The following is a 57,671-nucleotide window of genomic DNA, read 5'->3' as shown; positions in this document are numbered from 1 at the left end:
TTGATGATCATGCCTTTGGTATAGAGGTTCAGCCTGAATCAATAAACACACTTATATTAAAAAATTGAATTTTACGATGATTGGAAAGAGATTTACAAATGATATTCTGGCCTTATTGTTCCTTTTTATCCTGGGTAATTTTGGTGTACAAGCACAAAAGACCCTTCGAATAGATGCAAATGGGGATACTGAAGAATTTGAACCTTACTGGAGTAAAGTGGTTGGCGCAGGCCGGGCAAACGAAGGGCTGCGGGCCGGTTGGCTGGAACAGCTGGAACAGGTTCAGGAAAACTGCGGATTTGAATATGTACGTTTCCATGGATTGTTCCATGAAGATATGTTTCCTCTTGTGGAAGAAAAGGGTGAACTGGTCTATAACTGGCAGTACGTAGATGATTTGTTTGACAGAATGCTCGAGCATGATGTGCGTCCGTTTGTAGAACTTTCTTTTTTACCAGATAGTATGGCTGCTGAAGATTCTAAAACGGTATTCTGGTGGGAGGCTAATATCACACCCGCTGATGATACTTTTGAGAAATGGCATGATTTAGTAAAAGCTTTTACGCAGCACTGTGTAGATAGATATGGTATAGAAGAAGTAGTAACCTGGTATTTTGAAGTATGGAACGAACCTAATTTATACCCGTTATTTTGGGATGGAACAAAATCTCAGTATTTTGAAATGTATAAACAATCTGCTCTGGCAGTGAAATCTGTAGACAAAAGACTGAAGATTGGAGGGCCATCTACCAGTAATTTTGTCCCCGATGATCGTTTTGCCGGAGAAACCACCAATGATGAAGCTTCTGAAGAGGTGTTTGCCAGTGACGATATTAATGCTTTAGACTGGCACGGGGTATGGATCGAAGATTTCCTCGAATATTGTAATAAGGAAAATCTACCGGTAGACTTTGTAAGCTGTCATCCCTATCCAACAGATTATGCCTTTAACCCGGAGACAGGAAAAGGTAAAGGACTTACCCGCCACGTACAATCTACAAAGGAAGATCTGGAGTGGCTTAATAAAACGATCGCTGAAAGTGCCTATCCAGATGTGGAAATTCATTTAACTGAATGGAATACCAGTCCTAGTAGCAGGGACGAAATGCATGACCGCCTGCCGGCGGCTGCATACATTGTAAAAACCAATTTAGATTGTATTGGCCTTACCAATTCCCTTGCCTTCTGGACGTTTACTGATATTTTCGAAGAAAAAGGTGGTGCTTCAAGCATCTTTCATGGTGGTTTTGGGATGCTTAATTTCCAGGGACTCGAAAAGCCTTCATATCATGCGTATCGCATGCTCAATGAACTGGGGACTGAAAAAATATATAATGATGATTACCTGTTCGTAAGCAAAAAATCAGGGGATGGTAAAATCGTGGCATTGGCTTATAATTATCCTCAGGAATATGAAAATTCAGTTCCTGCCGGTGCAAATAAAAGGGAACAGGGAACCAACAAAAAACTGGACTTTGAACTAACCGGCTTAAAAGCCGGCACCATGTTCAAAATCGAAATAATGGATAAAGATCATGGAAATATCCATAATTTCTGGGAAGATATGGGTAAACCGGAACCACCCACAAGAGAGGAAGTTCAGGTAATGAAAGACTATGCTAACAATATGAAAACCAAATATATTAAGGCAGATAAGAATGGCGTGCTTTCGGTGAATCGTGATATCACCCCGTGGAGTTTAGTATTGATTAAGCAAATAAATTAAAAATAGATTATAGAGAATGAAATTTTTTCAGTGTAAAAAAATGGGAAGGCTCTTTTTACTGGCTCTTACAGTGCTGGGTCTAAATTCCTGTAATAATAAAGGAAAATCGGTAGATATAAAAGGGGAGAGCTTTAGCGCTAACCTGATTTATCAAGAAGACTTTGATAGCGGATTGGCAGACTGGAAAGTGGAGCAGATGCCGGGGGGAACTGTGGAAGTTAATAATGGGAAATTGGAGATAAATGATGTCTCCGGTTGTACCGTATGGTTAAAAGAAAAGTTTGACGGTCCGTTAATGATCGAGTACGATGCTTTTCTCATTAAAGAAGGGGGGCCTAATGACAGGGTTTCAGATCTAAATTGTTTCTGGATGGCGACAGATCCGGAAAATCCGGATGATTTCTTCGCAAATTCAGCCAAGCGTGGCGGTAAATTTTCAAACTACGACAGCTTGCAATTATATTATATGGGTGTGGGAGGAAACGATAATTCAACCACGAGATTCAGGCGTTATACTGGCGATGGTAAAAGACCGCTATTGCCGGAACATGACTTAAGTGCTAAAGAATTTATGCTTGAACCAAACACAAAATATCATATAAAGATCATCGCCAACGATGAGGTTGTTCAATATTACCGGAATGATCAATTGTTGGTAGAATATATAGATGATGCTCCTTATACTTTAGGCTACTTTGGTTTTAGAACAGTGAATAACCATACGACGGTAGATAACTTTAAAGTATATAGCTTAAGTAAATAAATTGTTTACTAATTAAACTTACTCATTTCACAAGGCTGTGACTTACGATTTCGTGAAAGGATGAGTTTTTTTAAACAAAAACAACTTTTGAATTATCAACTTTTAACCTCTTAATGTGCATATTAATTTCTTCAAATTTATTTTAAGCCTAAGTATTCCATTTTTATTTTTCTCCGAGAGAAATAAGCAGGACTCTTTGTATCATAAAGACTGGATTGACTTTAATAAGAATGGTTTAAAAGATGTGTATGAAGATGCTAAAGCCCCTATAGAAGATAGAGTAGCCAATCTTGTTTCTTTAATGAATGTTGATGAAAAAACTTGCCAGTTAGCTACATTATATGGTTTTGCCCGTGTTTTAGAGGATGAATTACCAACCCCGGAATGGAAAAACAGGGTTTGGAAAGATGGTATTGCCAATATTGATGAACATTTAAATACAATTCACGGCAGGGAAGAAACATATACTAAATATTCCTATCCATACAGTGCACATGCCAGGGCCATAAACAAAGTACAAAAATGGTTTGTAGAAGAAACCAGGTTAGGAATTCCTGTAGATTTCACCAATGAAGGGGTACACGGCTTATGTCATAAAAAGGCGACACCATTGCCTGCTCCAATAGGAATTGGCAGCACCTGGAATAAAAAATTGGTCTATCAAGCAGGAAATATTGTGGGACGCGAAGCAAAAGCATTGGGGTATACCAATATATATGCACCCATTCTTGATGTGGCTCGAGATCAACGCTGGGGGCGCGTTTTGGAATGTTATGGCGAAGAACCCTTTCATATTGCGGAAATGGGGAAACAAATGACCTTGGGAATTCAATCTCAGGGTGTAGCCTCTACTTTAAAACATTTTGCGGTTTATAGTATTCCCAAGGGAGCAAGGGATGGGGATGCTCGTACAGATCCGCATGTCGCCCCAAGAGAAATGCATCAGTTACACCTGTATCCTTTTAAGCGGGTAATAGAAGAAGCATCGCCTATGGGAGTAATGAGCAGTTATAATGACTATGACGGTGTACCGGTTTCGGCCAGTTCCTATTTCTTGACTGAATTACTTCGTAATACTTATGGTTTCGAAGGATATGTGGTTTCCGATAGTGAGGCTGTGGAATATGTTTCAGATAAACACCGTGTTGCCGAAAACTATAAAGAAGCGGTACGCCAGGTTATTGAAGCGGGATTAAATGTACGAACGACTTTTAGAACCCCGGAAAGCTTTATCGGACCTTTAAGAGAATTGATTGCAGAGGGCAAAATTTCAATAAAAACGATTGATGCCAGGGTTGCCGATGTGTTACGGGTAAAATTTGAATTGGGATTATTTGATACCCCGTACGTGGAAAATCCTGAAGAAGCTGATGAACTGGTACATACCAAAGAGGATGAGGAATTCTCTAAACAACTCAACCGGGAATCTTTAGTGCTCTTAAAAAATAAGGACAATTTATTGCCCTTAGATATTGCGAATTATAAGAATATCCTGGTAACCGGGCCCTTGGCCGATGAAGTTAGTTTTACCTATAGCAGGTATGGACCTGCAGATAATCCTTCAACTTCAGTCTACCGGGGACTGAAAGATTATGCCAAAGGCCGGGCGAATGTTTATTATGAAAAAGGATGTGATATTGTAGATCCAGATTGGCCGGAAAGTGAAATTATTCCAACCTCGTTATCAGAAATAGAACAGGCAGGTATTGATGCTGCAGTTGAAAAAGCAAAACAATCTGATGTGATTATAGCTGTTGTAGGTGAAGATGAAGAACGAGTAGGTGAAACAAAATCCCGTACAGGTTTAGGACTCCCGGGACGCCAATTGCAACTACTTCAGGCACTCTATAAAACAGGAAAACCTGTTGTTCTTGTCTTGATTAATGGCCAACCCTTAACGATTAACTGGGAAAATAAATATTTACCGGCCATTTTAGAAGCCTGGTTTCCCAGTACTTCAGCAGGTGAAGTAATAGCTGAAACTTTATTTGGAGATTATAATCCAGGCGGAAAATTATCCGTCACCTTTCCAAAAACTGTTGGACAAATACCCTTAAATTTTCCTTATAAGCCAGGTTCACAAGCAGGACAACCCGGGCAGGGGCCAAACGGGAGCGGCAAGACAAGAGTTTTAGGAGCTTTATATCCTTTTGGCTATGGGTTAAGTTATACCACTTTTGAGTATAGTGATTTAGTGGTAGATCAAAAAACCAAACATTCTCAAAGCGATATAGAAATATCTTTTAAAGTAAAGAATACAGGAAAAGTAACCGGAGATGAAGTTGTACAGCTCTATTTGAGAGATGAGGTTAGTAGTGTGACTACTTACGAATCTCAGTTAAGAGGATTTGAACGTGTGCAGCTGGAACCAAATGAGTCAAAGACCATACATATGATTTTACAACCGAAAGATTTAGAAATATTAGATAAGCATATGAACTGGACCGTTGAACCGGGGATTTTTAAAATATTAATTGGAAGCTCTTCAGAAGATATTCGATTAAAGGACAGTATTGAAATAGAGCCTATAAATCGTTAAATTGATAAAAATATGTTACCTGATGTGCTGCACAGGCTTGGAAGCGATGCATGTTGAATTAAATGAGGAGATGAAAAACAAAAAACATAACTGAAATGAAGCTTTATCAAATTATATTCTTTTTGGCGGTGGTCTTTACTATTAATTTCCAGGCACAAACTATTCCTTATTCCACCGGGCGTATTGTAATTAGTTCTGATGGAAACGAGCATGATCACGACGATTGGGCGGCTACCCCCTTAACATTGGCCTTATTGGCGGCTGAAAATTTGCAGGATAGCTTAACGGTTTACACCTTTAGCGACCACATCTGGGGAAGTAACCATGAAAAAAAAAGAGGTAAAGAGGAAATGATAAAAAGCGCCCTTGAAGGTAAAAGGATCTATAACTTTAAAAACAGCAACTTTATTGAAGCCGTAGCGGATACCACAAAAGCCCAGGAAGCTATCGTTAATCAAATAAATATTTCTAATAAAAATAGTCCCTTAACTATTTTAGCTGCAGGGCCTATGCATATAGTTGGAAGTGCTATAGCAATGGCAAACCCTAAAAAATTACAATTTGTAAGGCTCATTTCACATTCTAACTGGAATAATAGGCATTCCGATAAACCATCTGATTGGGAGCAACATTCAGGTTGGACCTGGAATGAAATAAAGGAAAAGTTTGAACCTCTTGGACTAACCTGTGATAGGATTTTAGATCAAAACGGCGGCGATGATTACGAAGGACTGAAAGCTCCCAAAGAGCAGTATGAATGGATTAAAACCACTCCCTTACATAGTCGTTCAGAGAAAAATAAAAAGCAATTGGACTGGTTGTATAGCAGGCAGTTAACCTGTGTGAAAAATGGGGATTTTGATCCTTCAGATGCTGGTATGGTAGTGTACCTGCTTACAGGAAAACAAAAAACAGATCCAAATGATGTGAAAGAAATCATAGAGGCACAACAACCTTAAAGAGCATACATTATAGAAAGAAGTATAAATGCGAGAAATTAAACCAATTTTTAGAATGATTAACAAGAAGATATTGTTAACAATTTGTTCTGCTTTCATATTATCATGCAAAGGGTCCCAAAAGGAAGAAGGAAATATGGAGGTAGTAACGAAACCTAATATTATATTGATTATGGCAGATGATCTTGGGTACGGCGAACTATCGTCTTATGGCAGTGAAAAAGTGAATACTCCCAACCTGGATAAACTGGCCGCACAGGGAGTGAAATTTATGGATTTTCATGCGAATGGCCCGGTATGCAGTCCTACACGTGCAGCCTTAATGACGGGGAAATACCAGCAGCGAACCGGGGTAGAAGGGGTAATTACCGCCGCCAATCACAGGGAAGTCGGCCTAAGCCTCGATGAGATTACGATAGCGGAAGAGTTAAAAAAACAGGGGTATGTAACCGGGATGTATGGAAAATGGCACCTGGGATATGCCGAAGCTTTTAATCCTACCTACCAGGGTTTTGATGATTTTGTAGGCTTTGTTAGCGGAAATATAGATTATCATTCCCATATAGACCAGGAAGGTTACCTGGACTGGTGGAATAATCGGGAGATCGCAGATGAACCCGGGTATACTACAGATCTAATTACCAGATATGGAAAACAGTTTTTAAAGGAAAATAATCCTGATAAAACCGGAAAGCCATTCTTTTTATATCTGTCGCAGGAAGCACCACATTACCCTATTCAGGGGAGAAATGATAAGTTTCTGAGAAAGGAAGGAAGTGGTAAATTTTTAAGAAAAATTCCTAAGGATAGTGTACAGATCATTTATACTGAAATGATAGAAAGTATGGATGAGGGAATTGGGGAAATAATGAGCACGCTTGCTATGGAAGATCTTGATAAGAATACCATCGTTATCTTTTGTTCCGATAATGGAACTGCTGGTAGTCGCGGTGATAGTGGAGGTTTAAGAGCTGCAAAAACATCTGTATATGAAGGTGGTCACCGGGTGCCGGCTATAATCAGGTATCCTGGAAAGATCAAACCGGGTTCTGTGAGCGATGCCACGGTAATGACCATGGATTTTTTACCAACCTTCCTAGATTTTGCTAACGGAGAACCATCAGGTGAGGACATTGATGGGATCAGTATAAAGAAGCATTTGTTGAATGCTGAAGATCTACCAGAGAGAGATTTGTTCTGGAGCTTCAATGGACGCTCCGCTATGCGAAGTGGGAATTGGAAATTAGTGGAGCTTCCAGAAGAAACAGATACTATTTATGAACTCTATAATTTGGAGCAGGATCTAGCAGAAAGCAACGATCTATCTTCAGATAATCAGGATAAGGTTAAAGAGATGAAACAAAAACTTGCTGACTGGAAAACTGAAGTTAGAAAAGGAGTGAAGTCGGTTGCAAAATAAGACCTGTAAGATTCCTTAAATGAAGTTTCTGAAATAATACAATCTAAGCTGGAGCGATGGTGGCTCCTATATCCCGAAAACAGTTATGATAATAAATAAGTATTGCTCCACTCTTTTGATCGCTTTTTGCAGCTATATGACTATGGCTCAAAATGTACAAAAAATCCCGGTACCAACAAATTTGGAGCAGGGGTACCCTAGGCTTTACATTACTGAAGCAGAAAAGAATGATTTAAAAGAAACGATTCAAAATGAACATTGGGCGAAGGAAGTTTTAGAAGGAATCCATGAACGTATCGACGTGCATATAGAACGTCATGTCTCCGACCCGGAGTGGATGGTTTCCCGCTTGCAGATGCACTGGAAGACCAAAGCCAAAAACATCTATGTTAAAGGAATAGACTACTCCCATGCCGATGGCGAGGCTCCAGTTCCTACGGTACGATTTGTAGGATCCAGGGATTACACCACCCCTTACGGTAAACCTAATTTAGAAGATATACTTCCTTATATGGACGATTCCAGGGGGCTATATTTACCTAATCGGTCTAAAGAAGGTAATCCTTTTGAATGGGCAGAGCAGTCCAAAACAGGACGTATTGTTTATTCGATCAATGAAGAAATAATTGGCCTTGCCCGTGATGCTGCTTTTATTCAATGGCTGGAAGGAGATGAACAATATGCAAAATTCGCTTATGATATTTTTCACACCTATTTGGAAGGCATGTCTTACCGAAGTGAGCCTATAGATTTATTAAACGGACACATCCAGACCCTGGTTGGTTTTACCAATTTTCAGGTTATTCACGAGGGAGTCTTAATAGATATTGCTGAACTCTACGATTTTTTACATCCGTATATCGAAGCAAATCATGCAGAAAATATCCCGATGTATGATAAAACCATCAAACGCTGGACAGATCAGATTATTAAGAACGGCGTGCCGCAAAACAACTGGAACCTGCACCAGGCCAAAGTGATCCTGAAGGCGGCCATGGTTTTAAGAAGTGATGCGGATTATGATGATAGAAAAGGCAGGGAATATTATATCAACTATATTCTGAATGAGACTTCGGCTAGACAATGGTCTTTAACTAAATTTCTGGATTATGGTTATGATCCGGCAAACGGTATTTGGGCGGAAAGTCCGGGGTATTCATTAGGTGTTACCAAAGATCTTACAAATTTCATGGAAGACTTCAATAATACCTTCGATCATAATATTCTTCCTTATATGCCGGTAATGAAAAAGGCCGTGAAAGTACTGCCACAGTATTTATTTCCGAATGGGCAAACCGTGGCTTTTGGTGATAGTAATTATAGCAGTCTAAGTACAGAACCCATTAGCGATATGATTCGAATTGCTCAGAAAACCGGTAATAAGGAACTGGAGGAGGAATTTACCAGATTGTACCGCTTATTGGCGGAGAATGAAAAAACAGAGAAGAACCGAAAGCCAATCGCCCAAATAAGTTCCTTTTTTGCAAGTAAGCCATTAAAGATTAATCCTGAATATGAAAAAGCCGATATAGACGATTACATTACCCAAACTTTTTATGCCCCAAATGTAAGTTGGCATGTGCAGCGAATGGGAAATGGAAAACACGGTTTGATGGCTTCCCTGAATGGTTCTTTGGGAAATCACATGCACGCCAATGGTATTAATATGGAACTTTATGGAAAAGGTTTTGTGCAGGGTTCCGATCCCGGAAAAGGAGCGGGCTATTTACAACCCATCTATCTGGAGTATTATTCTCAATTCCCGGCACATAACACCGTAATGGTGGATGGCGTTTCTTCTTATACTGAAATGTTAAGTTACCATGCATTCGATTTGCTGGGAGAATATCCAAAATCTGAAAAGAAAGATGGCTATTTTGAAGATATCACTTATTCTGATGTTTATTTCTTAGAACCGGAAACACGCAGTGACCAGTCCCGTATGGTAAGTATTGTTAGAACTGGAGAAGAAACAGGATATTATGTTGATATTTTTCGCTCTAAAAAACAGCGTAAAGGCGATAAATTCCACGATTACTTTTATCACAATTTAGGTCAGAGTATGAAAGTAATGGATGCAAATGGCGAAGCTTTAAAGCTTTCTCCAAGTGAGGAAATGGCATTCGCCGGCGGTCACCTATATGCCCTGGATTATATGTGGAATAAAAAATCGGTGAAATTAGATAAGGATTATCAGGTCGAATGGAAAATAGATATGCCGGAAGGTGAAGAGGATGTTTTTATGAATTTATGGATGAAAGGCACCGAAGGTCGTGAAGTATTTTCCATTAAATCCCCACCAAACAAAGCATTTAAAGGAGGTCATGGACTACCTTACGAAGTAGATGAGGAACCTTATTTAACTTTTGCCGCAAGACAGCATGGAGCCGCGTGGGAGCGTCCGTTTGTGTCAGTTTATGAACCTTTTACTTCCGGTAAAGGGAAAAGCATCGAAAAAATCTCAGGTTTTAAAGATGAAAATGGAAATAAGGAATTTGTTGGACTGCACCTTACCCATAGATCCGGGCGGGAAGATTACGTTTTTTCATCGACCAACCATCAGGAGGTAAATTATAAAGATATGGCCACAGATGCCACCTATACCCTGGTGGCTAATGAAAAGGATGGTAACTGGGTTATTTTTATCGGAAACGGGAAAGAAGTAACCGCCAAAGGATATAAAATTTCAGCTCCAGAAAAAGGGAACGTGGTGTTCAAAAAAGAGGGCAAACAATTGAAACTACATAATGAAGTGCCAGTGGAAATAACTTATAAGAGGAAGAAAATGAAATTTGAGAGTGGGGATTTTAGAGAAATCAGCTTTAAGTAAGAGCTTGGTAGCGAGCCTGTAATTGTGCGAAATTTTAAACAAAAAATAGAATATGAAAACTACAATTAGATTAACCTTATTTTTTCTCATATCATTCTTACTTAGTTGCAATTCAGAAGATGAAAAAGTTCTGAAATTAACAGGAAAGGTTATTGGTGCAGAGACGGACACTATCGTCTTAATTAAGATCAATCAGGATACAAGGTTTGATTCGTTGATTAAAATCCCCGTAAATAATGGAAGTTTTACATACAATCAAAAGCTAAAAGAACCGGAAGCGGTTCATCTGGCATTTGCGGAGTTGGTAAAAAGAGGAGCTTTTAGACCAATGCCGGTGTTTTTGGAAAATCAGGAAATTAATTTGACTATCTATCCAGAAGAAGAATTTGACAGGAATATTGTTGAAGGAGGAGAATTAAATACTGAGTATAAAAATTTTAAAAAAGATTTCGAAACAAAATTCAATAGTCAAATTGTACCTGTTCAAGATAGTTTAAGGCTTTTATTTAAAAGCAATAATTACTACAGTGAAAAGGCCAAAGAGCTTTATGAAGAATTGAGGAATTCAAAAAATCAAGACGAAAAAATCCCTGTCTATAAAAAGATAGAGGATTTAGCAAATAAGGACCATCATTTGAGTCCAGAAGCCAAGAAATTAGAAAATCGGTTAAAGCCTATCCTTGCAAATCAACAGCAATTTCAACAATCTTATATAGAAGAAAATCCATCATTAGTGTCTTATTACTTCTTTTTACGGAATCTTATTTATGATAAAGAAAATATCGATTTGAAACTGGCTAAAAGAAATTATCAAATTCTATCTAAAGCAAATGAACCATCCCTACAACGAATTATCTTCTAATTTGATAAATGCAATTGAATATATAAAAGTTGGGAAAGCATATGTAGATTTTTCTGCACCCGATCTTAATGGCAATGAAGTAAAACTTTCCGATAAGATTAACGGGAAAATTGCATTACTCGACTTATGGGCTACCTGGTGCGGACCTTGTATAGCTAAGAGTAGGACAATGGTTCCATTATTTAGTGAATATAAAGACAAGGGATTTAGTATTGTAGGAGTTGCTGGTGAATTTAAGAACACAGATAGATTGGAGAAATTTCTACAAAAAGAAAAATGGCCGTGGGTTCAGCTTGTAGAGTTAGATCGACAAAACAGAATTTGGGAAAAATATGGTGTTGATGGAGGTGGAGGTGCTCTTTTTCTAATTGATAAAAAAGGTGAAATTATTGCTAAAGATCCAACAGCAGAGGAGGTTAGGGAAATACTTGAAGATCGATTGACCGAATAAACTAACATACACGAGGGAGAAGATGAAATTTGATAGCAGGGATTTTAGGGTTATACAATTTGATTAAAGAACATTCTATTTTGGATTTACAAAACATAAAGATTAAAAAATCAAATAAGAAAAGTGGAATGAGGAATTGGATAAATTTAAAAAAGAATTATACCCTAATTCTAGGGCTTCTTTTATTTTATATTCCTTCCATGGTATCCGGGCAAAGGCTCAGTGAACAGGAAATTTTGGATTCGTTTAGCCATAAAGAGACCGTAGTCTATAAAACGATAGATGACGTAGAATTAAATATGACCATTTTTTATCCGGACTCTGTCAAAATTCAGGATAAAAATTCCTGGATGATGCACGTACATGGTGGTGGATGGTCTGGTGGCCATAAATATAATGTGCTGAAAAAGTCTTTTTTAGGCACATTAAGATCGCTGGTAGATAATGGAGTAGTAGGTGTTACCATAGAATATCGTCTGGCTCGCGAAAACACAACAGCCTATGATGCAGTGGTAGATGCTAAAGATGCTGCCCGTTTTCTTTTAAAAAATGCCGATCAATTTAAACTTGACAAAAAACGTTATGGTGTTTGGGGTGGCTCTGCCGGTGGACATCTGAGTTTGCTCACGGCTTTAGGAAAAAATGCTGATTTTAAAGGAGATCTGGAATTGGCAGATTTTGAGCCTGATTTTAAGTGTATCGTCTCTTATTTTCCCTTTACTTCCTGTTTAAATCCTGAATTGAGACCGGGTTCCATTTTTGAAGATGAAAAGTTATTTGAAAGACTTTTAGGAGCTCCTTTGGAGGAAAAACCGGAATTGGCAAAATTGCTTAGCCCCACCGAATATTTGGATACAAACAGTCCGCCAATCTTACTGTTGCATGGAGATAAGGATACAATTTTGCCCATTATCAATTCTACTTATATGGTGGAAGTGGCAAAAGAAAAAAATTCAAATGTGGAACTATTAACCATAAAGAATGCAGGACATAGTTTCAATGGAAATAATATTTCTCCATCTATAAAAGAACTTAATGATTACGCTTTCAGGTTTATGCGAACACATTTAAAATAAAAGTGCCAACAAAATTTTTGTAATGAAAAAGATCCGAAATCTCACTATTTTATTATTACTCGTATCTATAAATAGTACTGCTCAGGACAAAAATGACCTGGTACTCTGGTACGACGCTCCGGCTCCTAACTGGAATGAAGCTTTGCCTATCGGAAATGGCCGACTTGGCGCGATGGTTTTTGGAAATCCCGCTGAAGAAAATATTCAGCTCAACGAAGAAACCCTGTGGTCTGGTGGCCCGCACCGGAATGATAATCCCAATACCCGCGAGATCCTTCCGGAGATACGCCAGTTGCTTTTTGAAGGAAATTATAAAGAAGCCCACAACCTGGCCAATACGAAAATCATTTCTCAGACCTCTCATGGAATGCCTTATGAAACGGCGGGCAACCTGTATTTGAAGTTTGACGGACATGAAAATTATGAAAATTATTACCGGGAGCTGGATATTAACAGGGCAATCCAGAAAACCAGCTATACGGGTGCAATTTAAATTATGCTGATAAAAGGTAAATAAATTAGAAGGAACAATTAGATGAAAAATAACTGCAAATTTTTATTCATTATTGCTGTGCTATTCACTTTTACAATGGAAGTGTCTAAAGCTCAAGGACAAACCAATCCTAATGAAGCATTTAAAACAACCTGGAAGGGATTTGAACGTATCAATTTTAAATTTGAAGGACGGGAAGCACACCTTACGCGTCCTGAAAAACCCTTACCCGGAAATCCATGGTTATGGCGGGCTCGATTTCCCGATTACCATGCTGAAATAGATAGTGTGCTTTTGGGTAAAGGTTTCCATATTGCTTATATAAATACCAATAATCAATTTGGTAGTCCGAAAGCTGTAGAAGTCTGGAATAAATTTTACCGTCACCTTATAACCACCTATCACTTACAAACTAAAGTAGCTCTACATAGCCATAGTCGCGGCGGATTATTTGCCTACAATTGGGCGAAACAAAATCCTGAGAAAGTAGCATGCATTTATGCAGATGCTATTGTTTGTGATTTTAAAAGTTGGCCTGCAGGCTTTGGAACAAGTGAGGGCAGCAAAAAGGATTGGGAGTTATTAAAGAAAGAATATGGATTTGAAACCGATGAACAGGCAAAAGCATACAGTGACAACCCTATTGATAATTTAGATAAACTGGCGAAAGCCGGAGTGCCTATTTTACACACTGTGAGTTTAAATGATCACGTGGTCCCTCCGGAAGAAAATTCATTAGTGCTGATTAATAATTACATCCGTTTGGGAGGAACAGCAACGGTATCACCTTGTGGCTCTGTGGTTCAAAAATCAAATGGACACCATTATGAAATTGACAATCCCGAAATGGTGGTTGATTTTATCATATCCCATAGCACTAAGAACAGACCCTTGAATTCGTCAACTTATCATCAAATACGAAGCGGCTTGCAGAATAGCCAGATTCAATTTATACAAAATAAAAAAGGGCGGGTTGCTTTTCTGGGAGGTTCCATTACACATAATGGCGGTTGGAGAGATAGCATTACAAACTACCTGGAAAACAAGTTTCCTGAAACGGAATTTGAATTTATTGCTGCTGGTATCCCTTCTATGGGAACTACCCCTGGCGCGTTTAGACTGGTGCGGGATGTATTATCAAAAGGTAAGATTGATTTATTATTTGAGGAAGCAGCTGTGAACGATGGCTCTAATAAAAGAACATCTACTGAACAAATTAGGGGGATGGAAGGTATTGTTCGTCATATGCGAAAATTTAATCCATCAGTAGATATCGTAATGATGCATTTTGTAGATCCAGGAAAAATAGAGACCTACCGATCTGGAAAAATACCTGAAGTAATTAAAAATCATAATCAGGTAGCTGAACATTATGCCATTCCAACCATCAACCTGGCAAAAGAGGTTACAGAAAGAATTGATCATGGCGAATTTACCTGGAAAGACGATTTTAAAAACCTTCATCCGTCACCTTTTGGTCAGGGTGTTTATGCTCACTCCATGATTCAATTTCTTGATAATGCCTATGCGGCGCATATAGAAAATGATGGTAAAATAACCGCTCATGCCTTACCTAATCCTATAGATGCGTTTAATTATGAAAATGGCGTTTTGATGGATATTACCACTATTAAACTAAGAAAAGGTTGGGAGATTGATCCTGCTTGGAATCCTAATGACGGTAAAAAGTTTCGTCCCAATTATGTAGATGTGCCCATGTTGATAAGTAATGTGCCAGGGAGTCGGTTAAAGGTAACCTTTGAAGGTAATGCCGTTGGTATTGCCGTTGCGGCGGGACAGGATGCCGGAATAATTGAATACCGAATAGATAAGGGAGAATGGCAAAAATTGAATCTTTTTACCAAGTGGAGCACATCGTTTCACCTTCCCTGGTATTATACATTAGCTAGTGGTTTAGTGAATGAAAAACATCGTTTGGAGTTGAAAATTGCTCACGAAAAAGATGAACAAAGCAATGGGCATGCGTGTAGGATACGGTATGTGTATTTAAATAAGTAAAGAAATGGTTAGAGAATTATTGCATACAGCACACAATCAATAGCACCTTCAAAAAGGATATTTCACTAAATTAAATTTATAAAATAACATATGCTAAATTTTAAAAAAGATCACATTTGTTTGGTTGCCCATTTTAATTTTTACAGTATTTGGGTGTAGCTCATGTAGAAAAGTCAGGCCATTCAATAACCATTCAACAAAATAGTATAACCATTCAAATTGAAAATTATAGATGAAGCCGTGATTCACGTTAATAAAACGATGAATAATAAATAGTAAGCCTTCCGACTGGAACATTGGTTTTATTCTTCTATCAACTTATAAACACTTTGGTCTGAAGAAAGCATATGTTAAATTATTTTTTAATGATCACCCTCTTCATTGTTAAATGAATATTATTTTATAAAGTATATTTTTCTCATTTATACTTCAATTCATATAGAAACTAGGTATCTAGGGATTACTTCTTAAGTAAATGGTTTATAAATTATAACTATAGCATCATGATTTAAAAAGGAAAGGAGATATAATTTATAATATTGTTTACAGAATTTTAACATTAAACTACCAAAACGATTAAGAACTATTATCTAACAATTTACCCATGACTAAAGAATTATTCAAAAATAAAATTATTAACAGAACCTATAATTAAAGAGCTTCGTTTTTTTTAATTATTAATGTGAACTTAAATAGTTAACCAAAAAGTATTTTATGTATCAAACAAACAAAATAAAAAAGTGCTCAATAAAGCCCAGGTTCTTAATGGCTTTATTGGTAGGCTTGTCTTTCAGCAGTTTATATGCTGTTACGAACCCTTTTAGGGTGACAGAAACACCAATAGTTGGTGAACAAAATTTAACAATCACCGGTACGGTAACCTCTCTCGAGGATGAGATGCCTTTAGCCGGAGTTAATATTCTTGTAAAAGGAGCAGTGGGTGTAGGAACCGTTACCGATTTTGATGGGAATTATTCTATAAAGGTGCCCGCCAGCGATGCCGTTCTGATATTTAGTTATACGGGGTTTACAACCCAGGAAGTGCCTGTTGCGGGTAAAACGGTTGTGAATGTTATGTTGGAAACAAACTTAAGTACTTTAGATGAGGTAGTTGTAGTAGGTTTTGGTACACAGACAAAAGCAACACTCACCGGCTCGGTAACCCAGGTAAAAGGGGATGAAGTAGTTAAAGGAAAAGGTACATCAAGTGCAGCCTTAGCCCTTCAGGGGGAAGTTCCGGGTCTAACAATTACCCGTAACTCGTCACGACCGGGTAGTGAAGGCACCGATATTAAAATTCGTGGTGATATTTCTGTAAACAATATTACACCTTTAATTTTATTAGACGGTTTAGAAATTCCAGAATGGCAATTAGCAACACTTAATCCAAACGATATTGAATCATATTCTGTATTAAAAGATGGTGCAGCAGCTATTTATGGTACAAAAGCTGCCGGTGGGGTTATTTTGGTCACTACTAAAAAAGGGAAGAAAGGTACAGCCCCTACCGTATCTTATAAGGGGGAGACACAATTAAACTTTGCAAAAGATTACCCTGTAACTAATCTTCAGGAATGGGCGCAATTGTGGTTAACTGCAGGAGATGGAGATGCTATAGACTTTGTAGATGGAGATGGTAATCCACAAACTGCAGCAGCTAATTACCGTTTCTTTACAAGGGATGAGCTGGTCTCTATTATTGATGGAACCATGCCTATGGCACCAGAATCTTATTTCTGGCTAGGGAAAGATCATCGTTTTGCAGACGTTAACCAGTTTGATGCGGTATATGGTAATACCTTGTCACAAAGGCACGATATTTCAATCTCAGGAGGTAGTGAAAGTGCAACCTATAGAACATCGGTGGGATATGCAGATGAACGTTCTCCAATTAGTTTTGTATATGATGGGCAAAGACGATATAACTTTCGTACCAATATTACTTATGAGGTTAATGAGCTTATAAAAACAGATTTTACAGTTTCTTATGATAATAGGACAATAAATGAACCCACACAAGGTGTCGGACATGGAATTCAAGATATGTACTTGTTTCCATTGTATAATCCTGATGGCCAGTATTATGATATTTTTGGGGCAAATAACTTGTTGGCAAAATTAGATGAAGGTGGCCGTACTAAGAATAATAATGAAATTTTTCGTTTAGGAGGCCAAATAACTTTAGATCTGGATAAATACCTTCAAGGATTATCCTTGAGTTATCTAGGAAACTTCAGTTCAGATAATGCGCGAAAAGTTGCAAGAACCACATCTGTAACTATGTATGACTGGGATGGAAATGTAAGTTCTACACCTACAAGTTTATTAAATTCAGGGGTAGATATTAATGGAGCCAAAAGGCTTTTTCAGAACCATGTTTTAAAAGCCGATTATTCACGAACGTTTGGAAAACATAATATTGCTCTTTTAGTCGGTGCGACGGCAGAACATGACCAAAGAGAAAATTATGGTTTAACAAGGACCAATATGGCTTCCGATGAATTGGACGATATAAATACCGGTGATGTTACAACGCAAACTAATTCAGGAGGAAGTAGTGCTGTAGGATTAGTGTCCTATATGGGTAAGGTAAATTATAATTATGATGGCATTTATCTATTGGAAGCCTTGGGGCGTCGAGACGGATCCTCGCGTTTACACCCGGATTATAGATGGAGAGATTTTTATAGTGCCTCCGCAGGTATCCGATTCTCGGAAATGGGCTTTATGAGAGGTGGTTTCTTTGATAATTTAAAAGTACGTGCCTCTTATGGTGAGACGGGATCAGTTACGGGTATTGGAGCTTATGATTATTATTCCAATATTGGAACCGGTTCAGGTGTTTTTGGAGCTAATCCCGCATTAGTTAATACAGCTTGGATTAGTGGTATGACGTCTACCGACCGTACCTGGGAGCGCGTAGCAACAACTAATTTCGGTTTGGATTTTGCAATTTTTGATGGTCGTTTAAATGGTACAGGTGAGTATTTTATTCGAGAAAATAACGATATGTTAATTAATATAACTTATCCTTCATTATTAGGAGCTGCACCGCCAAAAACGAATAGTGGTGAGTTTAAGACAACAGGTTATGAACTGTCTGTAAACTGGAGGGATCAAATAGGTGATCTTAATTATAATATAGGTGCAATGCTATGGGACAACCAGAGTGAAGTTACCAAATTGGAAGGTGCAACAGCCATTTCCAGAGGAGTAAATAGAGTGATAGAAGGAAAACCATTAAACGCCATTTATGCTTATAAAACTGACGGTCTGTTAACTACAGAAGACCAGGTATTAGATTATTATAACCAATTTGGGTTTACCGATCCTTCAGATCAAAATGTCATGAAACCAGGAACTTTACTGCCTAGATATAGGAGTGCAGATCGTTTGGTTCCTGGTACGGTAAATCGTGTCGATGTAAATGGTGATGGAGTTATTAATGAAGACGACTTGGTATATATCGGGGATACAAATCCGCATACAAGTTTTAGCATTAGCATTGGCCTAGAATATAAAGGGTTTGATTTTAGTACCTTCTTTCAAGGTGTAGCTAATCAAAATATTGTACGAGATGGTTCATTAGCCTATCCATTTGCACAATGGTGGACAAATCAAAATGTATCTTTTCTTGGAAATACCTGGACTCCTGATAATCCAAATGCAGACAATCCAGCTAGTTTTTATAACGGACAAAGAAAAAACTGGAATTATGGACACCTTAACGATAGGAATGTTATTAATGCATCTTATATGCGCGCCAAAGTGGTTACATTAGGTTATAGCCTTCCCTCTGATGCTCTGGTACAAATGGGATTAGACAGACTTCGTTTTTCACTTACCGGTAACGATCTATTTGTAATTTCAAATGTAAATGACGGGTTGGATCCTGAAGCAGGATTACAAACCAGACAGGGAAATTCAGTGCCATTTGTATCTACTGCGATCCTGGGTGTGGAATTATCATTTTAATTATTAAAATAATATTCAAGAATATGAAAAATAAAAATTTAACCTTAAAGGGGATATGTATCACAGCCGTACTTGCTGTGTTCATACTAACTGGATGTGAACAAGAATATTTGGATCAGGAACCACAAGATTCACTTACGGAAGCGGTATATTTTAAAACACCAGAACATTTTGAAAATGCAGCAAATCGTTTCTATCGTCGATTGGGATTTGAATATGGAGATGAATCATCTGATTTATCTGGAAATATTTCTGGGGATCTATATGGTCAGGGTAATGGAGTTACTACGCCTACAGATCCTATTTGGAACAGCAACTACAGTTTGCTTCGCGATCCTAATATCTTAATTGAGAAGGCTGAAGAATACGCGGGAGATCAATCGGAAATTGCTGAATCTGTTGGTACGGCTTATTTTTTTAGGGCTTGGCATCATTACAAATTATTGCAGCGCTTTGGTGGGGTACCTATAGTAACCAGTCCCCTAGAAGTAAATTCTGAAGAACTTTATGGGCCAAGAAATAGTCGTTATGAAGTGGTAGATCAAATTATTAAAGATTTAGTTATAGCCATAGAAAAATTACCTTCACAAAACAGTTTAGGACTTGAAGATCAAGGAAAACTTTCTTTGGAAGCTGCAAAGTCTTTTAAAGCTCGTGTCCTATTATACGAGGCCACCTGGGAAAAGTATGTGGGTAACGCCACAGATGGTGATGGTACAAGTGAAGGAGCAGGTTCTGCTATGCCTTCAGGTTACCCGAGTGTTCAAGATATGCTGTCCGAGGCAAAACAGGAGTCATTAGACGTTATTAATAGTGGTGCTTTCGAGTTATGGGATCATCGTGCAGAACTAGGGGACCGTCATTTATATTATTTATTCAATTTAGAAGATGGAGGCTCTAATCCTGCGGGATTAACCAAGGCAGACAATAAAGAATACATCTTTCAAACAGTATTCGATTATACTCTTAGACAAACTAGGTTAAATATTACCCATGCAAAACCATTAACCCCCACAAGAAAATTAATGGATATGTATTTAGTTGAAGATGGATTGCCAGTGCAACACTCTCCTCTTTTTGAAGGCTATGATAAAATAACTTCAGAATTTCAAAACCGTGATATGCGTGTTACGAGTTTTGTTCGTGTTCCTTTTAAAGAATATTGGGGATGGGGTTCCAATACAGATGGTGGCGGAGCGCAATACGGCGTAGACTTTGCAGAAAGTGGGATCAATTATGATTACCGTTATATACCTCAATTACTATCACCTTCCGGAGGTCGAAATATTGGTTATACAGGAGTGAAATTTACTACAGAATATCGGTTGCGTGAAACTAGAGAAGAATCATTTAATTATCCACATATTAGGTATGCAGAAGTTTTGTTAATCTATGCGGAAGCCACTGCTGAATTAAATGATGGCATTATTTCAGATGCAGATCTTGATATGTCTATAAATAAAATTAGGGAACGCTCAGGTGTTGCTCCCTTAACCAATGCTTTAATCGCACCGTTCTCAGATTTAACAATGTTGGGTGAAATTCGTAGGGAGCGAGGCATAGAACTTTTTGGTGAGAACTTTCGTTTTGATGATGTGAAACGTTGGGGGATAGCAGAAGAAGAGCTAAACAAAACAGTAGCCCTTAATTATGTAGAAGGCACAGAATATGAAACCGCTGAAAATCCAAAAGATCCAGGTACTAAACTGTATAATCCAGATGCATTCCCTTATGGAGTTACACAAGCTGAACAATCAGTATCAAGTTATGACGGGATTGCTACTACAAAGCCTGGAGCTTTAATTCTCGATCCGGCAAGTAATCGTAATTTTACAATTAAAAATTATTTGGATCCAATTCCAACAGATGAAATAAGACTTAATCCTGCATTATTGCAGAATCCAGGATGGTAATTATTAATTAGGGATTTTTTATTATTAAAGCAGTTGTAATTTTTATTATAGCTGCTTTTTTATAATATAGAGTTAGAGAATATAAAATTCCCATGATAAGATATCCTCTCCAATTTTAAAAAAAAACGAGCCTTTTAGAAGAGAAAGTTAAAAACATTCCTTTTACATTATCCAATTCTTTATTAGGGTTTCAAAATAGAATGAGATTAAAGGTGGACTTTATCTAAACATAGGAAGAGATGTTTTAATTAATAATTATTTAGGGTGTATTTAGTGAAGTTTAATTCTAAAAATTAAACACTAATGACCCTTAGTTATTGAAAATGGATTATAAGTGATAGCTAATGAAGCATAATTTATCCAACATTTATCATACAATGCATAGATTGCAATTGTAATATGCTCAACTGAATCTAGAAGCAATGGACGAATCTGGTTCTACTCTGTTAAGTTTGGCAAGCTTATCCTGAAGAACAATAATTAATAGTTGAATTTTTAAGTACTCTTTATAAATTATTCTCAAAGAACATACATTGAATTAGCTTCGTTGAAAACAGTCAGATTTTTAGTTTATACTTGAGTTAATTAGGAGAAGGCACTCTTGGTTTTAGTTGGAATTCCTCTTTGAGTGCCTTTTTTAATATTCGCAGGATTATAAATTAAAAATTTATAATCAAATCTTGACTGTACGGTTTTGTGCCAGTAATTACTTTTAACTATCAATATTCAAGCTGATGAGATGGTTAGATACCTTGCTGGATGAAAAACGGATATACATAAACCAAATTCATTTTTCGCCGAATAATAGTATGAACACTATTCGAAAATAGGTTTCTTTATTATATCGAAATAAGGAATATACGATAAATAAGATTTTACGGATATATCCAGTGCTTTATGCCGATTTTACTAATTGCAATAGTAATTTAAATAATATGAAAATAACTGGATAAAACCTTAAAAGAAGCAATACCAAAGATGAGTTGGTTAAAACTTATAAATGAAACGATTATATAATTAATAATATGGAGAATGGACTCTCGTTCTTATAAATCTTGTAAAAATAAAAAGCACATATTTAATAAAATTATTCTTTGTAATAACAATAATTCTGATGGTAACATGGAGGGGGGCAGTGTATTATAATTATGTCCAAGCTTATTCAAAATCTTAGGGCTTAAGAAAACCTGAATTAGAAAAGTTTCCTTTCAATCGAATTTTTTACCGTAAAGTTTAAAAATCTGGCTCATTCCAGATCATATTTCGTCAATATTTAGGAAACATAGTCTAGCGAATCTTTCCTTTTTTATTATTCCGAAAAGTTAAAACAGAAATAATCTAACGAAGAAAATTTCCAAACTGAGCTGATTTTAAGGATTTGCATCTGGAAATCATAGAATTGGGTTATTATTTATATAAAATGGTTTAATAATTAAAACCTTCTATTAATAAAATAAAGAAATTGGTAATAATAAGGATGATAAATTTAAAAATCCGTAAAGGGGTGTATTTCAGAATTCATTAAGCTTTGAGTATTGCACTGTATCACAACCTCCTTAATGTCTGGCTGTTGCCAGATCATTCGATCTTTAGATGATTAAATAACTGAATTAAAATAAAATTAATCTTTACCTAAAACCAAATTATGGAATATAATTCTACAAAAAAACTGAAACGGATGAATGACGCTCTAACTAAATTTTGGCTTGTCATATTGTTTGTTTCATTAGGCATTGGCGTACAGGCTCAAATTATTGTGAATTCATTAGAAGAATTAGAACCTTATCTGGATGATGATAATGTTCATGTAAAACTGGCTCCGGGAACTTACTCTATTACTGCGGCAGACGTAACTGAAGGTCGTATTGGCAGTACTAGTGAAACCTGGGATAATGTACGCCGGCTTTTTGCCTTTAAGGGGAATAAAAGTGTTTATGATTTTACAGATGTGATATTTGAAATAGATACTGAAATTCTTCAAGCTTTCGGGAGGAAGGATGTTTATGAGCTACATATTACCGGTAGTGAAAATGTCCTCAAAAATTTGACGATTGAAGATATAGGAAATACAAGACCCGCACATCGTGCAACCAGTATTGTGGTAGATGGACGTGCGAACAGGTTAGAAGGTATCCATATGACGGTAAGGGGATCCTTTCCGTATGGATATGGGGATGCCTTCGGAAAGGGCGGCGGCCCGGTAATAAGGCATAATAAGCACAGTGCGCTCCTGGTAAGAGGGGAAAGCAACCATATAAAAGACTGTTCAATTATCCACAGGTCTTACGGCCATGCAATTTTTATGCAGGCTGCATCTAACCCGCTTATTGAAGGGTGTTACGTGGAAGGAGAGATGCGATCTACAGATGACATGCTAAAAGAAGAAGGAACAGGCTCTCCGGCAGATGAGGTTGATTTTATGACCGTTTGGGGCTATAGACTTCCCGCTGGATATATGCTAAGTACCGGGGAGGCAGGAATACGTGCCTATAATGCCGGACAAACTATTGTAGATGGCAAATTTTTCCAAAGAGGAACTTCTAATCCTACCATCCTGAACTGTGTTGTAAAAAATATGAGAACGGGAGTAACAGTAGCACATGCTACCGGGAAAAAGTATGTTGAGGGAACTACCGCCATAGGTTGCGAAAACGGATTTTCCCTAGGCTCTGGAGATGTCGTGAATTGTAAAGCCGATTGCACGTATGGACCTGTTTATACTTCAACATATGAATCAGATAGAAATTACAATGCGAATATTGAGATCCTTCCTTCAAGTGTACCTTATTATAATGGTTCTGGATCTGTGGCATACATTGGCGGCAGTGGCCATGAAATTACACTTCATGGTTCTTCAGAAGCGGTGGAACAAGGCTTGAAAATCAAGGTTGGAGGAGATAAGAACAATATTCGTTTGTTATATGGGAATCTTCCACATCAAAATAATTTTTCAGCATCAAACTTCACCCTAAAAAATTATACGGAATATCCTATTGAACTTTCCGAAGAAACTTCAGGTGTAACCGGACTTTCTTGTGGACCTATCTTTGATAACGGTACAAACAATACTATTGCAGCTAATAATTGCGATGGTGCGTTAGTAGCTCCCTGGCAGAATATAGATATAGGTATTGAGAAATCTCAAGGAGCAGCTACAGATTTTGGAGGAACTTTCACATTAAGCGGTGCTGGAAATCATCAAAATAAAATTAAGGACGAATACCATTTCGTTTACCAGGAGGTGACAGGAGATGCTACTATTATAGCTAAACTAGATTCTTTTGAATCAATTCACCCGTGGTCTATCGCCGGATTAATGATTCGTGAAGATGTTGAAAGCGACCAATCTAAATTTGCCATGATTGGTGCTACTGAAACAAAGGGAGCACTATTTAGAACCAGAACCATGAATGGAGAGCCTTATGAAGAACTTAGTATTGAAAATGAAAAACCAAACTGGATACGTTTAGAACGAATGCTCGATACATTTACCGTTTCTGTATCTGTAGATGGATTGGAATGGACAGTTGTAGGCGAAACTGAAATATCCATGAATGACACACTGTATATGGGAATGTATGTTTCCTCTGGCAATAAGACGAAGCTGGCTACTGCTAAGTTTAAGTCTGTTGCAATTGATATTCCCTCTGAATTCGAACCACGTCCGGGTAGAACGTATCATATCATTAGCCCAAGATGGAATAGTAAAGTAGCAGCGAACGGAGATCCTTTGCCATACACTACCTCTTTAGATGCCACAGGTTCTAATGTGGAATGGGTGGTAAAAAAGAGTGATGTAGAGGGATACTTTTATCTGGAAAGTAATGGTAGCACAGATCTGGCAAGATTAGCATCTGATAAGACAAATGCAATCATGACAAATACCGACGAATCTACTTCATTAACTAGATGGCAGTTTGTAGAATACCGGGAAGGAATTTATTGGGTTAAAACACAGGATAAATCGAATCCGAACCTTCAGGCATTTGGAGAAGGCAATTTAATGGTGACAACTGGCACGGGTAGCTATACCAGGTTTCAGTTTGTGTTAGTGCCAGATCCGGTTGGAAAGCAACAATCTGAAAGCATTTCGTCTGAAAAGCAATCTTCTGAAAGTAACTTAGTAAATGCGTATCCTAATCCTGTAGTAGACCAGTTGAATATTAATCAAACTTCAACTCAATATGATCACTATGAAATCATTAATCTGTCTGGGGGAGTAATAGCACAGGGTGAAATTAAGAATGCAAAGAATCCCTTCATTATAGATATGTCTGGCATCAAAAAAGGGATATATTTAATCCGTTTATCAGGCAGTAATACACAGGAAACTGTAAAGATTATTAAACAATAATTTAAAAATTTAAAATACCATCAGTTGTATAAGAACTTAAGGATCTACCTGATTAATTATATCAGGAGATCCTTATCAATATATCGGTGGAATCTAATATTTCTGCAGGGTATTAAAATTAAGTAATCGCTATAATTTTTTATAATTGAATGATGATTAGAAATATTAAGAATAACACTTTCCATTTAGTATTAATAGCATTAAGTCTGTTGGTGTCGAGTTGCAGCTCAGTAGCCAAGAAAAAAGAGATAAGCGGTTTAAAAGAAAAACCAAATGTAATTCTTATCATGGTTGATGATCAGGGTTACGGAGATATTGCCAGCCTTGGAAATGAACATATCAAAACACCTAATATTGACGCTTTACATGATGTTAGTGCCAGATTCACACAATATCACGTATCTCCTACCTGCGCTCCAACCAGAGCAGCAATTCTAACGGGCCGTCATTCTAATAGAACAGGGGTATGGCATACCGTTAACGGCCGATCTTTAATTCTGGAAAGAGAAACGACCATGGCGCAGGTTTTTAAAGATAATGGATATGCTACTGGTATCTTCGGAAAATGGCATCTGGGAGATAATTATCCTTTCCGCCCACAGGATAAAGGTTTTGACGAAGTTTTAGTTCACGGTGGTGGGGGTATTGAGCAAACCATGGATTATTGGGATAACGATTATTTTGATGATACTTACTGGCACAATGGTGAACTGGAAAAGTATAACGGCTTTTGTACCGATATCTGGTTCGAAAATGCTAAGGCATATATTGAAGAGAATAAGGACAAACCTTTTTTCTGTTATCTATCTACCAATGCGGCGCATTCGCCATATTTCGTTGATGAGAAATATTCAGATCCATATAAAGACAATGAAAATATCCCGAATGCAGCTTTTTACGGTTTAATTGCGAATGTTGATGAGAACATAGGAAAACTCGTAGACTATTTGGAGGCTTCAAAATTGATGGATAACACAATCTTAATTTTCACAACAGATAATGGAACCGCCTCGGGTGCGAAAATCGAAGAAGGTGGAGATAGATTGGATGGATTTATCGCCAACGGCTATAACGCGGGAATGCGTGGTGTAAAAGCAAGCATGTACGAAGGCGGACATCGCGTGCCGTTGTTTATACACTGGAAAGATGGGGGAATTACTGTGGGTAAAGATATCAATGAACTAACGGCACATTATGATATACTACCCACCTTGGTAGAATTATGCGGATTAGAACTAAAAAAAGATCTGGATTTTGATGGTACAAGCCTTGTACCTTTAATTAAAGATGAAAAAGGGAAAGAAAAATTTGAGGATCGGGTTATCATTACAAACTCACAGCGAATTGAAAATCCGGAACCTTGGAGACGTACAGCGTTCATGCAGGGTGACTGGAGGGTCATTAATGGGAAAGAACTTTATAGTTTAGATACAGATCCAGAGCAAAGAAATAATATTGCAGCCCAGCATCCTGAAAAGATGATTGAATTTAAAAAAGCTTATGACAATTGGTGGAAAGAAATATCCCCAAGCTACGAAGCTCAACCCTATATTATTATAGGCGATGAGGCAGAAAATCCTACAACTGTATTTGGTCATGACTGGCATACAGAAAGGATTGCAAGCCCATGGCACCAAAGACATATTAGGTTTGGATATATTGACAATGGATATTGGTTGATAAGGGTAGCTGAAAGTGGCACCTATACTTTCAAATTAAGGCGCTGGCCCGAAGAAACCGGTTTAGCCTTAAATGCTAAAGCTCCCATAAGGCCGGCTTTACCCGGAACTACGGTAAAAAAGAGTGTGGAGAGTAAAGTGTTAAGCATTAATAAAGCTAAGATTGAGATTCAGGATCAGGTGCTTTCTAAAGAAGTGGACCCAGGTCAGGAGTATGTTGAATTCCAGGTTAAATTAAAGGAAGGAGAAACTAAACTCCAAACCTGGTTTAATTTAGAATCGAATGAAAAATTAGGAGCGTACTATGTCCAGATTAGTAAAATGCCTTAACCAGGCATTCCTAATTTAAAGAAGTGACCTATAAAAAAGGCAATTGAGAATATTCTCAATTGTTTTTTTTGTGATTGTAATCAAATAGAAACTCTATAAAATAGAGGTATTGGATATGTGATTTTTTTTGTCAATTAAAATTTTCACGTATTTCTACAAATGACTATTTACCCGACCAATTCAAAATTAAGTATCCTACTTCTTAATTTCAAGATTAATTTTGCCCATTCTTAAAAGTCTAATTTAAGAGGCAATGCACTGAAACTTATATCCATTTATCATTCAGTTCATTAATTCAAATTTTTTTCGAATTCGTTGGATAGAAATTGTCTCTTTTCAGGTCCCCTTAACTCTTTTAATTTGAACCACAGCCAGGGTGATATACCTGTAAAAATACCATTCTTAAGTTTTATATCTGAAAATATCTATTCTAATTCGGTTGGAAAAAGTTAAAATACCATTAATTATAAATGTTAAAAATTAACATTCTAATATTTCTTTTGAATAAGTAGGTGTTTAGTATTTTTTTCTTCAATATTGCTTTCAATATTGATATACAGTGCGTTTATATTTCGTATTTATAACTAAATGGGTTGTAATTTATAATCATAGATTCATAGTTTAAACTCTCTAAGTGGAATAATTTTTAATATTGTTTACAGAATCTTAACATTTGAGATACTACAACGATTGAGAAAACTAACTAATTGAATTAATCATGACCAGTAAATTATTAAAAATAGATTTTGAACCGAATTGAACCGTAAGAATTGCTTTTTTCTTTACCGTTAATTTGAAATTAAATATGAAACAAAATAAATATCTTATGTATCTATCAAATAGACTTAATAAATGCTTCTGGAAGCCAAAGTTATTGCTGGCGCTCATGGTAGGTTTACCATTTTCCAGTTTTCAAGCTACTGCAGAGAATTTAAGAGTAACAGAAGAACTCATAATAGATCAACAGGAAATCACAATTTCGGGTACTATAACCTCTGCCGATGATGATATGCCTCTACCGGGAGTTAATATAGTAGTAAAAGGATCATCAAGTGTGGGAACTACAACCGATTTTGATGGTAACTATTCTATAGAAGTACCCTCCAGCGATGCCGTTCTGGTATTCAGTTATACAGGCTTTACAACTCAGGAAGTACCGGTAGCCGGAAATACAGTGATAAACGTTGCCCTGCAGACCAATTTAAGTACTTTGGATGAAGTGGTGGTGGTAGGTTATGGTACCTCTAAAAAGGAAACATTAACAGGTGCAGTAGACCAAATAACATCTGAAACCTTTGAAGATCGTGCCGTTACAAACGTTGCATTAGCATTACAAGGGCAAACGCCTGGATTAGTGGTGAATAGAAATTCCTCCAGACCCGGTAATGAAAATGTTGCTTTACAAATTAGGGGAGCTACTTCAGTGAACGGAGGAAGTCCATTAATAGTAATCGATGGAGCACCAGCTTTTGATAATAGTGAGTTTTACAGAATGAATCCGGATGATATTTCATCTATTAGTGTTCTTAAAGATGGTTCTGCCTCCATATATGGTTCCAGGGCGGCCAATGGTGTTATTCTGGTAACCACTAAAAAAGGTAAAGGGAAAATGAAAGTTGAATTTAATTCTATGCTTAGAATGAATTTCCTTGGACCAAGGCCACCACTACCATCTTACGAACAATATGGACAACTATGGTTAGATGCAGCAGAGCAGGATGTAGTTCCTAATTATTGGAACTGGGGAGAAGAAACTGTACGGTCTATAGCAGCTGGCGAATCTGGATTTTTTCAAACAGCACCTGCCGTTTGGGGGTATGATGGACTCGTATACATGGCACCAGCTGATCGTTTTACTGAATTGTACGGATCTAACACCGGTCAACAACAAAGTTTAAGTCTTTCTGGAAGTTCAGAACAAGCAAGATACAGATTATCTTTTGGCCATTCTGAATCTAAAGGTGCTTTGAAAACTGCTTATGACGGTATAAAACAGTATTCTGTAAGGTTGAACACTGATTTTGATATTACTGAAAAATTAAATTTGGGTACTAACATTTCACTCCAAAAAAATATAACCTCGAGCCCTTCATCATCTTTTGGAAGGGCCTTAGTTTCTCAGGATGCACCTGTATTTCCTTCACAAAATCCACAGGGGCAATGGTACGCGAATTTTGGTATAGGAAATACCAATTCAATAGCTGGTACAGTAGATGGTGGTAGAGATAATTTTGAAGAGAATATAGCCAAAGTGTCTGTAAATTTGGACTATGATATTGGATATGGTTTCAGCGCGAATGCAGTTGCAACCTACAACCATATAAATAGTAGACGTGATATTACTACTTTAAATGTGCCATTATATAATTGGAATGGTGAATTAGAGAATGCTATAAATCAAAATCCAAATATTGAAACCCGTGCTATTACCAAATCATATGAAACGTATGGTGGGTTTTTGAACTATGAGAAAAGTTTAGGTGTCCATAACATTAAAGCTATGGTAGGTTTAACCGCCGAGAGAAATGAGTTTCAATCGGTATTGGGAAGAAGATTTGGTTTAGTTAACGAAGGGGTATATGATTTAGATGTTGCCACAGGTGTGCAGGAAACTGAAGGTGGCCAACAACACTCAGGACTATATTCTTATTTAACAAGAATTAATTATGACTTTAATGAAAAATACTTAGTTGAGTTAGTTGGTAGGCGAGATGGATCTTCAAGATTTGCTCCTGGATTTAAATTTAATAACTATGGAAGTGTCTCTGTGGGTTGGAATATCCATAAGGAGAAATTCTTGGAAAATTTTGAGGCTTTAAGTAATTTAAAGATTAGGGCTAGTATTGGTTCTAGTGGAAACCAGGTGGGGATAGGACCTTACGATTATGTTTCTACCATAGGTACCGGTCAGGAACTTTTTGGTCAATCGGGAACCTTAAGCGCTACAGCTTTTATTGATGGTTTAACGACTACCTCAAGAACCTGGGAAAATGTTGTGCTCAAAAATATAGGTATTGATTTCGCATTTTTTAACAATAGGCTTTTTGGATCTTTCGATACTTATGAAAGAGAGAATAATGGAATGTTGGTAAATGTAACCTATCCGGAAGTTTTAGGAGCTAGAGCACCGAAAACGAATAGTGGAAATTTAGAAACCACTGGTTGGGAGGCTACATTAAACTGGAGAGATCAAAAGGAGAATTTCTCATATAATATAGGTGTAAATATGAGTGACAGTAATAACATACTGGTAGACCTTGAAGGAGGAAATTCAATACAAGCAGGTTTGCGTGAAACGGTTGAAGGTTATCCATTAAACTCGTATTTTGTGTGGGAAACAGACGGTTTGTTTCAAACGCAAGAAGAAGTAGATGCTTATATAGCACAATATGCTGTCTCAGGTTCCGAAGTTCCTACTGGAGCCTCTGGATTGCGAGTAGGGGATACAAGAAAAGTAGATTTAGATGGGAATGGTGTAATTAATGATCAAAATCCAGATAATGAAAAAGGGCAGGGTGATGTGAAGTTTGCAGGAGATGCGCAACCTCACTATGTTTTTGGTATCAATATGGGAGCCAAATATAAAGGATTTGATTTTACTGCGTTCTTCCAGGGTGCACTGGAGCAAACGGTTATTAGAAGTGGGGTAAATGCATACCCATTCTTTGTACCATGGCCAAACCAGACAATCGCTTATAATGGTTTAACCTGGACGCCAGAAAATACGAGTGCTACATATCCTAGATTAACCGCCCAGAGGAATCTTGCCCGATGGAACTGGGGAGATACTGATGTTTTTGCACAGGATAATAGATATCTACGACTTAAAACGCTTGTAGTAGGATATACATTGCCTTCTTCACTATTAGATAGACTAAAGATGGATAAAATACGAGTGTATTTCTCAGGAAATGATCTATTTGAGTTCAGCTCTTTAGTGGATGGTTATGATCCTGAGGCCGCAAACACTTTAGCTGAAAGCGATGCGAATATCCAAAGATCAATATATCCCTTTCAACGTACTGTGGCAATTGGTGTTAATGTGGCGTTTTAGAAAAAAAGAAAGCGAATATTTATTAATATAAATAATATACAAATGAAAAGAATAATAATCTTATTTTCTGCAGTCTTATTATTGGTAAGCTGCGAGGATGAATTTCTAGATCTAAATGATCTGGATAGTGTGACTGAACAGGTGTATTTTGATGAACCTCAAAATTTTGTTGATGCTTCTAATAATTTTTATAGAGGTCTGCATTCTCCACAATCAACTGGCGGAGATGGTTTTGATATGATTACCGACTATGGAACTGAATTGAGTGGGTATTTCCAGGATTATGGGCAGGGAATTAATACCCCTACAGATACCGATCTTTACTGGAATAATGCATATACATATCTTAGAGATATAAACTTACTGCTTCAAAAAGCTGATGAATATGTTGCTGATGGAGGTAGTATGGATGATATTAGTGAATCTGTTGCAACCGCATATTTTTTCAGGGCATATCACCATTTTAGATTATTAAAGCGTTTTGGAGGTGTACCTATTGTTACAGAAGTAACTAATGTAGATTCGGAAGTTTTATTCGCTCCGAGAAATAGTAGATATGAAGTTGTAGAGCAGGTTCTTGCAGATTTAGAGTTGGCTATTGCAGATTTACCAGAAACAGCAACAGGTTCTGATCTTGGAAAAATCAGCAGCATTGCTGCTGTAGCTTATAAAGCACGAGTTCTTTTATTTGAAGGTACCTGGGAGAAATATGTAGGTACCGTTACTGATTTTGATGGTTCTGAAACCGATTTAAATTCTGCAGCTTATATAGCAGAAGCGGTCACAACGGCAAAAGCTGTAATGGATAGTGGTCAATTTGAAATATGGAATAAAAACGATGACCCGAGTATGAATAATAATTCATATAAATGGTTATTTACACTCGAAGGGCCAGATTCAAATCCTGGCGGGTATACCAAGGCTTCGAATAATGAATTCATTATTCAGTCTATATTTGACTTTGATTCAGGAAATCAGATTCGTAGTATGTTCACCCAAATAAATTTTGGTAGAAACGCGCCTACCCAAATAGCCTTAGACATGTATTCCACTTTAGACGGTTTACCTATCGAAAAGTCACCTTTATTTGAAGGTTATGCTACACAGGCTGATCAATTTAAAAATAGGGATCGCAGGATGTGGGCGAATTTTGGTGAATTGGTAATCGAAGATGGATCGCTTCCAATACCAGTGATTTCAAATGTCAATAATTCTAATTTATCCAATCAAAAGTTTACTACCTGGAATGGTTATAGAGCTGTGAGAACTGAAGCTTATAACTATCCTCATCTAAGATATGCCGAAATATTGCTCACCTATGCAGAAGCGTTGTATGAGCGTGATGGAGCCATTTCCGACGCTGATTTAGATATATCTGTAAATATAATCAGGGACAGAGCGAATATTGCTCCTTTAACCAATGCCCTGGTTGCTGAAAATAACCTGGATATGCTGGAGGAAATAAGAAGAGAAAGAACGGTTGAGCTTTATATGGAAGATAACAACCACTGGAATGATATACGCAGATGGGATGTAGCAGTAGATTTAATTAATAAAGACCTGGTGGGATACGTAATTGAAGGAACTGAATATGAAAATGACGCTTCACTTTTTGATCCGGCAACTGCCATTTACGGCTTTGTAAATGATTATCCGTCTGGAGTAGGACCAGTGAAGGCCTTGATCATTGACCCAGTAAGCAATAGGCCTTACAGTCATAAGAATTATTTATGGCCCTTACCAATAAATGAATTAGTAATAAATACAAATTTAGTACAAAATCCAGGGTGGTAGTGGCAGTTTAAATAGAGTAATATAGATCTTAAAGAGAGGCTGTTTTCTTAAAAACAGCCTCTCTATTTTTACCAAGATCTGAATATTTCTGACAGCTTTCAATTTGAATTAGAACTCTTCCAGGCACCTTCATTCATTAAAAAATGATAATAACATAACTCATAAAAATAAGCCATTAGGCCCAGTTGAGAAATGTCTAAGCTTAAAATGGTGTAAATGACATTTAAATTATACTATATGATCTATACTTTATCAGTTGTTTGCGTAGTTTCTTTTAAATTGAAAAAAAATGGATGTTTTTTGGAATACCTCCATTTGGTTAATCGTGTGCAGTATGCGATAGGACAGAAAACTTGAATACTAGTTAATTATCAATAAAGTTATTTTGAATTAGCCTTCATAAAATTTATTGAAAAACAATTTTAGTTTTAGTTTGTTGTGAAGATAAAAGGCATTTAAGATTATACGTATGTAATAACTTAGATGTCTTTTTCTATTTTTTTCAGAAATGAAATATTTTATAATAGCTTATATATAAGGTGATTAGTAATAATAAAAGTTAAAAACTATATAAATATGAAGGACAAATATATCTATCTATTCTTTCTGGCGATTTCAACATTAAACTTTATAAGTTGCGATAATCCCGAAGAAAAACGACAACTGACCATTGAAATTGAAAATGACCTTGATTTTTCTAGAAAAGAGGTGGTTTCCATTCCTTATGAAAAATTCGAAAACCTTTTAGAGGAAAAAACTTTTAATAGCTTACGTATAAAAAGAGACAGTGCTGAGAGTTACCTACGAACTCAGTCCATAGATTATGATGAGGATGGTATCCCCGAAGAATTATTATTTCAGGCCGAGGTTGCTGCGAATTCGAAATCCAGATATATCATTGTATTAGATAGCACGATAAAAGAACCCGAAAGTGATGTTATAGCATTTTCCCGTTTTGTGCCAGAACGTACAGACGATTATACCTGGGAAAATGATAAAGTGGCCTTTAGGACCTATGGCCCTACCGGCCAGGAAGAAGCCCTGGCGGGCGTTCCGGGAAGTACACTTTCCAGCGGGATAGACCTATGGCTAAAACGAACCGATAAGACCATCATAGATAAATGGTATGCTGAGCATGGAAAAAATCCAGGATATTACCACATTGATCATGGTGAAGGATATGACCCATACCACGTAGGTGGGAGTAGGGGAACCGGTGGTTCAGGGATCTGGGAAAATGATAGTTTATATGTTTCACAAAACTTCACAGATTATAAGACAATTGCCGATGGACCTTTAAGAACAGTATTTGAACTGGAGTATGCCCCATGGGGTCCTTATAATATTAAAGAAACTAAAAAGATCACTTTAGATCTTGGATCGAATTTTTCCAAATTTGAAGTGAGTTTAGAATCTGATGAAGAAATCCAGGGGTATAGTGTAGGGATTACATTGCACGACAATAAGGGAGAATACGCTATTAATGAAGAAGAGGGTTGGATTCGTCACTGGGAAGAAATAGATAGTTCTTTTGTAGGAGAGGGGCTCGTATTAAACCCAACTATCATAGATTCTGCTTTTGCCAGAAAAGCTGAAATTCCCGATCAGAGTAATCTTTTGGTAATCACTAATCCCGAAAACAAGATAACTTATTATGCAGGTTTCGCCTGGGATAAAAGTGGTCAGGTTTCAAATTTAAATGATTGGGATGCAATGCTGAAGAAGCAGGCATTGATTATGAAAAATCCATTGCGTGTAGAAGTAGAAAACTAATCAAGTAATTTCTTGAAAAATAAACAGGGCGGAAAAAGATTTCCTAAAACCTTACATAATTATTTTATAAGGTGATTCGGGAAATCTTTTACGTTTTCACAACATACCTGTTCCATCACCTGTTGGAGTTGCGTCTTCAGTAAAGAAATGGTATGATCACCGCCTTTTTTACCTAGGGCAGATACTCCGTACATAAAGGATCTTCCCATAAATGTAAATTCGGCCCCTTTCGCTAAGGTCCGGGCAATATCTGGTCCGGATCTTAAACCACTATCCATCATTACAGTGATTTGATCTCCATACTTTTCTGCGATCCTAGTGAGCGGTTTAATAGAAGATTCACCGGCATCGAGTTGCCTGCCTCCATGGTTTGAAACAATAATGCCATCCAATCCTAATCGAACTGCTTTTTCGGCATCCGCCTCATTCGCTACCCCTTTTAATACTAATTTTCCTTTCCACATATCGCGAATAGGCTTAATTTTTTCTTCATTCAACCTTCCGGAAAACGTCTCATCCATGAATTTCCCCAGCTGTCTTAAATCCAGATTTTTTGGCATATAAGGCTTTAAGGTTTCAAAATTGGGTTGTCCATTAATTAAAGTTTCAGCAGCCCATTGGGGTCTTTTTAGGATTTGAAGAATGTTGTTTAGTGACATTTTTGGAGGCATGGCCAAACCATTTCTTATATCCCGCGGCCTAAAACCAAACGTAGGAACATCACAAAGAATTACCAGTACCGGACATCTAGCAGCCTCCGCACGTTTAATGATATCATCCCGCAAACGATCTTCTGTAGGGTGGTATAGCTGAAACCAGGCGTTTCCTTCTGTAATTTCTGCAGCTCGCTCTATACTGGTGGTAGTTACCGTACTTAAGATAAAAGGAATGTTGTGATCAAAGGCAGCTTTAGCAAGAATTTCCGGAGCTTTAGGCCACATGAGTCCCTGTAAACCCACAGGCGCAATTCCAAAAGGAGCATCATAGGTATGACCAAAAAGTTCGGTCTTCATGATGGAAGCAGTATGTTTACTTAAATAATAAGGGGAGAGTTCCACTTCCCTTATTTTGGAAGTGTTCTTATGTAGATTAATATCTTCATTACAACCACCATCGAGATATTCCATGGCAAATTTTGGAACCCGGGTTCTTGCCTTCTTTCTCAAATCCTCTATGGACGGATATTTTGAATTGAATTCTATTTTTTTTCCTTCACGCATAACTTCTGTAATAGCTTAGATTATTGCCTAGAGTTTAAAAATGCTATCCATAAGCACCCATTTTTCTCCATTATCAGCAAAAGGAAGTTTTTTCTGGTATTTAGACATCAGCGCTTCCCATTCCTGAACCGTGGGGCTTTCATTATCCATTTTTTCTTTATTTTCAAAAGAAAAGGAAGGATTTACTTCCATAATCATAAAGAGCCTGTTTCCTATATTGTAGATTTCCATATTTTCAATTCCAGAATCCTTTATGCTCTTGATGACCTCAGGCCATACTTTCTTATGAGCGTCTTTATATTTTCCAATCAATTCTGAATCATCAATTAAATCTAATGCCAGTGTATAGCGTTTAAGTCTCATATTAAAAAGTATGACGTTTTCGAATATAAAGTCCGTAGTATGAAATAAAAATAAAGCATAGTAGAGGTAATATAAAGGAGAAGTTCACCTCTGTGACCCCTAATATTGTAATATCATTTACATCTTTACCTCCAAGGTCTATCAACATTCCCTGTATTTTAGGCATTAATGCTCCGCCCACAATTGCCATGACCAGGCCGGCAGCTCCAATCTTAGAATCTTCTTCTTCTAGGCCTTCTAAAGCAATTGCATAAATTGTGGGAAACATGGGCGACATTGCAAACGAGATTCCCACTAAACAATACAGACCTAATTCCCCTTGAATAAAAATAGTTCCTAAACTAAAGAGGATTGCCAAGAAGCCAAAATACATTAAGAGCTTACCGGAACTCATATACCTTAACATATAAGTGCCAACTGCGCGCCCAAATAAGAATAAGATAAATGCAATAAACTGATAATTGGCGGCATTTGTACTACTTATATTAATGGCTTCGGCGTATTGGTAAATATAGGTCCAGGCCATAATTTGTGCGCCAACATATAGAACCTGGGCAAAAACCCCTATGATGTATTTTTTGTTTTCAACCAGGTCTTTAAAGGTAGTTAGGAGGGTGTTATTTTCTGTACCTTTTTTTGTTTGTGGCATCCTGCTAAATACAATGAGTAAAAAAACCATTAGCATTACCAGGCCTAAAATGACGTACGGATCGCGAATAACCAATAGGTCTGAAGTACGGATCAATGCTTTTTTAGCTTCAGATAAAGCACTATAATTTTCGATATCATCAGATTGGAGGTTTTTAAGTACGAATTGCTGAGCTACCAAAAGTCCTAATAGAAGTCCCACAGGATTAAAAGCCTGTGCAAGATTAAGGCGTTGCGTGGCAGTTTCCTTCGCGCCCATTGCAAGAATATATGGGTTGGCTGTAGTTTCTAAAAAAGCGAGGCCAAAGGTGAGTACATAAAGACCAAGGCAAAAAAACCAGAATTGTTCAGTAATTGCAGCCGGATAAAATAATAAGGCTCCCACAGCATATAAAGCTAAACCTATTAGAACTCCTGTTTTATAGGAGTATTTTCTAACAAATAATGCGGCAGGTAAAGCCATGGAGAAGTATCCTCCATAAAAGGCCATCTGTACCCAGGCTGCTTCTGAATTTGATAGTTCTAAAACTTTTTTAAATGCCTGTACCATGGGATCGGTTACGGCATTGGCAAAACCCCAGAACATAAAAAGGGAAGTGATGAGAATAAATGGTAGTAATACCTTTTTCGATACTACTGGAGAGGTTTTCTTGGGGGTCGTTTTATTCATGTTCTTTTTAAGTTAAAGCTCTGTCTAAATGGGTGTAACCACCATCTACAAAAATTTGTTGTCCTGTGGTATGGCTGGATTTTGATGACAATAAAAAGGCTACCATATTCGCAATTTCCTCCGTGGAGGTCATCCTTTGTTCCAAGGGTATTTTACTGGTAATATTATTTAATTTTTTTTCAGGTTCGGGAAATGTATTGATCCATTTTTTATATAATGGAGTAAAGCATTCAGCGACAATAACTGCATTTACTCTAATGCTATAGGGTAGAAGTTCTACGGCCCATTCTCGCGTAAGAGCATTTCGCCCGCCATTGGCCGCTGCATAACCAGAAGTTCCTCCCTGACCAGTGAATGCACTTTTGGAACCTATATTAACAACCGATCCTTTATTTTCTTTAAGATAGGGAAGTGCTTCCTGAGTTATTAAATAGTAATGCGCCAGGTTACGCTGGATAGATACCATAAAATCTTCGTAGTTTCCTTTTTCTAATCCAATGGAATCATTTACTCCCGCATTATTTACTACCCCATCTATCCTTCCAAACTTTTCAGCAGTTCGAGCTACGGCATCAATACAATCCTGTGGATTTGTAAGTTCTGCAAAAGCATGGTATGCCTTACCTCCTTTTTCTTCAATCCTTTTTACAGCATCCAGCACATTTTCTTTATTCCGGCCTATAATAACTGGAATGGCTCCTTCTTCTGCCAGCAAATTGCATATGCCGTTACCAATACCCTTGGAACCGCCAGTTACTATTATAACTTTATTTTGCAGTTTTAAATCCATATTATTTTAAATTATATAATTCAACAGCATTTTTGCTCATGATGCTCGCTTGTTCTTCTGCTGAAAATTTTGAAATGTAATTTTTCACAAGATCAACAGTGGCTTCATACTCTCCGGCGACTAAACAGACCGGCCAATCTGATCCAAAAAGCATACGATCTGGTCCAAATTCTTTAGTTATTATATCTAAATAAGGTACAAATTGTTCGTATGTCCAGGAACTCCAATCAGCTTCAGTAATTAACCCAGATATTTTACAATGTACATTCGGAAATTGAGCGAGCTGGGATATATTCTTTTGCCATAACTCTATTTCCTTAGTTTTCACATTAGGCTTCCCTAAATGATCCAGTAAAAAAGTAATTTCCGGATGTTTTTGCACTATTTCAATGGCATCGGGTAGTTGGTGTGCATACACCAGAATTTCATATATAAATCCAAATTTTGCAAGTTTGGATAAACCATTCTGAAATTCTGGGGTCAACATAAATCCCTTGGGTTCAGCCTGCACTATATGTCGAAAGCCTTTTAATTTTTTAAATTCTGAAAAATAAGCAAGTCGGTCTTCCACTTTGAGATTTAAAAGATCAATCCAGCCCACCACTGCCTTAATTTCTGAATACTTTTCAGCAAGCTTCAGTAAGAACTGGGTTTCCTCTTCAGACTGATCGGCCTGAACCGCAATGCAACCATCAATTTGATTTGCTTGTAAGAGCGGAATCAAATCTTCGGGTAAAAAATCCTTTTGTAGAACGCGCATGGAATCATCGATCCATGCATCACGTACAGGATCAAATTTCCAGAAATGTTGATGAGCGTCTATTTGCATTTATTTGTAAGCAACTGCTGTTTGTTTAGAAGTTCCCAAGCCGTCTATTCCCAGTTCCATGACATCACCAGGTTTCAAATATCTAGGGGGTTTAAAGCCAAGACCAACACCTGCCGGAGTTCCGGTAGAAATGATATCACCAGGTAATAAGGTCATGAATTGGCTAATGTAAGATACCACTTCTTCCACTTTAAATATAAAATCTGAAGTAGTGGAGTCCTGTAATCTTTCGCCGTTAAGGTCTAACCAAAGCCTTAAGTTATTAGGATCTTTAACCTCGTCTTTGGTTACCATATACGGTCCAAGAGGAGCAAAAGTATCACAACCTTTTCCTTTACACCATTGGCCACCCTGTTCGATCTGGTAAGCCCTTTCAGAAACATCATTATGAAGTAAATATCCAGCTATATGATCGCTTGCATCTTCCTTACTAACATAAGAAGCTTTTTTGCCAATTACAATGGCCAGTTCTACTTCCCAGTCGGTTTTTTCGCTGCCCTTTGGAATGACTACCTCGTCAAAGGGTCCGGTAATGGCCGTGGTAGCTTTAAAGAACAGCACCGGTTCTTTTGGAACTTCCGCTCCGCTTTCTTCGGCATGTTTGGCATAATTTAACCCCACACAAATTAATTTTGAAGGGCGGCATACCGGAGAAGCAATACGGCTGTTTTCTGGTATGATAGGACTTTCGTTGGCATTTCTGTTTAACCAGATTTCCAGTTTTTTCAATCCGTCATTGGCAAAGAATTCTTCATTATAATCCCCTCCAAATTTGGAAGCATCTATTTTCTTTCCACAATCTAATTCTATTCCGGGCTTTTCTTTTCCCGGCTCTCCAAATCGTATTAATTTCATAATTATTAATTTATAAATTGTAATTCCCAATTAAGGAGAACTCAATTTTGTTACTGTATGGCTAAGGTTTAGCCTTAATTTTTATCCGTTTAAAGTTACAAACCCACCATCTATCGCATAATTGGAACCGGTAATAAATCCGGCTTCATCTGAGCATAAGAACAGTGCGAGATCTGCAATTTCTGCAGGTTTTCCCATACGTCCTATTGGTTGCGTTTTTGATAATTTCTCAAAAGTTTCCTTTTCCTCTCCCGGATAATTTTTAGAAATAAAATTATCTACAAATGGCGTATGGACCCTGGCAGGAGAAATGCAATTACATCGTATATTATAATCCAGATAATCTTTGGCAATAGAGTAGGTCATGGTCAATACCGCTCCTTTCGTCATAGAATAGGCGAAACGGTCTGAAATTCCCACAGAGGAAGCGATGGAGGCAAGGTTCAAGATAACCCCTCCGGTAGTTTTCATTGATTTGAGTGCAGGTTTAATGCAATTATAAACACCTTTAATGTTTACGGCATATAATTTATCTAAATCAGATTCTGAAGTATTTTCAATATTACCAACATGTGCAATCCCGGCATTATTAATAAGGATATCTATAGGACCTTTTTCCGCAATAGAATCGAATATTTTTTCCGTTTCTGCCGTATTGGAAATATCGCAGAGATAAAAGAAGGCTTTGTGGTTATTCGCTTCCAGTTCTTTTACAGCCTCGCGTCCATTATCTTCATTGAAGTCTAATATATGTACAGTGGCCCCTTGCTGTGCAAAGGTTTTTGAAATTGCTTTTCCAATTCCACTTGCGCCTCCGGTAATGATTGCAGACTTCTCACTTAAACTAAACTTCATTGTAATGTATTTTAATTAATAGTAGTTTCCTGTTCTTTCCACATTTTTCCCTCAGGAAAGCTGTAATCATCTATAGACTCTTCTTTCATAGTGATACTATAACCAGCCATTTTTGGTGGCATATAGGCTCCATTCTGGATCTTTACAGGATCCAGGAAATGTTCGTGTAAATGATCTACATATTCAATGATCCTGTCCTCTTTATCTGCACTTATAGCAATATAATCTATCATAGATAGGTGCTGAACATATTCGCATAAACCAACACCACCAGCGTGAGGACACACCGGAATTTTGAATTTAGCAGCCATTAATAGAATGGCAAGAATTTCATTTACACCACCAACTCTACAACTATCTATCTGACAAATTCCCATGGCATCTGCCTGCATGAGTTGTTTAAAAATAACTCTATTCTGGCAATGTTCCCCCGTGGCCACCTTTATTGGTGATACGGCTTTGGCAATTTTAGCATGACCTAGGATATCATCAGGGCTTGTAGGTTCTTCAATCCATAAAGGTTTGAACTGGCCTAATTCAGCCATGTTGGCAATAGCTTCATCAACGTCCCATTTTTGATTGGCATCCATCATCAGGTGAAGATCATCTCCTATTTCTTCTCTTATGATAGTCGCTCTTCTTATATCATCCTGAAGATCTGATCCAACCTTAATTTTCATATGTTTGAAACCTAATTCTTTAGCCTCCCGGCATAGTTTTCTCATTTTCGTATCTGAATATCCCAACCAACCCGCAGAGGTAGTATATGCAGGATAACCCTCTTTCAGTAAATTATCGATACGTTCCTGTTTAGTTGATTCATTAGCTTTTAGAAGTTCCAGTGCTTCCTGCGGCGTAATGGCATCCGTTATATAGGTGAAATCTATACATGAAATTAATTCTTCCGGAGACATATCTGCCAGCAGCTTCCATAATGGTTTTTCTTCGACTTTAGCATATAAATCCCATACCGCATTCACCAAGGCAGCGGTGGCCAGGTGGATAACACCTTTTTCCGGACCTAACCATCGCAACTGGCTATCTCCTGTTATCATTTTCCAGAAACTTCCCATGTCTTTGGTAAAAGATTCCAATGTTTTGCCCTTAATTAGGTGTTCTAAAGAATGTATGGCCGCCACGCATAATTCATTGCCCCTACCAATGGTAAAAGTAAGGCCATGACCTTCTAAACCTTTGGGATGATCCGTTTTTAGAATGACATAAGCTGCGGAATAATCAGGATCTGGATTCATGGCATCTGATCCATCAAGTGATTTACTGGTAGGAAAGCGGACATCTTTCACTACGATATCTGTGATTAGAATATTATCATGCATTTGTTAAGAATTAGGATACCAAAAGTAGTTTCTGATATACTTAAAATCTATGCACTGAAGGTTAAAGACTAATACTTTTTTTGCTCTGCTTCTTTATTTTCGAAGCTTTTTCCTTATAAAACTTCATAAATTCGGTAGGGGACATCCCCCGGATTAATTTGAATTGCCGATTAAAATTTGAAAGATTATTAAAGCCAGCATCGAAACATATGGTGATCATTTTATGCTTTTCTTCTATTAAAAGTTTACAGGCATAGCCGATTCTTATTTCATTTAAATACCTCGTAAATGGTTTATTATGAACTTTTTTGAAGAACCTGCTAAAGGCAGATGGATTCATTTGAGCAACCTCGGCGACCTGGTTTAAACCAATAGATCCATTAAAATTTTTGAAAATATATTCATAGACTTTTCTAAGGTTATTAGAGTCTTTCTGATCAAAAGAGTTTGCAAAACCTTGACTTGCTAAATAGGTATATTCATTTTGTTCTGAAAGTAAATCTAACACCTGAATGATCCCCGTTATTCTATCTACACCCTGTACAGATAGTATTTTCTTTATTTTTTTCTTGATTTTCTTGTCCAGATCAGGAAATAATAAACCTTGTCTTGACCTGTGTAACAGGTTGGCGATATTGTCTAATTCGGGAGCCTTAAAAAAATCAGCCCCCAGAAAATCAACTTTAAAATGAACAGCGATGGCCTCTGCTTTTAACTTGGAATTCTCATTATAGTATTCAGCATCATTTAACCACATATGTGGTAGATTTTCACCTAACAGCACAACCTCTCCGGGTTGAAATTTTTCAATACTGTCTCCTACAAAGCGGGTTCCTGTACTTTTAAGGATGATCACTAATTCAAGTTCCTGATGGTAATGCCACATTCTTAAGAATGAACGATCATGGTCATGCGTGACTTTGAGTGAACTATAATTACGACTGGATCTGTCTAAAAAGTGAAGTTTCATTTAATTGCCATAAACATTTATTGCTAAACTAATTAAATTTTCATGTTTTAAAGACAAAAAAGTATCAGGATTAAATTAAAGCTCATTATCTATAGTGAACATTTTCATATAGCGATACCATGGCCAGCACGATGATAGCCGGATATTTGATAATTCCACGCGGATTCTTTTTTCAAATATTAAATATGAATAGAAACCAGCTTCTCAGGCATTATCTGCCAGATTATGGAATGCATAATTTTATTAGAAAAAGAAAAGTAGCCGGCCTCATCATTAAAATTTATAATGAATTGTTTTTTTGTTTAATTTGAATGGATTCTATAGGTGCTTTTAGGTTTTCAATTTCCCATTTAATCATCTCGTCCTCCTGAGACCCGTGATAAAAAAAATTATCTAGTGTAGAAAATTGACGTATTTTTTAGAAGATTTTCCTCATGCTGAAACAAGTTCAGCATAATGAAAAATCTGAGTATAACTGGTTAAAGTAATTACAAACACAAAACCGGGAAATCAGAATTTATTTTAATGGAGCATTAATAAAATGCGGGACTTTTAATAATTTCATTATTATACATGGCATCTAATCCCATTTGAATACATATGGCTGTATTCGCCCCAGTTTTAATATCGGATATAGGCCTTCTGTTATTAATGATATTGTCCCTAAAATCTATTAAAGCTTGTAGGCTAGGTTCTTTATGAGGAACTGAAATAGGAATGCCCAGCCCTTTATCCCATTTAACCGTAGCCCCGGAGACACCGTCAACAATGCCTAATTCTTTTTTATTACCGCCTTCAGGATAAAACCAGGCTTTAGAATAATCTAAGATAATGGTACCCTTATCTCCCATGACTTTTATTTGATATCCATCTTTGGCATTGCTGGTTAAACAAGTAAATTTAGCGTCTACTCCACTGGGATAGCTGTAGATTAAATGAATATTATCGTAGGTCTCACGACCATCTTTCCAGTAATCTATACCGCCAGTCCCCATAACCTGGTTTGGAGTTTCGTCTAATACCCAGTTGGTAAAATCTATTTGATGGGAACAGAGTTCTGCAGCCAACCCTCCCGAAAATTCGCGATACATTCTCCAGTTTATAATTTTTTCCAATTCCGGGCTGGGAACGGGGCGTCTCCAATTTCCATGCCTGTTCCACTGGCATTCAAAAGCAGCGATTTTTCCTATTTTTCCCTCTTTTATAAGGTCTACAACATGGGTATACAATCTGGAACTATGATATTGATGACCGGTCTGAAAAATAGTGCTGCTGAATTCTTGTACCTTTTTTGCAAGGTTTTCTATACCATCATAACCTTTAGCCATTGTTTTTTCACAATACACATGTTTACCGGCATCAATTGCATCAATTGCTATTTGTGAATGTGTATTAAAAGGAGTGGTGACCAATACCGCGTCAACATCTTTATTCTCTAATAATTTACGATAATCACTATAAGCTTTTGCTTTACCCTTAACAGTTTTTAAACCATTTTCTAATCTAAAAGGTAAAATATCACAGCAGGCAATTACATTAAAATTATCTATGGTATTAATATTTGAAGTAAGGCCGGTTCCTCTATCACCGGTACCAATAACTCCAATATTTAGAGTTCCATGGGCATTTTTAAAATCAAGCACATTGGCCATGGCTGTTGCAGATGTTGTGATCGCTGCAGATGCTATGGAGCCTTTGATAATAAATTCTCTTCTTTTCATGTGAAATTTTTGGACATTAAAGGTACAATGTATTTTAATTTAAACAGGTTTAATTTCCCAACCGGGTTCGTAAGTTCTGGACCATAATTTCATGGCGTCCCTGTTGTAAATACGTCCATTATTTTCGTCAACTTCAAAGGACTGGTCTATCCTTGACGCAATATTAGCGTAATGTGTTAAGGTTTGACTGATAGCACCTTCCTCAATAGGAGAGGTTAATTCTGCTTTTCCCCTTATGGCATCAAAAAAGTTTAGCGTATGTGCTCCAGAGAGACCGCCACCGCCACCGAGGGCATTGCCATCTTCCAGGCCTGATATTACATTTTCTTTAATAAGTTCACCTTTTAAATCATATAATTTATAACCATCCCTATCTATAAAAACAGAGCCGTTGGAACCATAAATAAGGGTGCCCCGTCCTGCACCATATTTGTCATATCCATTTCTACTGCGCCCATCCCATTGAATAGTCCTGTTACCGGCAAAACGAAAAGTAGCTTCCATCGTATCATACATTTCCCAGCCATCATCTTTATAATGGAATTTTCCTGCTTTAACCTCTACGTGTTCAGGATATTTTACATCTAAAGCCCAACGTGCAATATCCAGTTCATGGGTAGCATTGTTTCCCATTTCGGCAGTACCATAATCCCAACCATACCAGTGCCAGTTATAATTCCAGGTGTCGTGGGTATAAGCTCTTCTCGGAGCTGGGCCCTGGAAGAGATCCCAGTCTAAACCTTCAGGTGGAGGAGCTTGTACCTGATTAGGAACACGGCCTCTTTTACTGGTGTAAAAGGCAATAGCATTATATACATCTCCAATAACTCCGTTATGAATGTCCTTTATGATCTCTTGGGATTGCAATGAGGAACGTTGTTGATTCCCCATTTGTACCACCTTGTTGTATTTTTTTTGATAAGCGATAAGTAATTCGCCTTCTTCCAGGTTATGGCTACATGGTTTTTCTAAATAAACGTGTTTACCAGCTTGCATGGCCATACAGGCACCGGGAGCGTGCCAGTGGTCTGGTGTTGCCATGAATATGGCATCTACATTTTTGTCGTTGAGTATATTCCTGATATCATTTTCGAGTTTGGGCTTATTACTAATTTTTTCAGAAACGGCTAATGCAGCTTTCTCCCGCTGGCTTTTCATGACATCGCATAAATAGCTTAGTTCCACATTGTTTTTTTGGTCTGCAATTGCCGGTATGTATGCACCATACCTTCTCCCTAATCCCTGAAGAGCAATATTTATCCTGTCATTCGCGCCTATTATTTTAGAATAGCTTTTAGCTGTCATGGCATTTATACTGGTGGAGGCGAAAGTAGCTCCTACTGCGCCCAAGGCTGTCTTTTTTATAAAATTTCTTCTGTTTGAACTCATTATAATTGCTGTTTACTGATTATTGTTAAGAGGACGAATTTTTATGTTTTTGAAGGATACAAGATCTCCATGATCCTGCAGTAATATTTCACCCTTATCTAATTCGCCAAAATTTGGCCATTTGGCATATTTACTTTCAGACACCAGTTTTTTGTATACGTCACTCTTCCTTTCGTATTCCAATATTTTCACGCCATTTAGCCAATGCTCCACATGGTTGTTATTAGAAATAATATGGGCGGTATTCCATTCCCCAACCGGTTTAATAGGTTTATTGGTATCGGCTTGAATCAAATCGTACAAGGAACCAACCGTTCGGCTTCCTTCGTGGTTTCCTAATTTTGCATCGGGGTGCAAATCGTCATCTAAAATTTGATATTCCAGACCAATAGAAGATCCCTCTCCTTTATTAAGCTTTGTATCCACATAATATTTTATTCCACTATTGGCTCCAGGTGTTAATTTAAAATCAACTTTTAATTCAAAATCGCTATACTGCTCTGTGGTTACAATATCTCCACCAGCAGTCGATTCTTCTCCGCCGGATGCTAAAACGCTAAGAACACCGTTTTCAATCTTCCAGCCTTTTTCAGGGAAACTATCCAATTTAGCACCACGCCATCCATTTGTTGTTTTGCCGTCCCATAATAATTTCCATCCATTTTTATTTTCGTCAATGGTTAATTGGTTATTAGTTAAGATGGGTTCAATAGGCGATTTAGTAGAATATTTAGAAACACTGTCTGTTAATATTCTTATGTTTTTCCAGACAATTTCTGTGCCTTCATTGTTGTCGGGTTTAATACTATGTACTTGTAGACTAATAAAACCACTGGCCGTCTTGTCATCTACCAGATGGGATGCCGGCACGTCATTGATCCAGGTTTTAATAGTATCCCCTATGGCTTCAATGCGGTAATGGTTCCAATCATTTTGCTTAAAAGCTTTTTGAGCTTCGGGGTTGTTTTCCAGGGTATTCAACCATCCACGTCGGGATTCGTCATAAATTCCCCCGCTCCAGGATCTTTTGGAAGGGTCAATTTCTACCTGATATCCATGCACTCTACCGTCTTTATAATAAGGATAACTATTACTTCTTATTTGAATCCCGGAATTCATAGTGGAATCGACTTTATAATCCAATTCTAAAATAAAGTCCCCGTATGTTTTATCGGTAGTTAAAAAAGAATTGGGTGTATCATGTACAGTACTACCTACAATAGTGCCTTCTCTAACCGTATATTCTGCATCGCCACCCTTCTGGTGCCAACCATTTAGGCTTGTTCCGTCAAATAAGTTTATCCAGGGTGTATCATCCTGGGGGGCTTCTTTGCATTTTACAAATAAAGCCACCAGGGCGATTAATAATATTTTGTTGTAAAAAAAAGGATTTTTCATGTTAAAATTACTTTGATGAATATTTCGTGAAAATACTTTTTTTTATGGATTCCTTAATGGACATCTTATGCAAACTCATGGATTTGTATGTTATTCCCATCTTTTTTTCAAAAGAATGTAAGGGTATTTATCCATTTTTAAAAATTTGAATCATAGTATTTTATTTGAAGATTTTATCCATGGTTTGGAAGAAAATGTCCATCGGTTAACACTCTTTTAACTATAAATTAGCACAACTAACAAAACAATATTGAATTACATGGAAAAATTTAAACTTTTATTAATTGCTTTCTTAATAGGTGGTTTGTCTACGACCTGGGCACAATCTAAAGTTTCAGGAATTGTGACCGATAGTCAGGACATTCCTATTCCTGGAGTAAATGTCATTATTAAAGGAACTTCTATTGGAACCGCTACAGATTTTGACGGGAACTACGAAATTCAAGCTGAAAATGGGGATATTATTATATTTTCTTTTTTAGGCTTTCAAACGAAGGAGGTTACTTATGAAGGACAGACCCAATTGAACGTTCAATTAACTGATGATGCTTCCCAGCTTTCTGAAGTCGTGGTAATAGGCTATGGATCTGTTAAAAAGAGTGATCTAACCGGTGCGGTATCATCAATAGATAATAAAACATTAACCGAACAAAAAAAGACAGATATTGGGCAAGCTATACAGGGTCGGATCGCAGGTGTAGATGTGCGGACTTTAAGTAACAAGCCAGGGGCGCCGCTGTCTATTGATATTAGGGGGAATACGGTTATTAAAAATACAAATGCCGGTCGCGATGGAATTAGTGATGATGCCGCAGATGACCTTTCAAAGCCCTTATATGTTGTAGACGGGGTGTTTTTTGACGATATTAATATTTTGAACCCCGCCGATATCCAGCAAATGGATGTGTTGAAAGATGCTTCGGCCACCGCAATTTATGGAGCCAGGGGTGCCAATGGAGTGGTGATTATTACCACCAAAAATGGGATTGAAGGTAAAACCGTGTTCACTTATGAGGCAACTTTAGGAGTGCGTTCTGCAACCAATATACCCGATATGTATAACGGGGATGAGTATGTAGATTTTGTTGAAAAAACCTTAAGAAGTACCGCCTGGAAAGGTCTTTTTCAAGATGGTTATATAGCTACCGTTGAAGATTATAACGATATAGAGGTTGATATTTCAAGAGAAATAAAAGATACAAATGAAGAGGCCGCGAATGTTGCTAATCGTCGTTATACCGATTGGCCAGCAGATTATCGCCATACAGGAATTCAAACAAGCCATAATCTAGGAATGTCTGGGGGTAGTAATGGATTGATTTATAACGGATCGATTGGTTATTTAAGTGATGAAGGTGTGGTTGGTATAGAAGGCTACGAACGTTATAATTTAAGTGCGTCATTATCCAAGAAAGTGACTGATAAATTCACGGTGGGTTTAAAAACCTATTTAGCACTTTCTGAACGTGAAGAAGGTAGTAGGGAGTTATTCAGAAGTACTTTACGTTTGCCTCCAACGGTAAATTCTTTTGATCCGGATGGGAATGTTATATTGTTTCCAGACGATCAGGACGGACGTTTTACAAATCCTTATTATGATGCCAATGGTGCCTGGAGAACAAACACAAGATCTTTAGATGTAATTGCCAATGTTTTTTTAAATTACCAGCCAACCGAATGGCTGAGTTTTAAAACACAATTTGCACCAAATCTTAAAAATACTAGATTTGGGGAGTATAGAGGTTTATTTACAAAATCATCCCGTAATGATCCTTCCAGAATTCAATCTCATTATGATGCTTCTTTTAAAACTTCATATACCTGGGACAATATATTAGATTTTAACTTCGACATTTCCGAAGCTCAAAATTTAAAAGCCACATTGATTTCATCATTATATTACAATCAACTCGAATGGAGTAATATAGAAACCAGAAATTTTGATACCGATGCATATTTATTTTATAATACCTCGGCAGGTTTAGACGTAAGGGCTTATAACACAAACTATAGAAAGGAAACACTAGCATCCTATGCCGCACGTTTAAATTATAGCATTTTAGATAGGTATCTATTTACTTTTACCGGTAGATATGATGGTTCTTCAAAATTAGCAGTAAATAACGAATGGGCATTCTTTCCTTCCGCTGCATTTGCCTGGAAGGCTAGCGATGAGGAATTTCTACAGGATACCGATTGGTTAAGCAATTTAAAATTTCGTTTAAGTTATGGGGAATCTGGTAATGATAGTCCTGTAAGTGCATATAGCTCTTTTGCTTTCTTAGGGGGGTCTGATTATGTATTTGGAAATACACATACCAACGGGGTAGATGTAAATGGTTTGCCTAACTATGATCTAACCTGGGAACGTTCTAAAGAGGTCAATATTGGTTTAGATATGGGCATTTTCCAGAATAGGATACGTTTAGGTCTAGATCTATATAGAAAAAAAACAGTAGACGCTATTTTAAATAAAACTTTGTCAAATATTACAGGTTATGGTACAGCTGTAGGTAATTACGGATCGGTTGAAAATAAAGGTATAGAGGTAACTTTAAACACCGTGAATATTCAAACTGATGATTTTAGATGGACTACAAATTTAAACTTTGCTAAGAACGAAAATCAAATTTTAAAGCTGGATGGCGATTTAGATAAAGAAACTTATGGTTCTCATGGGGTATTGCAAGTAGGTCAACCCGTAGATGCGATTTATAGTTACGAAGTTGAAGGTATATGGCAAATAGATGAAGCAGCAGAGGCGGCGGTTTATGGTAATTTTCCCGGGCAATATAAATATAAAGACCAGGATAACAGCGGTACCATAGGAGCTGAAGACAAAGTAGTTTTAGGTTCTGTTTCTCCAGATTGGATAGGAGGTATGACCAATACATTTACCTATAGAAACTTCGATTTTTCTGTACAGGCATATACCAGACAGGGATCATTCGGGCACTCTGAATTTTATTCACATTTTGCACCATATCAAGGAGACGATGCTAAATTCAATAAAATACACTTAGACTACTGGACACCCAATAATCCTGATGCAAAGTATCCTGCACCAGAATATGGTCACCCGGGAGAATGGTATTATGAAGATCTAAGTTTTGTGAAAATTGGGAATATAGGATTAGGCTATGAATTCCAGCAGCCTGTATTGGACAAAGTAAAAATGTCCAGTCTACGATTAACCCTAAATGTGCAAAACCCATTTACGTTTACCGATTACAAAGGGCCAGATCCAGAGACAGCCTTACAGAACTCTTATAACGCAGGGTATATGACCAAAACAGTATTATTTGGACTTAAGTTGTCTTACTAATTTTTAAAATTTTATTCAAGATGAAAACAATAAAAAATATAAAACGAATAACAGTTATTCTGGTCTTTACACTCTCGTTTAGTGGTTGTGAGGATTACATAGAAGAAGAGATATACACACAAATAACCAGTGAGAATTTTCTTGATGAAAATAACGCTGACCAACTAATCGTAGGAATTTATAATGCCGTAAGAGGTGTTTACAACAATTATAACTACAAATTTGCGGGAACTGACATTTTTACAACTCAGGGGGAAATATTTTCTACCTCAAGTGAAAATGATTATGTTGGATTTAATGCGCCTCAAACGAATGGTCTTTGGAACACAAATTATGCAGTAATTTCAAAAGCCAATACCGCAATCAACCGATTTGAAAATCAAATTAGTTGGAGCCCGGGTATGTTAGAAGAGAAAACTTATGGCATAGCGCAGGCAAGAGCTTTAAGGGCTCTGGCATTTTTTAATTTAGCACAACAATTTGGAGGCGTGGTATTGGATTTTGAAGAGCCACAAAGTATTCGTAATAATTATACACGTTCTTCAGAAGAAGCCACCTATAATTTAATTATAGAAGAGTTGGAGGCCGCTATTCCAAATTTGAAGGATGATCCGGAAACAGGAAGGTTTTCGAAACGAGCAGCGCAACACGTATTGGCTGAGGTATATTTAACCAGGGCATATAAAAATTACGGTGAAAGTACCGATTTTCAAACCGCTGCCGATTTAGCCGTATTAGCTATTGGTTCTTACGATATTAGAAGTCAGTCTTTTGCAGAGGTTTTTGATTACGATAATCAAATAAATCCGGAAATTCTTTTTGCAACCCAGTGGGGAGAAACTGGTTTTGCTTCAGATAGGGGTAATACGAAGCATTCTCTCTTTATGAACCAGGTTTTTAACCTGCCTGGCGTAAGTAGAGCAAACCTTTATGGCGAAAAAGGGAATAGCTTAATGCCCACGCCATATTTCTATTCGTTATTTACAGATAACGATACAAGGGAAAATGTTACTATTCACAGAACCATTATAGCCGATGAAGAAAGTGGGCTGGGTGAAGACGTAATCAATCCTGGAGATACCATAGTTTATTTCCCTAAATATGCTTTAGGCACTGCCGAATTAAAAGAACGATTAAATGATTACTGGGTGTATCAACCCGATCAATATTTATTTGGAAGACCAGAAGATATTGAGGGTGTAATTTACAAATATTCGCTCAATCCAGAATTTATCAACTTCCCCATCATGAAGAAATTTGACGACCAGATTTTTTCAGGAACAGGAGATGGGGCTCGTGATACTTTTGTGTTTAGAGTGGCCGGAACGCACTTAATTGCTGCTGAGGCTTTTCTAGGAGCAGGTAATCCTACGCAGGCTTTATTTCATTTAAACAGAGTAAGAGAACGGGCAACAGGGGTTGCAGATTACTATACAAACATCGATTTAGATACCATATTAGTAGAGCGTGCTTTAGAACTTATAGGGGAGTCCAATAGATGGGCTGTCTTAAAACGAATGGGGAAATTAGAAGAAAAAGTAAGTCTTTACAATCCACACTATATAGATCACGGTGCTTTTGATCCTTCCAAGCATTTATTAAGGCCAATCCCAATAAAAGAAATAGAGATTTCTCCTGAAACAATGGAGCAAAATCCTAATTATTAAAAAAACACTTGAAGTACTTATTTGAATTTTGAATTAGTTTAGTTTATATAGGCAGGCGAATATTTCCCTGCCTATATTTTTAACTGCTCCATGTAAATTCTACATACCAATGTAATATGACGGAAATTTTTAAGCTAAAACCGGTATACTTACTAGGCCTTATTTCGGCATTGGTTTTATTTCTTGCCTGTACCAAACCCGAAGTTGAAAATTATTACCTCATAGTTGGTGAAAATTTAACTGAGGTTGAATTGAGTACTATAAACGATCTAAAAGCCGATTTAAAAAAGGTTATTAATAGTGAGGTATCTATAATTTCAGAAAAGGAAGCATTGTCAAAGACAGGAATATTTTTTGTCCTGGGAACTATAGAATCCAATATGCTTATAAAAAACCTGGCTAGCGAGGATAAGATAGCCCTTTCCAGTAAAAAACCCGGACCTCGCGGTGGTATTTGGGCTAAAACAAGACTTTTAAATGAACAAAAAGCAATTGTAATTGCAGGATCAGATGTGCAGGGACTGCAATATTCAATTTACGATTTCTCACAAGAAATTCTAGGAGTAGATCCTTTGGAATACTGGACAGGTAAATTGCCACATAAGAAATCGAAAGAAGATATATATAATTTTACCCCAAAGATTATAGCCCCGCCAAAGGTTCCTGTGTTAACATATTTTGAAAATGATGTAGACGAACTGGCGAACTATAGAGGTGAATTATTAGAATACGATTGGGAGAGTTATACCGAAATGATTAATTCCCTGATTCGATTACGTTACAACGCTATTCAATTATTTGATATGTTGGGCAGACCGGAATTTTTTATAAGACCAGAATACAAAAAATTAAAACCAGACTATCAAATAGATGTTTCTTATGTAGAAAAGATGATCGATTATGCCCACGAAAAAGGCATGAAAGTGGCCATCGATTTTGCCCTGGGATATCAAATTCATCCAATGCAGGAAGATAAAGCAACTTGTTGGAAAGCCTATAAAGAAGACTGGTTAAAAGCATGGCGTTATTATTTAGAAGAAACACCTTTATCAAAAACCGATATCTTTATTTTACGCCCCCGGCATCAGGTGTGGGATTGGGAATACAAAAGCAGTTGCGGCGAAAGTAAAATTGAAGTTTTTAACGAGGTTTATGAAGACTTTGGAAATTTAGTAGATGAATATAAACCTCATGCTACTAAAGTTTTAGTTTGTTATTCTGATGGAATGGAAATGTGGAATGAAGGTTTTCGTCCCCCAAAAGATTGGATTGTTCTTTGGTCCGATCACGGGTTTGGTGAATTTGAGTATTTACCAAATACTACAGACGGTTACAACTTTGGCACCTATATGCATGCTGGTTACTGGTTAAACCACACCGTGCATAACCCGTATCCTGAAAAAGTAGAAACCGTCATGAAAGATATGTTTCAAAATTATGGAGCAGATAATTATTGTTTGGTTAATGGGCAAAATTTCAGGCCATTTTTGTTAAACCTTGAAGCTTATAGTGCAGTTTGTAATAACCCGCAAACATTTAATGGAGATGATTTTTATACTTCCTGGACTGAGCGTTATTTCAATAAAGAAGCGGCGCAACATGCTGTTTCTTCAATGAAATGGCTGCATAAAGCACAAGTAGGCAGAAAAGGCTATGTAGAGCATTTGTGGGAAATACGCGAAGCCGTTTCCTATTTGTCAAATGCACCAATAAGAAGACCGGGTAAAACTCCTATTCCTTTCGATTATACACGTGTAGAAGGTGATTATACAACTACCGCTTCCTGTGCCGAAAATTTACAAAAATCATTAATAGAAGCTCGTAAAGGGTGGGAAATAGATCAGGGTGATTTCTATCATGCTTATATTCTGCTTCCTGTACAGATATATTCAGATTTAATAGCTTTTGAAACTACGCTTCATGAGATGTCGAAATTGAAGAAAAAGTATGAAACTACCCAGAATACTAAATTTTTAGAAGAAGCTAAAAAATTACTTCCTAAAGCGAAAAAAGAACTTGAAAAAGTTTATAAACGTAGGGAATCAGGTGATTTAGATGATAAATGGAAAGACTGGTATGCCATAAAAAATCGCAGACAGAACAATGGTTTTCCCAACATAGCTATGTTGAAGGCAATTGAAGATAATTTTAATAAAATGACCCCATAAATAAAAGAATAATGAGAATAATCCATGTTCTTAAAAAAACAGCCTGGCTTTTAGGCCTTGTGCTTTTTATCCTGATATCCTGTAAAAACCAGGTGAAAAGAAGTGCAGTCTTGGAGAAAGGGAATAAAATAGATTACACTGCTAAAGTGTACCCCTTATTAGATACCGAAAACTCCAGGTGGTTTTTCTTTTCTTCAGCTAGTCGTCCTTTCGGGATGGTAAACCTGAGTCCTGATACACAAATAGGAGGGGCCTGGGGGAGCGGTTATAGATATAAAACGGATACCATTAAAGGGTTTAGCCATATCCATGCATGGCAAATGTCTGGTGTTTCGGTAATGCCTGTAATTACTTCGGAAACGAATAAAAAAACAATTTTCACAGATTTCTATTCGCAATTCAGTCACGAAAAAGAAAAAATAGCACCAGGATATCATTATGTAGAACTGGATAGGTATCAAATAATTTCAGAAATAACAAGTACAAAAAGGGTTGGGTTGCATCAATATACATTTCCTAAAAACCAGCAGGCGGCGATACTTTTTAATTTGAACACCTTATTGGGGCCCTGTAAAAATTCTGGAGGCGTATTAGAAAAAAACACCACAAAAGAGCTTTCCGGGAAACTGGTAATGGAACCCACGCATAGAAGGCCAAAGCCCTTAGCGGTTTATTTTAAAGCGATATTTAATACAGATATTTCTACGGTTGAACAGGATGAAGAAACAGGTAATTACCTTGTTAATTTAGCTGAAACAAATGAGAAAGTTTTGATGAAAATAGGGATTTCTTACACATCAGTAGAAAATGCAGCTAACAATATAAAAGAAGAACTACTGCATTGGAATTTTGATGATGTAGTATCAGAATCAAAAATGGAATGGAATGATTTGTTGGGAAGGATTGAAGTAAAAGGCGGTACAGAAGCAGCCCAAACAAGATTTTATACCGATTTATGGCATGCCTTACAAGGACGCCGAATTATTAATGATGTGAACGGCGCTTACCCTGATAATACAGGAAAAGAATTCAGAGTGGGCCAATTACCTCTTAACAAAAACGGGAAACCAAAATTCAATCATTTTAATTCCGATTCTTTTTGGGGGGCACAATGGACACTCAATACCCTTTGGGGGCTTGTGTATCCCGAAATTATGGAAGATTTTGTGCATTCTCTTATGCAGTATTATAAAGATGGCGGCATTATCCCTCGCGGTCCATCTGGTGGCAATTATACGTATGTAATGACCGGGGCCTCATCTACACCGTTTATTGTGAGTGCCATTCAAAAAGGTATTATAAAAGACGATTTAGAAAATATATATCAAGCTTTAAAGAAGAACCATATGCCAGGGGGTATTATGGAAAAAGCAGGATACGAACATACTACAAATTTAGGAGGAGGTTTAAAATATTACCATCAAAACGGTTATGTACCTTACCCAATTCCCGATGGTGATTTTGGAGGTCATCAAGATGGTGCGAGCCTTACCATGGAATATGCTTATCAAGATTGGACCTTGGCACAATTGGCTAAAAAGTTAAACCATACAGCAGATTATGAATATTTTATGACCCGTTCAAAAAACTATAAAAATGTATTTGACTCGGAAACGGGCTGGATGCGTCCTAAAGATCAAGATAATATTTGGAAAAAAGATTTTGATCCCTACCAGGTGGAAAATGGGTTTATAGAAGCAAACGGAGCACAATCTACCTGGTTTGTACCGCATGATTTACAGGGTTTAGCTGCTTTAATGGGGGGAGAAGATAAAGCAGTAGAAAAATTAAATAATCAGTTTATTGAAGCTGAAAAATTAGGTTTTACAGCAGGTAATTCCCATGCACAGGAATTGCATCCAGAGTATAGTAGAATTCCAATCAATTTTGGGAATCAACCATCCATACAAACTTCTTTTATCTTTAATCAGTTAAATAGACCAGATCTTACTCAATACTGGACACGTAGGGTCATACAAAAAACCTTCAGCGGTTTGTCGCCGGCAACGGGATATAATGGCGATGAAGATCAGGGCTTAATGGGAAGTTTAAATGTATTAATGAAGATTGGTTTATTTCAAATGAATGGTGGTACTGAAGATAATCCTGAATATCAAATTGGAAGCCCGATTTTTGACGAAATAACCATCAAGCTGAATCCGGAGTATTATTCAAACCAAAATTTTATAATTAAAACAGAGAATAATAGTGCCTCGAATATTTATGTGAATAAGGTTAAATTTAATAATCGATCCCTCAAAAAGCACAAAATTTTGCATAGTGATCTTATTGAAGGTGGAGAATTAATTTTAGAAATGTCTAATAAAACAAACAGAACACCATGAAATTAAAACTCACTATAGTATTATTTTTAACAATTGGTTTTTCAGCTTCTGCCCAGCTTAAAAATAAACCCGAACTCAATGAGAATTTCATGGATATGGGTTTTGGTATAT

The 57,671-nt window shown here is 37.2% G+C and carries 36 protein-coding genes (2 of these 36 cut by a window edge); 24 read left to right on the top strand and 12 right to left on the bottom strand.

Features of this window, described 5'->3' with window-relative positions:
- From DHD80_RS13070 to DHD80_RS12980, 19 genes are all read left to right on the top strand, one after another.
- Window positions 1–68: the 3' portion of a hypothetical protein gene (locus DHD80_RS13070; protein WP_251741796.1), read on the top strand. Its footprint begins 1,381 nt before the window's first position; 68 of the gene's 1,449 nt are visible here — the last part of the coding sequence; its start codon lies off the left edge, out of view; it ends in the stop codon at window positions 66–68.
- 8 nt (window positions 69–76) lie between these two features.
- Window positions 77–1,726, top strand: coding sequence for a hypothetical protein (locus DHD80_RS13065; protein ID WP_251741794.1), 1,650 nt, complete (start codon window positions 77–79; stop codon window positions 1,724–1,726).
- A 16-nt stretch (window positions 1,727–1,742) separates the two neighbouring features.
- Complete coding sequence (locus DHD80_RS13060) at window positions 1,743–2,489, top strand: DUF6250 domain-containing protein (protein ID WP_251741792.1); 747 nt, start codon at window positions 1,743–1,745, stop codon at window positions 2,487–2,489.
- Between the two features lie 196 nt (window positions 2,490–2,685).
- Window positions 2,686–5,028 carry a glycoside hydrolase family 3 N-terminal domain-containing protein gene (locus tag DHD80_RS13055; protein WP_251741790.1) on the top strand — a complete coding sequence of 781 codons (2,343 nt, stop codon included), beginning with the start codon at window positions 2,686–2,688 and terminating at the stop codon, window positions 5,026–5,028.
- Between the two features lie 95 nt (window positions 5,029–5,123).
- Window positions 5,124–5,987, top strand: a complete 864-nt coding sequence (locus tag DHD80_RS13050) for a hypothetical protein (protein WP_251741788.1) — start codon at window positions 5,124–5,126, stop codon at window positions 5,985–5,987.
- 136 nt (window positions 5,988–6,123) lie between these two features.
- A complete protein-coding gene (locus DHD80_RS13045; RefSeq protein WP_251741786.1) occupies window positions 6,124–7,407 on the top strand; it encodes a sulfatase in 1,284 nt (427 codons plus the stop codon).
- A gap of 85 nt (window positions 7,408–7,492) precedes the next feature.
- Window positions 7,493–10,237 carry a hypothetical protein gene (locus DHD80_RS13040; protein ID WP_251741784.1) on the top strand — a complete coding sequence of 915 codons (2,745 nt, stop codon included), beginning with the start codon at window positions 7,493–7,495 and terminating at the stop codon, window positions 10,235–10,237.
- 52 nt (window positions 10,238–10,289) lie between these two features.
- Window positions 10,290–11,099 (top strand): DUF4369 domain-containing protein, encoded by an 810-nt coding sequence (locus tag DHD80_RS13035; protein ID WP_251741783.1) that lies wholly within the window; start codon window positions 10,290–10,292, stop codon window positions 11,097–11,099.
- Window positions 11,068–11,550 (top strand): TlpA disulfide reductase family protein, encoded by a 483-nt coding sequence (locus DHD80_RS13030; protein WP_251741781.1) that lies wholly within the window; start codon window positions 11,068–11,070, stop codon window positions 11,548–11,550. Before DHD80_RS13035 ends, DHD80_RS13030 begins: the two co-directional genes overlap by 32 nt.
- Before the next feature lie 128 nt (window positions 11,551–11,678).
- Entirely contained in the window at window positions 11,679–12,626 is a 948-nt protein-coding gene (locus DHD80_RS13025; protein ID WP_251741780.1) for a prolyl oligopeptidase family serine peptidase, read from the top strand.
- A gap of 22 nt (window positions 12,627–12,648) precedes the next feature.
- Complete coding sequence (locus DHD80_RS13020) at window positions 12,649–13,119, top strand: glycoside hydrolase family 95 protein (RefSeq protein WP_251741778.1); 471 nt, start codon at window positions 12,649–12,651, stop codon at window positions 13,117–13,119.
- A 96-nt stretch (window positions 13,120–13,215) separates the two neighbouring features.
- On the top strand, window positions 13,216–15,138 hold the full coding sequence (locus tag DHD80_RS13015; protein ID WP_251741777.1) for an SGNH/GDSL hydrolase family protein: 1,923 nt from the start codon (window positions 13,216–13,218) through the stop codon (window positions 15,136–15,138).
- Between the two features lie 765 nt (window positions 15,139–15,903).
- Entirely contained in the window at window positions 15,904–19,113 is a 3,210-nt protein-coding gene (locus tag DHD80_RS13010) for a TonB-dependent receptor (protein ID WP_251741775.1), read from the top strand.
- Window positions 19,114–19,136: 23 nt separating this feature from the next.
- Window positions 19,137–21,026, top strand: a complete 1,890-nt coding sequence (locus DHD80_RS13005) for a RagB/SusD family nutrient uptake outer membrane protein (RefSeq protein WP_251741774.1) — start codon at window positions 19,137–19,139, stop codon at window positions 21,024–21,026.
- A 1,645-nt stretch (window positions 21,027–22,671) separates the two neighbouring features.
- The gene (locus tag DHD80_RS13000) at window positions 22,672–25,380 is read left to right on the top strand and encodes a T9SS type A sorting domain-containing protein (protein WP_251741772.1); all 2,709 of its coding nucleotides are present in this window, start codon (window positions 22,672–22,674) and stop codon (window positions 25,378–25,380) included.
- Window positions 25,381–25,529: 149 nt separating this feature from the next.
- Window positions 25,530–27,389, top strand: a complete 1,860-nt coding sequence (locus DHD80_RS12995) for an arylsulfatase (RefSeq protein WP_251741770.1) — start codon at window positions 25,530–25,532, stop codon at window positions 27,387–27,389.
- 826 nt (window positions 27,390–28,215) lie between these two features.
- Entirely contained in the window at window positions 28,216–31,443 is a 3,228-nt protein-coding gene (locus tag DHD80_RS12990; protein ID WP_251741769.1) for a SusC/RagA family TonB-linked outer membrane protein, read from the top strand.
- Window positions 31,444–31,485: 42 nt separating this feature from the next.
- On the top strand, window positions 31,486–33,237 hold the full coding sequence (locus tag DHD80_RS12985) for a RagB/SusD family nutrient uptake outer membrane protein (RefSeq protein ID WP_251741767.1): 1,752 nt from the start codon (window positions 31,486–31,488) through the stop codon (window positions 33,235–33,237).
- 576 nt (window positions 33,238–33,813) lie between these two features.
- A complete protein-coding gene (locus DHD80_RS12980; protein WP_251741765.1) occupies window positions 33,814–35,010 on the top strand; it encodes a DUF4861 family protein in 1,197 nt (398 codons plus the stop codon).
- Between the two features lie 59 nt (window positions 35,011–35,069).
- On the opposite strand, the gene DHD80_RS12975 is transcribed toward DHD80_RS12980, so the two are convergent.
- The 12 genes from DHD80_RS12975 to DHD80_RS12920 all read right to left on the bottom strand — a co-directional run bounded on the left by DHD80_RS12975 (window position 35,070) and on the right by DHD80_RS12920 (window position 48,055).
- Window positions 35,070–36,230 (bottom strand): alpha-hydroxy acid oxidase, encoded by a 1,161-nt coding sequence (locus tag DHD80_RS12975; protein ID WP_251741763.1) that lies wholly within the window; start codon window positions 36,228–36,230, stop codon window positions 35,070–35,072.
- A gap of 27 nt (window positions 36,231–36,257) precedes the next feature.
- Window positions 36,258–36,593 (bottom strand): L-rhamnose mutarotase, encoded by a 336-nt coding sequence (locus tag DHD80_RS12970; protein WP_251741761.1) that lies wholly within the window; start codon window positions 36,591–36,593, stop codon window positions 36,258–36,260.
- Between the two features lies 1 nt (window position 36,594).
- Window positions 36,595–37,911: an L-fucose:H+ symporter permease gene (gene fucP / locus DHD80_RS12965; protein ID WP_251741759.1), complete on the bottom strand. Its 1,317-nt coding sequence runs from the start codon at window positions 37,909–37,911 to the stop codon at window positions 36,595–36,597.
- Between the two features lie 7 nt (window positions 37,912–37,918).
- Entirely contained in the window at window positions 37,919–38,701 is a 783-nt protein-coding gene (locus DHD80_RS12960; RefSeq protein ID WP_251741758.1) for an SDR family oxidoreductase, read from the bottom strand.
- Window position 38,702: 1 nt separating this feature from the next.
- Entirely contained in the window at window positions 38,703–39,530 is an 828-nt protein-coding gene (locus DHD80_RS12955; protein WP_251741756.1) for an amidohydrolase family protein, read from the bottom strand.
- Window positions 39,531–40,385 carry a fumarylacetoacetate hydrolase family protein gene (locus tag DHD80_RS12950; RefSeq protein WP_251741755.1) on the bottom strand — a complete coding sequence of 285 codons (855 nt, stop codon included), beginning with the start codon at window positions 40,383–40,385 and terminating at the stop codon, window positions 39,531–39,533.
- A gap of 81 nt (window positions 40,386–40,466) precedes the next feature.
- Window positions 40,467–41,240: a glucose 1-dehydrogenase gene (locus DHD80_RS12945; RefSeq protein WP_251741753.1), complete on the bottom strand. Its 774-nt coding sequence runs from the start codon at window positions 41,238–41,240 to the stop codon at window positions 40,467–40,469.
- An 11-nt stretch (window positions 41,241–41,251) separates the two neighbouring features.
- Window positions 41,252–42,577 carry an L-fuconate dehydratase gene (locus DHD80_RS12940; RefSeq protein ID WP_251741751.1) on the bottom strand — a complete coding sequence of 442 codons (1,326 nt, stop codon included), beginning with the start codon at window positions 42,575–42,577 and terminating at the stop codon, window positions 41,252–41,254.
- A gap of 61 nt (window positions 42,578–42,638) precedes the next feature.
- On the bottom strand, window positions 42,639–43,547 hold the full coding sequence (locus tag DHD80_RS12935) for an AraC family transcriptional regulator (RefSeq protein ID WP_251741750.1): 909 nt from the start codon (window positions 43,545–43,547) through the stop codon (window positions 42,639–42,641).
- Window positions 43,548–44,080: 533 nt separating this feature from the next.
- A complete protein-coding gene (locus DHD80_RS12930; RefSeq protein ID WP_251741749.1) occupies window positions 44,081–45,268 on the bottom strand; it encodes a Gfo/Idh/MocA family oxidoreductase in 1,188 nt (395 codons plus the stop codon).
- 39 nt (window positions 45,269–45,307) lie between these two features.
- Window positions 45,308–46,657 carry a Gfo/Idh/MocA family oxidoreductase gene (locus DHD80_RS12925; RefSeq protein ID WP_251741748.1) on the bottom strand — a complete coding sequence of 450 codons (1,350 nt, stop codon included), beginning with the start codon at window positions 46,655–46,657 and terminating at the stop codon, window positions 45,308–45,310.
- A 12-nt stretch (window positions 46,658–46,669) separates the two neighbouring features.
- Window positions 46,670–48,055, bottom strand: coding sequence for a DUF1080 domain-containing protein (locus DHD80_RS12920; RefSeq protein WP_251741747.1), 1,386 nt, complete (start codon window positions 48,053–48,055; stop codon window positions 46,670–46,672).
- 259 nt (window positions 48,056–48,314) lie between these two features.
- On the opposite strand from DHD80_RS12920, the gene DHD80_RS12915 reads away from it, so the two are divergent.
- From DHD80_RS12915 to DHD80_RS12895, 5 genes are all read left to right on the top strand, one after another.
- Window positions 48,315–51,380 (top strand): TonB-dependent receptor, encoded by a 3,066-nt coding sequence (locus DHD80_RS12915; protein WP_251741746.1) that lies wholly within the window; start codon window positions 48,315–48,317, stop codon window positions 51,378–51,380.
- A 20-nt stretch (window positions 51,381–51,400) separates the two neighbouring features.
- Window positions 51,401–53,047 (top strand): RagB/SusD family nutrient uptake outer membrane protein, encoded by a 1,647-nt coding sequence (locus DHD80_RS12910; RefSeq protein WP_251741745.1) that lies wholly within the window; start codon window positions 51,401–51,403, stop codon window positions 53,045–53,047.
- Window positions 53,048–53,163: 116 nt separating this feature from the next.
- Window positions 53,164–55,215 carry a glycosyl hydrolase 115 family protein gene (locus DHD80_RS12905; RefSeq protein ID WP_251741744.1) on the top strand — a complete coding sequence of 684 codons (2,052 nt, stop codon included), beginning with the start codon at window positions 53,164–53,166 and terminating at the stop codon, window positions 55,213–55,215.
- An 11-nt stretch (window positions 55,216–55,226) separates the two neighbouring features.
- Window positions 55,227–57,560, top strand: coding sequence for a GH92 family glycosyl hydrolase (locus tag DHD80_RS12900; RefSeq protein WP_251741742.1), 2,334 nt, complete (start codon window positions 55,227–55,229; stop codon window positions 57,558–57,560).
- Window positions 57,557–57,671, top strand: the beginning of a protein-coding gene (locus DHD80_RS12895; RefSeq protein WP_251741740.1) for an alpha-L-fucosidase. It continues 1,187 nt past the right edge of the window; 115 of the gene's 1,302 nt are visible here — the first part of the coding sequence; its start codon is at window positions 57,557–57,559; its stop codon lies off the right edge, out of view. The genes DHD80_RS12900 and DHD80_RS12895 overlap by 4 nt, the downstream gene beginning before the upstream one ends.

This window comes from Gramella sp. AN32 (genome assembly GCF_023718305.1).
Taxonomy (GTDB): Bacteria; Bacteroidota; Bacteroidia; order Flavobacteriales; family Flavobacteriaceae; genus Christiangramia; species Christiangramia antarctica.
This window is presented reverse-complemented; position numbering and strand designations above follow the sequence as displayed.

What these genes read in the sequence shown, in the direction of transcription:
- DHD80_RS12915 (WP_251741746.1), top strand. Translation starts at nt 48,315, where the DNA reads ATGGAAAAATTTAAACTTTTATTAATTGCTTTCTTAATAGGTGGTTTG.
- DHD80_RS12970 (WP_251741761.1), bottom strand. Translation starts at nt 36,593, where the DNA reads ATGAGACTTAAACGCTATACACTGGCATTAGATTTAATTGATGATTCA.
- DHD80_RS13000 (WP_251741772.1), top strand. Translation starts at nt 22,672, where the DNA reads ATGGAATATAATTCTACAAAAAAACTGAAACGGATGAATGACGCTCTA.
- DHD80_RS12980 (WP_251741765.1), top strand. Translation starts at nt 33,814, where the DNA reads ATGAAGGACAAATATATCTATCTATTCTTTCTGGCGATTTCAACATTA.
- DHD80_RS12910 (WP_251741745.1), top strand. Translation starts at nt 51,401, where the DNA reads ATGAAAACAATAAAAAATATAAAACGAATAACAGTTATTCTGGTCTTT.
- DHD80_RS12945 (WP_251741753.1), bottom strand. Translation starts at nt 41,240, where the DNA reads ATGAAGTTTAGTTTAAGTGAGAAGTCTGCAATCATTACCGGAGGCGCA.
- DHD80_RS13035 (WP_251741783.1), top strand. Translation starts at nt 10,290, where the DNA reads ATGAAAACTACAATTAGATTAACCTTATTTTTTCTCATATCATTCTTA.
- DHD80_RS12950 (WP_251741755.1), bottom strand. Translation starts at nt 40,385, where the DNA reads ATGAAATTAATACGATTTGGAGAGCCGGGAAAAGAAAAGCCCGGAATA.
- DHD80_RS12900 (WP_251741742.1), top strand. Translation starts at nt 55,227, where the DNA reads ATGAGAATAATCCATGTTCTTAAAAAAACAGCCTGGCTTTTAGGCCTT.
- DHD80_RS12920 (WP_251741747.1), bottom strand. Translation starts at nt 48,055, where the DNA reads ATGAAAAATCCTTTTTTTTACAACAAAATATTATTAATCGCCCTGGTG.
- DHD80_RS12985 (WP_251741767.1), top strand. Translation starts at nt 31,486, where the DNA reads ATGAAAAGAATAATAATCTTATTTTCTGCAGTCTTATTATTGGTAAGC.
- DHD80_RS13050 (WP_251741788.1), top strand. Translation starts at nt 5,124, where the DNA reads ATGAAGCTTTATCAAATTATATTCTTTTTGGCGGTGGTCTTTACTATT.
- DHD80_RS13025 (WP_251741780.1), top strand. Translation starts at nt 11,679, where the DNA reads ATGAGGAATTGGATAAATTTAAAAAAGAATTATACCCTAATTCTAGGG.
- DHD80_RS12905 (WP_251741744.1), top strand. Translation starts at nt 53,164, where the DNA reads ATGACGGAAATTTTTAAGCTAAAACCGGTATACTTACTAGGCCTTATT.
- DHD80_RS13010 (WP_251741775.1), top strand. Translation starts at nt 15,904, where the DNA reads ATGGCTTTATTGGTAGGCTTGTCTTTCAGCAGTTTATATGCTGTTACG.
- DHD80_RS13065 (WP_251741794.1), top strand. Translation starts at nt 77, where the DNA reads ATGATTGGAAAGAGATTTACAAATGATATTCTGGCCTTATTGTTCCTT.
- DHD80_RS12930 (WP_251741749.1), bottom strand. Translation starts at nt 45,268, where the DNA reads ATGAAAAGAAGAGAATTTATTATCAAAGGCTCCATAGCATCTGCAGCG.
- DHD80_RS12995 (WP_251741770.1), top strand. Translation starts at nt 25,530, where the DNA reads ATGATGATTAGAAATATTAAGAATAACACTTTCCATTTAGTATTAATA.
- DHD80_RS13040 (WP_251741784.1), top strand. Translation starts at nt 7,493, where the DNA reads ATGATAATAAATAAGTATTGCTCCACTCTTTTGATCGCTTTTTGCAGC.
- DHD80_RS12935 (WP_251741750.1), bottom strand. Translation starts at nt 43,547, where the DNA reads ATGAAACTTCACTTTTTAGACAGATCCAGTCGTAATTATAGTTCACTC.
- DHD80_RS13005 (WP_251741774.1), top strand. Translation starts at nt 19,137, where the DNA reads ATGAAAAATAAAAATTTAACCTTAAAGGGGATATGTATCACAGCCGTA.
- DHD80_RS13045 (WP_251741786.1), top strand. Translation starts at nt 6,124, where the DNA reads ATGGAGGTAGTAACGAAACCTAATATTATATTGATTATGGCAGATGAT.
- DHD80_RS12975 (WP_251741763.1), bottom strand. Translation starts at nt 36,230, where the DNA reads ATGCGTGAAGGAAAAAAAATAGAATTCAATTCAAAATATCCGTCCATA.
- DHD80_RS13060 (WP_251741792.1), top strand. Translation starts at nt 1,743, where the DNA reads ATGAAATTTTTTCAGTGTAAAAAAATGGGAAGGCTCTTTTTACTGGCT.
- DHD80_RS12940 (WP_251741751.1), bottom strand. Translation starts at nt 42,577, where the DNA reads ATGCATGATAATATTCTAATCACAGATATCGTAGTGAAAGATGTCCGC.
- DHD80_RS12990 (WP_251741769.1), top strand. Translation starts at nt 28,216, where the DNA reads ATGTATCTATCAAATAGACTTAATAAATGCTTCTGGAAGCCAAAGTTA.
- DHD80_RS12925 (WP_251741748.1), bottom strand. Translation starts at nt 46,657, where the DNA reads ATGAGTTCAAACAGAAGAAATTTTATAAAAAAGACAGCCTTGGGCGCA.
- DHD80_RS13020 (WP_251741778.1), top strand. Translation starts at nt 12,649, where the DNA reads ATGAAAAAGATCCGAAATCTCACTATTTTATTATTACTCGTATCTATA.
- DHD80_RS13015 (WP_251741777.1), top strand. Translation starts at nt 13,216, where the DNA reads ATGGAAGTGTCTAAAGCTCAAGGACAAACCAATCCTAATGAAGCATTT.
- DHD80_RS13030 (WP_251741781.1), top strand. Translation starts at nt 11,068, where the DNA reads ATGAACCATCCCTACAACGAATTATCTTCTAATTTGATAAATGCAATT.
- DHD80_RS12960 (WP_251741758.1), bottom strand. Translation starts at nt 38,701, where the DNA reads ATGGATTTAAAACTGCAAAATAAAGTTATAATAGTAACTGGCGGTTCC.
- DHD80_RS12955 (WP_251741756.1), bottom strand. Translation starts at nt 39,530, where the DNA reads ATGCAAATAGACGCTCATCAACATTTCTGGAAATTTGATCCTGTACGT.
- fucP (WP_251741759.1), bottom strand. Translation starts at nt 37,911, where the DNA reads ATGAATAAAACGACCCCCAAGAAAACCTCTCCAGTAGTATCGAAAAAG.